The organism is Mesorhizobium sp. ESP6-5, from assembly GCF_020164695.1.
In the GTDB taxonomy this organism is placed as follows: Bacteria; Pseudomonadota; Alphaproteobacteria; order Rhizobiales; family Rhizobiaceae; genus Mesorhizobium; species Mesorhizobium australicum.
The window spans coordinates 1-56,960 of record NZ_JAIUGR010000020.1 but is presented as its reverse complement, the minus strand read 5'-3'; the positions used below and the strand labels follow the sequence as shown (position 1 = coordinate 56,960).

Sequence of the window (56,960 nt, the reverse complement as noted above, 5' to 3'; positions counted from 1 at the left end):
GAAGACCCGTTCGAAAGCACCGGCGAACTGCACGGAATTCAGCACATAGCCATCGAACGGACCGGCTCGTTCGAGGGCGGCCTGAACATCGTGGCTGGACACCGCACGCAACTTGACCGACGCGAAGGTCAGGCCTGAAAACATCGCCTTGCCGACCCAGACAAGCTTTTGCAGCGGCGAAGCACTTTCGGTGCGCACGTCGACCGCCCCCAGCACCACGGTATTTTCGGGATCGGCCGCGGCTTTCCCGGGCCAGGTGAAGCCGATGACCGTGACGCGCGCGCCGGCGCGCCGCAGGGCGGCGATAATCGCGGCGTTGGCTATCTCGTAGCCCGAGGCGAGAGCACCGTCGGGCACGATCGATGTGGCGAACAGCAGATGCATCTTACCTATCCTGTGGTGTAGCCGGTAGCAAAGCGCGGTGAACCCTTGATTAAACGAGCACGCTCAACGCCCCAAAACCCATGTCTGGCGGGCCTCTCCGTGCAAGGTGATTAACGAAACCTTATCATCGTGGTGCTACCAGAACGCGACTCACGACGCGGCTGGACACGGATGATCCCTTTGCCATTGGACGGTTCGGTATCGATCGCGGGACGATCTCGCCTGCTCGACGTGGAGGCCGTCGAAGCGATCGTCACCTTGCCGACGTTCAAGCGGCCGCAGCAGGTGCTGGAGACACTGGCGTCGCTGCGCGCGCAGCAAACCGACAGGCGCTTTGCCGTCATCGTCATCGAGAACGAGGCCGAGGCGCGGGAGGGCGCCAAGGCGGTGCTGCCGCTGTTCGAGCGCGGCGAGATACCTGGCATGGTCATCATCGCGCATGAGCGCGGCAATTGCAGCGCCTACAATGCCGGCTGGCAGACGGCGATCCTGCAGTTCCCGTACTTCAAGCACCTGCTGGTCATCGACGATGACGAGACCGCCGATCCGCAATGGCTGGAGCGGATGTGCCACGCCGCCGAAACGCTCGCCGCCGATATCGTCGGCGGCCCGCAGGTGCCCGTTTTTGCCGATCCTGCCCATGCCAAATGGGCCGAGCATCCCGTCTTCGCACCCCCCTACCGGGAGACGGGACGGGTGCCCGCGCTCTATTCGTCCGGCAATCTTCTGGTCGGGCGCAACGTGCTGACCGCGATGGGGCCGCCCTTCCTCGATCTCAGATTCAATTTCATGGGCGGCGGCGATTCCGACTTTCTCAGCCGGTCGGCGCAACGCGGCTTCGTGCTGGGCTGGTGCGCCGAAGCCAAGGTGCGGGAGACCGTTCCGGCCAGGCGGGTCGAGACCGACTGGATCCGCGCCCGCAGCCTACGCAACGGTGTCATCTCGACACTGGTGGAAAAGAAGAGGCGCGCCGGGATGCCGTTCGCCGGCGCCAAGGTATTCGCCAGGAGCCTGGCGCTGCTTGCCGCCTCGCCGCTTCGCGGCATCATGCGGCTGGCGCGCACGGGATCCCCGGCGGCCGCCATCTACCCCGTCCATGTGGCGCTGGGCCGCGTGCTGGCCGAATTCGGATATGCCAATGAGCAATACCGCCAGCCTGAGAAGAACTGAGCGCGCGCCGCTCAGCGCCGCGTTCACGCGCGGTGGCGTGGCGACCGCGATCGCCGCGCTGCTGTTCACCGTCATCATGGTGTCCTTCCGCCCGTTCCAGCCGGCCGGCGCCGAACTCACCGGCGAAGGGGGCGACATCGTCAATCAACTCGGCTTCGGCTCGCTCGGCGGGATTTCGATCTTCGCGCTGATGGCCTTCGCCGATCCGCGCGTCGTGCGCTCGCTGCTCAGCCCGTCCTGGATACTGATGCTGGGCTTCTTCTTCCTGTCGGTGGTGCTGGCGACCGATCCGCCCTCGGCAATGCGCGCGGCGTCCTTCACCATGATCGGCATCCTGACGATGGCGACGATTCTGGCGCTACCCCGCGACGCGGAGTCCTTCTCCAGGGTCATCATCTTCACCGCGGTCGTGGTCATGGGCCTGTCCTATCTCGGCCTGATCGTCTTTCCGCACGAGGCGATGCACACGGCTGACTCGCAGGAGCCCGAACATGCCGGCTTGTGGCGCGGGGTGTTCACCCACAAGAACATCGCCGGCCCGATCATGGCCTGCTTCAGCTTCGCCGGGCTCTATCTCTACCGGCGCGGCCAGCGCTGGTGGGGCGCGGGTCTCTTCTGCGCGGCGATGATCTTCATGCTGCACACCGGCTCCAAGACCACCGCCGGGCTGGTGCCGTTCTCGATCCTGATCGTGATGTTTCCGAGTCTGATGGGCATGCGGCTCGGTACGCCGATCCTGTTCATGCTGGCGATCATCGCCACGGCGGTCGGCACGCTGGGCATCGTCTTCCTGCCGCCGGTGAAGCATCTGGCGGCCATCTACTTCCCCGACCTCACCTATACCGGCCGGACGACACTGTGGGAGTTCGCCGGCTCGATGCTGGCGAAGAAGCCGTGGACCGGCTACGGTTATGAGAGCTTCTGGGGCACGCCGCTGCTGCTCAACCAGGACCAACCCTTCGATCGCCCGTGGGACATCAGGACCATCGTGCACGGCCATGACGGCTATCTCGACATCGCGGTGCTGATGGGCATCCCTGCCCTTTGCGTGGCGGTCTACACCTTCCTCATCGCACCATTGCGCGACTATATGCGCATTCCGCCGCGCAAGGAGAACATCTATCTCGGCGATTTCTTCATGATGGTGGTGCTGTTCACCGCACTCAACGCCTTTCTCGAGAGCTTCTTCTTCCATCGCGGTGATCCGGTCTGGCTGTTCTTCGTGCTCGGCGTGCTGGGCCTCAGGCAAGTGTCGTTGCGGCCGATCGCGGTGCGCACGCCTGTTCAGCGGTCCTGAGAGGGCTTCCCCACCGACCCGCGAGCGTCTATGTCATGGCCTTTCCTCGGAGGGCTCTCGATGACGATCAGGCTTGTTCTCGCCGGTTGCGGCAATATGGGTTACGCCATGCTCTCGGGCTGGCTGAAGTCCGGCAAGCTTGCACCCTCGGCGGTTTTCGTGGTCGAGCCCAATGCCGAGCTGCGCGATCGCGCAGTGGCGCTTGGCTGCGGCTCGGCAGCGGATGCCGGGGCCATTCCGGCGGATGCCGTGCCCGATCTGGTCGTCATCGCGGTGAAACCTCAGGTGATCCGCGACGTCACCGCCGCGTACAAGCGCTTCGGCGATGGACGCACCACTTTCGTCAGCATTGCCGCCGGCACGCCGTCCGCCACCTTCGAGGGCATCCTCGGCAACCGCGCCCCCGTTGTGCGGTGCATGCCCAACACGCCGGCGGCCATCGGCAAGGGCATGATGGTGGTGTTTTCCAATCCCCTGGTTTCCGCCGACGCCAAGCGCTTCGTCGCCGACCTTCTGTCGGCCAGCGGCGAAGTGGCCACTGTCGACGACGAGGGCCTTATGGATGCGGTGACCGCCGTGTCCGGATCGGGTCCGGCCTATATCTTCCATTTTATCGAAGCGCTGACGGTGGCCGCAGAGAAGGCCGGCCTGCCGGCGGCGACCGCCAGGCTGCTCGCCATGCAGACCGTCTACGGCGCGGCCTCGCTCGCCGCCGAAAGCCGCGAGGACCCGGCCGTGCTGCGCAAGCAGGTGACCAGCCCCAACGGCACGACGGCGGCGGCGCTTGGCGTGCTGATGGGCGATGACCGGTTGACCAATCTCCTTACGCAAGCGGTGGAAGCGGCGCGGCTGCGGTCGATCGAACTAGGGAAATAGAGCAGACTCCCTAGGCCAGATCGGTATGCGAGAAGTCGTTGCCTTTGTAGAGCAGAGCAGAGCCGCGGCCCTTTGCGCAAGCGTAGGACAGGCAATCGGCCAAGTTGAGTTGGGCGGGATGCCCGCGTCCTTTTCCATAGTCTGAAAAAGCTTGGACCGCGAGCTTGGCGTCGCCGGCGTCGATGGGAACGATTTCGATTTCGGCCTCGCGCAGAAAAGCCTCTATCGCCACTTCAGCGACGAGCGGCTCGACGGCCAGCATAGTTGAAAGCCGCATAGCCGCTTCGAGCACCACCAGCGCGGAAGTAATCCTGCGAGGTGCTACCGCGATGCGGTTGCTCCACTCGCCAGCATCTCCTTCTCCCGAAAGAATTGCGACGACCACCGAGGTGTCGACAAACATCAGGAGTGGCCCCACATCTCATCGATCTCATCCTTGTGTACGGGCCGGCCGCCCTGGCCAGCTCTGGCTTTGAGTTCATCGGCGATGGCAGCCAGCCGCTGCGCCAACGGAGCGCGTCCACTTTCCCGTTTCAGTTCGGACTCAAGAGCTTCGATCACCGCCTCGGTCATCGAAATCTTGCGTTTGGCGGCGAGCCGCTGTGCCAGTTCACGTGCACGCGGGTCCCTGATCTGGAGGTTCATTGGTCGATCCTCGGCGTCATCTGCCATTACAATATAGCGCATCTGTCATGACGGCGCCACAACGGGTTTGTTTCCGTACAGCATCTCGTCCTGCAGGCGGCGCAGCGCGAACAGACTGGTCGTCCGGTCTGGCGCTGCATTGTCGGTGGTCAGCAGTGCACCTTTCCTGACCGGCTTCAGCACCTTGCCGCCCTCAAGCAGGCCGACCGGCACGGCGCGCTCGGAATGCGCGTCGCCGACGGTCATGGTCCAGGAGCGATAGCAGGTCTCGCCGATCGCATCGAAGGTCTCGCCGGCGGCGAGATCGCGCTTGGCGACGGCGCAGACCTCGGCAACCGGCCGCGGCAGCGGCACCATGTCGGGCTTGCCGAACAGCACGATGCGAGCGGCCGTCAGCGGCACTTCCAGTGAGGTCAGATGGTAGGGCCGGAACAGGCTGTAATAGGGACCGCGGCCGATATGCAGGTCGTCCATGCGTTCAATGATGCGCGGATGCGTCGCCTCGACGATGACGAAGACACCGGGCGCCACACCCTTGCCGATAGTGTAGTCGACGACGCCTTTTTTCAGCAGGAGGCCACCATCCTCGCGCGGGATCAGCACCTTGACGAGGTCATCGCGGTCGGCCTTGGGACCATGCATGCCGGGCACGTCAGGCACCAGCCCGGTGGCGTTGGCGATGGCGCACATCTCGACCATGGTCTTGGAGCCGTCGACGAACTCGACCAGCATGCGCGGGTTCATGTTGCGGCGGGTCGCTTCCTCGCGATAGTCGTCAGGCACGGCATCGTGGTTGAGCGGGTTGTTCTTGCCCTTGCCAGCCGAGACGATGGTAAGGCCGAGTGCGGACGCGAACTCGATCAGTTCCATGCAGCTCGACGGCTCGTCGCCGGCGCCGACCGAATAAACCACGCCAAGCCGGTCGGCCTGCTGCTTGAGGTAACAGCCGATGGTGACGTCGGCCTCGACATTCATCATCACCAGGTGCTTGCCGTGCTCCATCGCCATCAGGTCGAAATCGGCGGCGACGCCCGGCTTGCCGGTGGCGTCGATGACGACATCGATCAGTGGGTTGGTGACCAGCATCTCGTTCGAGGTGATGGCTATTTTTCCAACCTCGATCGCCGCGGTGACTTTCGACGCGGTGTCGGCTTCGACCGCCATCGCCTCGTCACCGTAGGCGATGCGGATGGCGTCACGCGCGGTGTGCGGGCGCCGGGTCGAGACGGCGCAAACCGCAACGCCGGGCATCAGCATGCCTTGCGTGACGAGGTCAGTGCCCATTTCGCCGGAGCCGATGATGCCGATGCGCACCGGGCGGCCCTCGGCGGCACGTCTGGCGAGATCGCGGGCAAGCCCGGTCAAGGCGACATTGGTCATGCGGGATGTCCACAGCTTCTTGGTCTGGACGCGAATTAGCAGGGACCATTCCCCTGTGCCAACAAAACCGCTCGCGACCGGCGATTTCCAACGAAAATGACCCGTGACAAGCGTCGTCGCCTTGGCCGATTGGCCCAAAGGCTTGCCAATTGACATTGTCGCGAACAGTCTCAATAAAACATTCGTTTGCCAACAAAGGCAAATGTTCATCGAGACAACCGCTCGGAGGGGCACTCGTCTCGCGGCATCTGGGGAGTGCCTTTGCGCTGAGGTGGCGGCAGAGGCTGAGAGAAAGGAGCACCGCGAAGCTTTAGGCTCGGGGCTCCAGGGGAGGAAGAATGGATACTCTACTCGCTGGCCTCAAGGGGGCCATCGACACGCTCGGCGCGACAATCCTGCTGCCGATCGTCATTTTCATCATTGCCGTGGTTTTGGGCGCCAAGGTCAGCAAGGCCTTTCGCGCCGCCGTCACCATCGGGGTCGCCTTCATCGGTATCAACCTTGTGCTTGGCCTGATGTTCACGTCGATCGGCGACGTCGCCAAGGCCATCGTCACCAACACCGGCATTCATCGCGACATCATCGACGTCGGCTGGCCCTCGGCGGCCGCCATCGCCTTTGGCTCCTCGGTCGGGCTTTGGGTCATCCCGGTCGGCATCCTGGTCAACATCGTGCTGTTGCTGACGCGCATGACGCGCACGCTCAATGTCGACGTCTGGAATTTCTGGCATTTCGCCTTCGTCGGCTCGCTCGTCGTCGCCGCCACCGACAATCTGGCCTACGGCATTGCCATCGCGGCCCTGGTTGCGGCGCTGTCGCTGCTGTTCGCCGATTGGTCGGCGCGCGCGGTGCAGCAATTCTACGGCGTTCCCGGCATTTCGGTGCCGCATCTCGCCTCGGCGCAAATCCTGCCGATCGCCATCATCCTGAACTGGATCATGGACCGCATTCCCGGCATCAACCGCATCAACATCAACACCGAAACCATCGAGCGCCGCTTCGGCGTGTTCGGCGAACCGGTCGTGCTCGGCCTGATCATCGGCCTCGTGCTCGGCGCCATCGCCTTCTACAATGCCGGCGATCCCGGCACGGTGCTGGCCAAGGTGCTGGGCACCGGAATGACACTTGCCGCGGTTATGCTGCTGCTGCCGCGCATGGTGAAGATCCTGATGGAGGGCCTGATCCCGGTTTCCGACGCGGCGCAGGAGTTCGTGCGCAAGCGCACCGGCGATCGCGAGCTTCTCGTCGGCCTCGATTCGGCGATCCTGATCGGCCATCCCGCCGCGATCTCGTCGTCGCTGATCCTGGTGCCGATCGCGATCATCCTGTCGGTGATCCTGCCGGGCAACCGCGTCATCCTGTTCGCCGATTTGGCGGTCATCCCGTTCATCGTCGCCATGACCGCGCCGCTGGTCAAAGGCAATGTGTTCCGCATGGTGGTGATCGGCACGGTGACCTTGGCGATCGGCTTCTATGTCGCCAACGCCCTGGCGCCGCTGTTCACCAGTGCGGCCGTCGCGTCGGGCTTCAAACTGCCGGCGGATGCTTTGCAGATCACCTCGGTGGTCGACGGCTTCCTGTGGGTGCCCTATGTGATCATCGAGGCCATCCAGGGACTTGGGCTCATCGGCATCATCGTGATCGCCGTGGTCATCGCGGCGCTGTTCGTGCTCTATCGCCGCAATCCGCTCGGCTGGGAACGGGCGGCGGGCGCCGAGGACGAGCCGGCCGAAGGCACGGCCTGAACGCAAGCGTGCCTTCATCTGAAACGATCGTGCGCCTTCGCCGGGCGCACGATTTATCGACGGAGCAAGACATGTCCGACGCCCTCATGCAGCTTCTGGATCCCGAAGCGATCGTACTCGGGTCGGACGCGTCGACCAATGAGGAGATCATCCGCGTCCTGGCGGGACGGCTCGAGGCCCTTGGCTATGTCAAGAGCTCCTATGCCGACGCGGTCGTGCGCCGCGAAATGACCGTCCCGACAGGATTGCCGCTGGAACGCGCCGACAATGTCGCGGTGCCCCACACCGATCCCGAGCATGTGCTGAAGCCCGGCATCGCAATGGGCACGCTGAGAAAGCCGGTGATCTTCGCCAACATGGAAGACCCCGACGAGAAGCTGCCGGTGGGTTTCGTCTTCCTGCTTGCGATCAATGACAAGGACAAGCAGATTGAAGCGCTGCAGTCCGTCATGGCAACGATCCAGAATCCAGATGCATTGGACGGCTTGAGGTCGGCCAGGACGCTTGACGACGTGCGCACCGTGCTCGGCTGATATCAAGGGAAAGCAAAGATGGCCCGACAGAAGACAATTCTCTTTGCCTGCGGCACCGGCATCGCCACCTCGACTGCGGTCAACGTCGCGGTCACCGAGGCGATGAAGATGCGCGGCCTTACCTTCAACGCGCAGCAAGCCAAGGCAACCGAAGTGCCGGGGCTCGCCGACAGCGTCGACTTCATCGTCGCCACCACGCCGATCTCGGCTTCGGTGACCAAGCCGGTCATCAAGGGCCTCGCCTTCCTCACCGGCATCGGCAAGGACAAGGTGCTCGACGAGATCGAGGCGCAACTGCGCAAGTAGGTCGCGGACAATGCTGCCTTCGGTGGGCCCGGCTCAGACCACCCTGACGTAACTCGTCATGCCCGATTTCTGGTGCTCGATGATGTGGCAATGCAGCAGCCAGTCGCCGGGATTGTCGGCGACGAAGCCAAGGCTCACCTTCTCATTGGGCTGGATGAGATAGGTGTCTGAAATCAACGGCAGCACCGGCCGCGTCGAGGATGACAAAACCTTGAAGCTCATGCCGTGCAAATGCATCGGATGCGATTGCGGCGTCAGGTTCTCCATGTCGATGACATAGCTCCTGCCAAGCTTCAGCTCGGCGAGCGGCGCGGTTGGATCGGGCGTATCGCCCGGCCACGGCACCTTGTTGATCGCCCAGAAACTGTAGCCGAGAGAACCGCAGATGCTGTCGCTCGGGACGTTCTCCGCCGTGGCGCTGAGCGACAGGGAGATATGCTGGGCGGAGCCGAGATCCACTTCCGCCACCGGATTCACTTCCAGCGGCGCAACGTCGCGAACGTCCCGCTTGAGCGAGTTGCCCGTCGCGCGCAGCGTCGCTAGAACCTTGGGCTTGGTGCCCCTGACGTCCCGCAGGCTGACGATCGCGCCCTCATCGTCAGGCATGCGGATGGCGAGTTCCATGCGCTGTCCCGGTCCAAGCAGCAAGGCATCGGGCGCAAAGCGCTCCGGCACCGGATTGCCGTCCAGCGCCATCACCATCGCTTCGGCGCCGTCGACGCGAAAGGCCTGGATGCGGGTGACATCGGTAATGGCGATGCGCAGCCGCACCAGCCCGCCGGCGGGCGCGTCATATTGCGGCTGATCGAGCCAGTTGGCGGTACGCACCGTGCCGTAAGTGCCGGTTCTCGCGGCATCGCGCGGCCGGAACTGGTCGATGAACTGGCCGTCGTCGCCAAGGCGCCAGTCGCGCAGGTTGAGGACAAACTCGGCGTCGAATTTCGGATCGTTCGGGTTTTCAACCACGATCACGCCGGTCAGGCCGTGCCCCATCTGCTCCAGCGTGTTGCAGTGCGGGTGATACCAGAAGGTGCCGGCATCGGGCGGCGTGAAGGCATAGTCGAAATGATCGCCGGTGTAGACGTAAGGCTGCACCAGGAAGGGCACGCCATCCATCTTGTTCGGCAGGCGAATACCGTGCCAGTGGATGGTCGTCGGATCGTCGATGGCATTGTCGAGGCGCGCGGCAAAGGGTTCGCCTTTTTTCATCCTGAGCACCGGCGGCATTCCCGCTTTGCCGTAAGTCAGCACATTGTTGGTCTGGCCGACATCCATCAGCTTCGCCTGGATTTTCGCCGTCCGCAGCACCACTGGCTCAGGCGCGGACGCCGCCCAGCCGCCAATCCTGCCCATGGCGGCAAGCCCGAGCCCGCTCGCACCGGCAACGGCGGCAGTTTTCAGCAGTCCGCGGCGTGTAAATACGGTCATGTCGCACTCCAACGGAAAAGCTGACTGCTCTCCGCAACTTTGCCGTCATAGCCGGACACGCATGCCTTGCCAACGGCCCAGTCGCGGCCGCCCTCCTCCTGTCAGTGCAATGAGGCCAGCAGGGCTGGACACATTCCGGTCGATGGCGGCTGGTCGGTCCTTGCGGCGGGTCTATGCCTGATCCACGCTTTCCAGGAAGCGGGCGAAGATCGGGTTGAAGCGGCCGGGAGAATCCCAGAACGGCGCATGGCCCGATTTGTCGAGCAGATGCGCCTTGCCTTCCCACAGGTTGGAGAACTTGACCGCTGAGACAAAATCGGTGTTCACGAAAGGCTCGTCGATGCCATTGAGAACGGCTATCGGAGGCGTCTTGCCGGCGACGATCTCGCGCTGGTTGCGGCCTGTGCCGGCCGCGAATTTCTCGAACATCAGGCGCCGCGCCCGCCCGTCGGTGCGCGCCACCGTGTCGAGGAGGAACGGTTCGAACGGTTCCCCGCAAGTGCTGCGCGCATAGGCCTCGACATCAGCGGCGGTGAAGGCCTCTTGTCCGGCAAGATGCATATGCGGACTCGACTTGAAGCCGTTGCCGACCTCCTCGGGCGCTACAGGCGGAGTGCCCGATATCATCAGGCCAAGCAGGCCAGGATAACGGTCGATCATCTCCAGCCCGATATGACCGCCGAGCGACCAGCCGAAGACGATGCCCTTGTCGATACCGAGCAGGCCGAGCACTTCGGTCATCGCATCGGCATAGCCTTCCATACTGTAGGAGCGGTCCGGATCGATCGCATTGCCGGAAGCGCCGTGGCCCGGCAGATCGGGGGCGATCATGTGGTAGCGCTCGCCCAGCGGGCTCTCGAGCTGGTTGCGGAAAACGGCACCGGAAGACGAATTGCCGTGGATCAGCAGGACGGCGGTGCCTTTGCCGCCGGTCTCGCGAACGGCGATCCTGCCGTGACTGGTTTCAAGGGTCTTCTGCGCGATCGTCATCTTTGGCTCCGTCTGGAATCGCCCTGTTTCGAAGCAGTTGCACAACAAAGCGCCGCCGCCTCCCCTAGCCCTGCCATAACATTTTCCCGGTCTCGTGCCGTTGAAAAATCCTTTTCAAATAACAACAATTGTGCGTAGATTGTCAATTATCCAACTCCCGATGAACGGGAGGAAAACAGGGAACGGCACGATGAAATCCAAATTCGCAGGCAACAGACTCCGCCATATGCTGATGACCACGGCCCTGATCGCGGCGTTTGCCACGGCAAGCGCCCCCGCTTTCGCCGATGTCGTCAAGATCGGCCTGCTGGCGCCGATCACGGGCCCTGCCGCGGCGGACGGCCAGGAATTCCAGCGCGGCGTGCAGATGGCAATCGATGAGGCGAATGCTGCCGGCGGCGTTGCCGGCAACACATTCGAACTGGTGGTCGGCGACGTCAAGGATCAGTCCGCCGGCAACGTCACCAGCGCGGTCGAGCGCCTGCTTGGCGATCCCGGCGTGCAATTCATGCTCACCGGCTACGCCAGCCTGACGAATTTCGAGATCGACAACATGGCCGAGGCCGAGATGCCCTACATGCTGGCGGCCACCTCGCAGCAGACCAGGGACATCATCGCGCCGAGTCCAGACAAGTACATGTGCTGTTGGTCGCTAACGCCGTCCTTCGACGCCTACAACACCGACGTCACCTTGTTCGTCGAGAAACTCGCGGCCGACGGCAAGATCACATTGCCGACCAAGAAAGTCGCCATCATCTCCTCCGACAACGCCTATTCGAAGACCATCTCGGAGGGCATGAAGAAGACTTTCAAGGAGAAGGGCTGGACTATCAGCGTCGATGAGATCGTGCCCTTCGGCGAAGTCACCGACTGGCGTTCGATCCTGGCCAAGGTGCGCGAGAATGTTCCCGATGTCGTCATCAACACCGATTATCTGCCGGGCAATTCGGCGTCTTTCCTGAACCAGTTCCTCGAACAGCCGACCAAGAGCCTTGTCTTCCTGCAATATGCGCCGAGTGTTCCGGAATTCGTCGAACTCACCGGCAAGAAGTCGAATGGCGTCATCTACAATCTCCTCGGCGGGGCGCTGACGACGCCGAAGAACCCGCGCGCCGACGAGGTGGCGGCCAAGTTCAAGGCCAAATATGGCGTCGAGAGCGGCACCTATGGCGTCGGCCTCTATGAAATGACCAACGTCTATTTCGACGCGGTCAAGAAAGTCGGCGGCGCATCCGACCACGCCGCGATCATGAAGGCGCTGTCGGAGACCGACAAGCAGGTCGCCGAAGGCCGGCTGAAATTCGATCCCGCCACGCATCTCGCCACGCAGGGCGACGACTATATCCCGATCACCTTCTTTCAGATCTGGGACGCCCAGCGCACGCTGATCTCGCCGGAAAAATACGCCACCGGTGCCTTCAAGCCGCAGCCCTGGATGCAGTGAGGGCATGGCCCTGCTTGAACTGGATGACGTATCGAAGGCCTTCGGTTCGCTGAAGGCCGTCGATGGCGTGTCGTTCAAGGTCGAGGCCGGCGAGATCTTTGGCATCGCCGGCCCGAACGGCAGCGGCAAGAGCACGCTGTTCAACATCATCACCGGCATCCCGTTCGGGCCGGACAGAGGCCACATCCGCTTTGACGGGACCGCGATCAACGGCAAGTCTGGACATGCCATCGCGCGCCTCGGCCTTGCCCGCACCTTTCAGCGCGAAACCAGCTTCGACGGGCTGACCGTATTCGAGAACGCGCTGATCGGCGCCACCTACGGCAGAAAGGAGAAAGGTGCAGCGGCAGCCGCCCGCGAGGCGGCCGCAGAGGCACTGGAGTTTGTCGGCTTGGGTTCAGTGTCCTTCGGGCGGCTGGCCGGCGAGCTTTCCGTCTTCGAGCGCAAATGCCTGATGCTTGCCACCGCGATCGCCATGCAGCCACGTATGCTGTTGCTCGACGAACCGGCATCGAGCTTGACCAAGCCCGAGATCGAGACGTCGATCGGTTTGATCCGCCGCACCGCCGAACGCGGCATCACCATCCTCCTGATCGAGCATGTGCTGACCTTCCTGATGAGCCTGTCGCAGCATCTGCTGGTGCTTAACAATGGCCGCGTGCTCGCCGCTGGCGAGCCGGCAAGCGTGATCGCCGACCAGCGCGTCATCGAGGCCTATCTCGGAACCCGGAGGGCGGTGGCGTGACTCCCATCCTCACCGTCGAAAGCGTCACCGCCGGCTATGGCCGCGTCACCGTGCTGCACGACATTTCGCTGGAAGCTGGCCGCTTCGGCAATGTCGGCCTGTTCGGACCCAACGGCCATGGCAAGACGACCCTGTTGCGCACCGTCTCCGGCCTGCTGCGGCCGAAGAACGGCCGCATCCAGTTCGACGGGCAAGACATAGCAGGCCTCAGCGCCCGCGCCATCGTCAGCGCCGGCCTGATCCACGTGCCGCAAGGCAACCGGCTGTTTCCCGACCTCTCCATCGCCGACTGCATGGCGCTCGGCGCCTATTCGCCGCGCGCCCGTCCGCATGAGGCGGAGAACCGCGAGAAGGTGATCAAACTGTTCCCGAAACTGGCGGAACGCTGGCGCCAGCGCGTGCGCACGCTGTCGGGCGGCGAGCGCCAGATGGTGTCGATCGGCACGGCGCTAATGAGCCATCCGCGCCTCCTGATCCTCGACGAGCCGACGCTTGGGCTGGCGCCCAAGATCAAGGACGAACTCTGCGCCTCCGTCCTGGACATTTCGCGCGGCGGGGTGCCGCTGATCGTCGTCGAGCAGGATATCGAGTTCCTGCTGGAACTGACGCAGCAACTCTACCTCGTCAACCACGGCGCGGTGGCGACCGAGATCAAGCCGGGCGAGAGCCTCGACCACGGCGAGATCATGTCGATGTATTTTGGCCACTAGGAACTTGGTATGAGCGCATTGGCGGAAATCCTGTTCGGCGGCCTGTTCCAAGGTTCGCTCTACGCCATGATGGCGGTCGGGCTCGCTTTGGTCTGGACGACGATCGGCGTGTTCAACTTCAGCCATGGCGTGTTCATGATGCTGGGCGCCTATGTCGCCTGGCAATTGGTGGAACTCGGCCTGCCGGCGGCGGTAGCTTTTCCCGTCGCCGTGGTCGTCATGGCCGGCGCCGGCTGGATCCTGCAGGCAAGCGTCGTCCGGCCGCTGATCGGCCGGCCCAACATCGTGCTGGTCGTCGTCATCACCACGCTTGCCGCCGGATCGCTGATCGAGAACGGAGCGCTCACCATCTGGGGGCCGCGCTCCAAGCAGATCCCGGCGCTGGTGGACGGCAACGCCACCATCGGCGGCGTCGGCGTTTCGCTGCACCAGATCGCCATCATCGTCATCACGCCGCTGATCCTGGCGGCGTTGTGGATGTTCCTCAACCGTTCGCGCCTCGGGCTGGCATTGCGTGCGGTCGCGCAGAACGAGGACGCCAGCCATCTGGTCGGCCTGAATGTCACCGCGCTCTACGGGCTGGCCTTCGCCATCGCCGCTTCGCTGGCGGGGCTCGCCGGCATCTTCATGGGCGGCTATCGCTTCATGTCGCCCGTGATGGGCTCAGACCCGCTGCTCAAGGCGCTGATCGTCGTCGTATTCGGCGGCATATCGAGCATATCGGGGCCGATCTTCGCCGCCTATCTGATCGGCTTTTTCGAGGCCGCCTGCAGCTATTATTTCGGCCTCTACTGGACGCCGGCATTGCTGTTCGGCGTGCTGATCCTGACCCTGATGGTACGTCCCGAGGGCATTTTCGCCAGCCGCTCGCGAGGCCTCGCATGACCGACACGACCTCGCCGATCACCCAGATCCGCACAGCGGCGGCAACCCCGATCGCACCTGGCCGCACGCCGTGGAAGCACGAAGCCATCGGATTCGTGCTCGGCTTGGCCGTGCTGGCGCTGCTGCCGCTCGTCTTCGGCGACACCTATGCCCGCCACATCCTGATCATGGCCTTTATCTACGCCATCGTGGCGTCGAATTGGGACCTCAGCCTCGGCTATGGCGGCGTCTTCAATTTCGGTCATCTGGCGCTCTTCGGCATCGGCGTCTACGCCTACAGCCTGCTGACCAAGCTGGCCGGGCTCGATCCGTGGATCGCGCTGTTTGCCAGCGGCATCATCGCCACGCTTGCCGCGATCGTGGTGACCATCCCGATCCTGCGCCTGAAGGGCATCTATATCATCCTGGTCACCTTCGGCTTCGCGCAATTGGTCATGCAAGTGATCCTCAGCCAGTCCGACATCACCGGCGGCACGCAAGGGATCGTGCGCATCCCCGGCCTCTACTGGTTCGACCACAATATGGTCCGCGACGCCAAATTCGCCTATTTCTATATCGCGCTGGCGCTGCTGGTGGCGAGCACGCTGTTCCTGCGTGTGTTCGTGCGCTCGCGCGCCGGCGCCAGCATCGTGGCGCTGCGCGACAATGAGGAATACGCCGTCAGCCGCGGTGTCTCGATCGTGCGCCAACGCATGCTGACGCTTGCGGCAAGCGCCTTCTTCACCGGCATTGCCGGGGCCTTCTATGCCGCCTACCAGCGCAACGCCTCGATTGACGTGTTCGGCATGAGCCTGGCGACCATCATCCTGTCGATGGTGCTGCTGGGCGGCACCAGCACCATCTACGGCGCCATCGTCGCCTCTTTCGTGCTGACGGTCTTCGCCGAGTGGATGGCTGATTTCGGCGCATGGCGCCCGATGATCACGGCGGTTCTGATCATCGGCGTGATGCTGGCCTATCCCAGCGGACTGGCCGGCATGATCAAAGCGGCTTGGGGTGCCGTCGCCGGGCGGATCAACCGCCCGGCGTGACCGCCTGAAAAGCAAGCCTCTCAGCGCACGCCGCACCAGTCGATGACGGATGCCGCGATCACCTTGGCGGTCTCGACCACCGATTCCACTTCGACATATTCGTTGGCGCCATGGAAGCCGTCGCCCGACGGACCGAAAATGACACCGTCGACACCGGCGCCGGCATAGTGCGCAGCATCGCACACGGCGACGAAGCCGCTTGTCTGAGGCGCCTTGCCGATCGCCGCCTTGCGTTTCATCAGCGACGTCACCAACGGATGGTCGACCGGCGTGTTCATCGGCGGGAAATGCAGCCCGCCGAGCTCCCACTGGATGGCAGGCGGGTTGTCGCGCAACCAGGCGTCGGTTTGCGCGAAATGATGGACGAAATTCTCGAAATCGCGGCGATAGTCGGCTGAATTCTCATCCGGCAGAAACTTCATGTCGAGATCGAGCACGGCAACATCGGGGATGATGGCCGGGTTGGTCATCACCGTCGGCAGGCCGTGTTCGCCAAGGCCCGTTCCGCCATGCATGACACCGATGTTGATCGTGTTCATGCCGACCGGCAGCAGCGGATGGGACTTTGCCCGTGTCCGGTCGAGCTCGTATTGGCGGACGGCGGCAATGAACCGCGCCGCGATCTCGATGGCGTTGACACCCGGCTTCAGCCGGTCCTTGTCGTGCCGTTGCGGGTAGATTTCGTTGTAACGCAGCGCCGAATGCGCGTTGCGGCCACGGATCGTCACCCGCGCCCATTCGAGCCCGCCCTCGACCGGGAGGACATCGCCCCAGGTCGGCTCGGCGACAAGCACCGCTTTGGCGAGTTTGCCGTTCTTGACCGCGTCCATGGCGCCGAAGCCACCAGCCTCCTCGTCGACGACGGAGTGGACGGCCAACCGGCCTTGCAGTGTGATGCCCGCCTTGCGGATCGCGTGCGCGGCGGCGACGCAAGCCGCGACGCCGCCCTTCATGTCGACCGCGCCCCGGCCATAGAGCCGGCCATTCGTGATCTCACCGCCGAACGGATCGACCGACCAGTCCTTCATCTCGCCGACCGGCACGACATCGATATGCCCACACAGGATCAGGCTGCGCTCCTCGTTTCCAGCCCATTCGCCGACCAGATTGGGCCGGCCGGGCAAGGCGTCCCACTGTTCGGTCTTGAAGCCATCGTGCTTGAGGATCGGCTCCAGCAGAGCCTGGACATCCGCCTCGCGGTTGATCGCCGGATTGGCCTCGAATTTGGGATTGACCGAAGGGATGCGGACCATGTCGCGGACAAGCCCGATCAGCCAGTCGCGGTCTCTCTCGATTTCAGCCTGCACGGCATCGATGATCGTCTGGGCGTCAGCCATGATTATTCCTTCCTCGCACCGCCGCGCCGGGCGCATCGGTGCTATTTCCTGGTGGTTCTTGGTTTGGCGGTTTCGTTGTCGGACGGCGACAAGGCGGCATCGAGGGTGACGGCATTGGCGCTGCGGATCTTCTCGATGTCCTCGATGCGCTTGCGCACCCCGGCGCCATGGCCTTCCAGCGCGTGGGCGAAAACGGTCTCCATCTGAGCCACGGCGGTCGCCAGCGTGTCGAAGGGCGAGTTGGCGTCGATCGCCGCGACCATCGTCAGGTCGGCGACGTCAGCGATCGGCGACAGCCACACATCGGTGAACAGCAGGAGGGAGACGCCGCGTTCCTTCGCCTGCCGCGCAAAGCTAACCACGTCCGACTGGTAGCGCCGATAGTCGAACACGACGAGAAGGTCGCGCTTGCCGAGGTCGATCAGCAAGTCGAAATCCGCCGGGCTCAACGAGCCGATGTCGCGCACGCCGGAGCGGAATTGCAGGAGATAGCCGGCGAGCATGGAGGCGATGTGGCGGCTGAAGCGGCCGCCCAGCAGGACGACCTGGCCCTTGGTCTCGAGCAGCAAATTGACAGCGCGTGTATAGGCCTGCAGGGGGACCGCCGTGCGCGTGCGCTCCAGACTGTCGGAAACCGAATGGAAGTAGGCCAGTGCCGTGCCCTCGCTGGAGCCGCCCGGGCGCTTGGCCTCCATCATCAGCAACGGCGAATGCAGTCTGGATTCGACTTCCGTCAGCAGCCGCGCTTGGAAATCGGCAAAGCCGACATATCCGAGCTTGCTCATCAGGCGGGTCACGCTCGGGTCGCTGACGCCGGCGCGTCGCGCCAGCCGGGTCGCCGTTCCCAGCCCCGACATCGGATAATCGGCGAGCAGGACCTGAACGATCTTTTCTTCCGCCGACGTGAAAGCCAAGGTGGTGTTGGCCAACTCTTCGCGGATCGACATGGTCATCGCCTCTCGCCAACGGAAAGACGATTATCTTACAATTTCATACAAGATTGTCAAATTTGGAAAATATCTTACAGACTTGCGCGTCGACCTATCTGAATCTGGCGATGGGCAGGAATTTCACAGCGGAGCCGGTGAAGCGGCGGTGATCGGACGTCTGTCCTCGTGGCTGGAAGCCATCGAGATAGACCTGCTCCGGCGCCGTGCGGATGAAATTGGCGGCAATGACGGTCGCCGCTGTCGAGCCGGTTCCGGTGATGCGGCGCCCGGTCTTAAGCGATTGGGCGGTCGGCGCCGCTGGCAGAACGACGGCGGTGGCTTCGGGATCGAGACGTGGCTGGACACGGTCGGCCTTGGGGCTGGTCCTGACACGGTCTTCAGGTTTCGATGCAGGGACTGCAATCCGCTGTCCAGCCAGCGAATCGAGGCTGTCATCGACGTGATGCGTGGCCAGCAAGGCACCGATTGCATCGGCAGATTTAGCCGCCTCCGGTTGACGCGCGGGGCCCGTCTGGTCTTGCGGTCGCCATGTCGGGACAGGGATGTTGAGCGCCAGCATGTCCGGACCGGCAATCGCGGGGGCGGCATTCATCCTGGCCACGGGATTTTCGGCACCGGTCGCCGCCGGTTCAACCCGCGCGGTGGATGCGCTGCTGGCTACGCCGAACGGCACGGCTTGCGGGATTGGAATGGTGGCGGCGAACCCGGTGCGCGGTGCGAAAGCGGGTATCGGCACCGTGCCGGGCGGCATCGCCATGACGATCGCTTCAGGCGACTTTGCAGACGTTTCTTCGGCCGGATCGGCGGAGGGGGTCTGGACGTCCGCCCGCTGGGCTGCCTCCGGGGCCACGATAGCAATGCCCTGGCCAGCCGTCTTGGAGTCGCCAGGCATCTTGGGATCACCGGCCGTTTTAGGTTCAACTGACTTGGTCGGCTTGCGTGGCGCAGGCGCCGCTTCCGCGGCATCGTCCGCTTCATCCGCGCCGCGCCCGCCCAAAAGCGTCGCCAGCAGGCCGCGCGCTGGCCTGCGTTGGCCGCGGTCGGCGCTGGCCAGTTCGATGTTGGGCGTGCCGGCGGCCTTGCGTGACTCGTAGGCGGCAAACGCCTGCTCGTAGCCAGGCAACGGTTTGCCGTCGCTCGGCACATGCAGCGTGTTGCCGTTCGGGAAGACCCTGGCGAGCTCCTGGCGGCTGATGCCAGGCCAATGCCGCACATTGCCGACATCCATATGAATGAACGGCGAACCGGAGGTCGGATAATAGCCGACGCCGCCGCCCTGCATCTTCAGGCCGATGTCGCGCAACTTCTTCAGCGGCACGTCAGGCAGGAAGAAGTCCATGGCGCGGCCAACCATGTGCTGGCTTTCGCGGGCCACGCCCTTCGAACGACCGCGCAGCATGGCGTTGGTGGCCGGCGAGCGATAGGCGCTGACCACATGGATATAGGCCGTCGAGCCGCTGGCGCGGTAAGCCTGCCAGACCAGGTCGAGCAGGCGCGGGTCCATCCTGGTCGGCTCGTTGCGGCGCCAGTCGCGCAGCATGAAGTTGATCTTCTTCAGGCCCGCCTGATCGTAGCGCCCATCGCGCTTGAAGACGATCTCGGCCTTCTCGCCCGTATGAAGATGCTGAATCCGCAGGGCGCGCGTCTCGGCGAACGCATCGGTGACACACATGCAAAGCAACGCCATCGCAATGGCCGGCAACCATGTCCAACGACGGGAAGCGCCGAGCGGGTTTTGTTCGCTTTCAATCCCATTCATGCCTTGCACATCGTTCCTGTTTGAGGCGATTTGGCTTCGCTCAGATGAGGAGCTTTCGTTCAGCACTCTCCCCGGCCATGACTTGACCAGCCGGACAGGCAGCCGTCCGACAACCCGTCATGTCGAAGAACAGCATCTTGGTTAACGAATCGTGTCATGCCGCGCATGCGTTCGACCGATGAGGGCGCGCCACCGGCAAGCACCATAGGCCTGTTCACATTGCCGGCGGCCATCGATTGGTGATGAAATTGTGCTGCCGCGCCTTGTCGATCGGCCTCGCGGGGACGCCGACCGCGGTGCTCCCCGCCGGAATATTCCTAGTGACAACGGCACCCGCGCCGATAAGCGAGCGGCTGCCGATCGTGACCTCCTCTACGATGCACACGTTTGGGCCGATATAGACCTCGTCCCCTATCGACGCGGATTTGCCAAGCGTCGCCCCGATCGTCACATACTGGGATATGTTGCAGTTGTTGCCGATCGTTGCCGTATGATGGACCACGCACGGGCCGCCATGGCCTATGTAGAAGCCATGGCCGATGCTGGTCTCCACGGGGATTTGTATGCCGAATTTCCTCATCTTCAGCGAGAGGAAGAGGCGGGCTATCCGGCACACGACGGAATTGTTCGACTGTGCGATCCGGTGCCAGACCATGTAGTTGAAGCCCCGATTCGTGAGGTATTGCCGGCACAACGTCACGATGTCGCTGCTGCGCGTATAGCGATACAGATCGCTTCTAATGGCCTCGAATATCTGCATTTACGGCCTCGGCACCCATGCCCGGAATGGGAACGGGCACTAGATCATCCCGGTAACGCAAAGGGAACAAACGCCGTGGGCAATCCACGGATTCCAGCGCATGCCGTGACTTCATCGCCTGTCCGTGCCGGAAAGACGGTGTCACAGGCATTGTTTGCAGGGTGTCTGGTGCTGCGAGAGAGGATTGAACTCTCGACCTCTCCCTTACCAAGGGAGTGCTCTACCACTGAGCTACCGCAGCCGCTGATGGCGGGGCTTCTGCCATATCGAACCGGCAAGCGCAAGGCCAAGAACAACGCTTCTGTGAATGGCTTTGCCGGATAGCTTTTATTGACATGGCGGCGCCACAATGTTGGCTATCCCTGAAAGCGGGCTGGCTGGTCGCCAGCCGTGGCGGGACAATGAACGACAAGACAAATCAACCGAAGAACAGCGGAACAATCCGCAAGAACCGGCTCGCCGAGCAGTTGCGGGCCAACCTGCAGAAGCGCAAGGCGCAGTCGCGCTCGCGCCGGACAGGCGAGGCCGACCAGCGGCCCGACGGGCTCGGCGCGGCCAAGGAAATGAAGAAAGATTAACTCAAATCGGCCACTCTCAGGCCGGGGTGGGCGAAATCCTATTTCTTGAACCAAATTGGTCAATGGTCTAGACGGGCCGATACTCAAACGATTGAACCGGCCCTTTTCTGGCCGAGAGGGACAGTCTCCAATGGATCGCATCAGAATTGTCGGCGGCAACAAGCTTGCCGGAAGCATTCCGATCTCGGGCGCGAAAAACGCCGCCCTGCCGCTGATGATCGCCTCGCTTCTGACCGACGACACGCTGACACTGGAAAACGTGCCGCATCTGGCCGATGTCGAGCAGTTGATCCGCATCCTCGGCAATCATGGCGTCGACTATTCGGTCAATGGCCGCCGTGAGAAGCAGAATGAGGGCTATTCGCGCACCATCAACTTCTCCGCCCGCAACATCGTCGATACCACGGCGCCTTACGAACTGGTGTCGAAAATGCGCGCCTCGTTCTGGGTGATCGGCCCGCTGCTGGCCCGCATGGGCGAGGCCAAGGTGTCGCTGCCCGGCGGCTGCGCCATCGGCACGCGCCCGGTTGATCTGTTCCTCGAAGGCCTGCAGGCGCTGGGCGCCGACATTGATGTCGATACCGGCTACGTCATCGCCAAGACCCGGAACGGCCGCCTTGTCGGCAACCGCTATGTCTTCCCGAAAGTCTCGGTCGGCGCCACCCATGTGCTGATGATGGCGGCGTCGCTGGCCAAGGGCGAGACGGTGCTTGAAAACGCCGCCTGCGAGCCGGAGATCGTCAATCTCGCCGAATGCCTGAACGCGATGGGCGCCAGGATTTCCGGCGCCGGCACGCCGACCATCACCATCGACGGCGTCGAAGCCCTGTCGGGCGCGCGCGTGCGTGTCATCCCCGACCGCATCGAGACCGGCACCTATGCCATGGCGGTGGCAATGACCGGCGGCGACGTCGTGCTGGAAGGCGCACGACCGGAGCTGCTGCAGACGGCGCTCGACGTGATTTCCCAGACGGGCGCGGAGATCACCCAGACCAATTCCGGCATCCGCGTGAAGCGCAATGGCGCCGGCATTTCACCCGTCGACGTGACGACGGCCCCCTTCCCGGCCTTCCCGACCGATCTGCAGGCGCAGTTCATGGGCCTGATGACGATGGCCAAGGGCAAATCGCGCATCACCGAGACGATCTTCGAAAACCGCTTCATGCACGTCCAGGAACTGGCTCGGCTCGGCGCCCACATCACGCTCTCGGGGCAGACGGCGATCGTCGACGGCGTGGCGAAGCTGAAGGGCGCGCCAGTCATGGCGACCGATCTTCGCGCTTCCGTCTCGCTGGTCATCGCCGGCCTGGCGGCCGAAGGCGAAACCACGGTCAACCGTGTCTACCATCTCGACCGCGGTTTTGAGCGGCTGGAGGAAAAGCTATCCAATTGCGGCGCGGTGATCGAACGTATTTCCGCCTGACGGTCGGACGGCGGCAGCTTCCAGCAAAGGGCGGCTCATAGCGCCGCCGCCCGTCTGCCCGCAGCGCAAACCCGAGGCAATGCCTCGGGCGGACGTCGTGGGGTGGTTGCACCGGCCGGAAAGACCGCCTAACAGAGGCTGAAACCAACCTGTAGGTCGAAAATCCGGATGACCGCCCTCAAGCTTATCGCGCTCGACGACCAGGATCTGAGCATCGTCTCGGCCCATCTCCAGGACGCCGTGATGAAGGTCTCGGACCTCGAATTCCTGCCCAAAGCCAAACGCTTCGTCCTGACCATGAACCGTTTCGTGTGGGAGGCCAAATCCGGCCTGTTTCGCCAGCACAATGAACGACGGCAGGCCGTGCTGCATTTCGACCGGGTGCTGGGCGCCAAGACCAACGGTATCGCCCGCGACAAGCCCGCCGAAATTCTCTCCTTGCTGGCGATCAGCTTTATCGAGATCAGCAAGCCCGCGGGCATCGTCGAACTGATCTTTTCGGGCGGCGGCACGATCATGCTCGATGTCGAATGCATCGAGGCCCGCCTTGCCGATATTGGCGGCGCGTGGGAAGCCACCTCGCGCCCCATCCACAGGGCTTGAGCATACGATGGCCATCACGCTTGCCCAGTCCGACGCCGATTTCGAGCAGCGTTTCGCCGCGTTTCTCACGACCAAGCGCGAGGTGTCGGCCGACGTCGACGCCGTGGTGCGAGACATCATCGCGCGCGTGCGTGCCGAGGGCGATGCGGCACTGATCGACTACACGCGGAAATTCGGCGGAGGCGACCTCGCCAAGCTCGGCATTGCCGTCTCGGCGGAAGACATCGCCGGCGCCTATGCCGAGGCCGATCCGGCCACGGTCGAGGCGCTGAAATTCGCACGCGACCGCATCCGGTCCCATCACCAGCGGCAAAAGCCTCAGGACGAACGCTACACGGATCCCGCCGGCGTCGAGCTCGGCTCGCGCTGGACGGCGGTCGAGGCGGTCGGGCTCTATGTGCCGGGCGGCACGGCAAGCTATCCGAGCTCGGTGCTGATGAACGCCGTGCCAGCCAAGGTAGCCGGCGTCGAGCGCATCGTCATGGTCGTGCCGGCACCGCACGGCGTCGTCAACCCGCTGGTGCTGGTGGCGGCGGATATATCGGGCGTCTCCGAAATCTACCGCGTCGGCGGCGCGCAAGCGATCGCGGCACTCGCCTATGGTACGCAGACGATAAAGCCCGTCGCCAAGATCGTCGGTCCAGGCAATGCCTATGTCGCCGCAGCCAAGCGGCAGGTGTTCGGCACGGTCGGCATCGACATGATCGCCGGCCCTTCCGAAGTGCTCGTCGTGGCGGACGGCGACAACGATCCGGACTGGATCGCCGCCGATCTGCTCGCCCAGGCCGAACATGACGTGTCGGCGCAGTCGATCCTGATCACCGACGACCCGGCATTCGGCAAGGCGGTCGAACGGGCGGTCGAACGCCAGCTGCGGAGCCTGCCGCGCGCGGAAACGGCGGCCCAGAGCTGGCGCGATTTCGGCGCCGTCATCGTGGTTCCGACCGTCGAGGCCGCGCTGCCGCTGGTCGACCGCATCGCCGCCGAACATGTCGAGCTGGCCATCGAGGATGCCGAAGGCTTCCTGGCGAAGATGCGCAACGCGGGCGCGGTTTTTCTCGGCCGCCACACGCCCGAGGTCATCGGCGACTATGTCGGCGGCTCCAACCACGTGCTGCCGACGGCGCGCTCGGCACGCTTCTCGTCGGGCCTGTCCGTGCTCGACTTCGTCAAGCGCACCTCGGTCCTCAAACTCGGACCGGAGCAGTTGCGCGTGCTGGCACCGGCGGCGATCGCACTCGCGCAGGCGGAAGGGCTTGACGCGCATGGCCGCTCTGTCGCCATACGGCTGAACATGTAGGCCAGTATGACGGGCTCCGGTCAAACCCGCGCAAAACTGATCGATGTCGAACTCGATGAGTCGATCGGCCGTTCGACGCCCGATGTCGAGCATGAGCGGGCGGTGGCGATCTTCGACCTGATCGAGGAGAATAGTTTTCAGCCTGTCAACGACAGCGGTGCGGGTCCCTACCGGCTGAAGCTGTCGCTGGCCGAGTCCCGCCTGGTCTTTGCCGTGGCACGCGAGGACGGCACCGCCGTCGTCACCCACATCCTGTCGCTGACGCCGCTCAGGCGCATCGTCAAGGACTACTACATGATCTGCGAGAGCTATTACGACGCCATCCGCTCCTCGACGCCAAGCCATATCGAGGCGATCGACATGGGCCGCCGTGGCCTGCACAATGAGGGCTCGCAGACGCTGATGGATCGGCTCTCCGGCAAGATCGACATCGACTTCGACACGGCGCGACGGCTGTTCACGCTGGTCTGCGTGCTGCACTGGCGGGGCTGATCCTGGCCCCCGGCGCCCTGCCCCGCTCGGTTCTGTTCCTGTGCGGCATGAATGCCGTGCGCTCGCCGATGGCCGAGCAGCTGGCGCGCCGGATGCTGCCCGCCACCGTCTTCGTCGCCTCGGCCGGCGTGCGCGCCGGCGAGCGCGACCCGTTCGTCGATGCCGTGCTTGCCGAGGACGGGCTGTCGCTGGGTGAGCGTCATCCAAGGACGCTGAACGATCTCGAGGACGACTATTTCGACCTGATCGTGACACTGGCGCCGGAGGCCCACCATGCCGCGCTCGAACTCACGCGCTCGCTTGCCGTCGAGGTGGAATACTGGCCGACGCCGGATCCGACCGATGCCGGCGGCACGCGCGAACACATCATGGCCAGCTATCGCGACGTGCGCGAGCGGCTGAAAGCCCGGATCTACAGCCGGTTCACCGTTCCGAGGCCTGGCGATTAAGCGTGTTCACAAGCGACAGATTATCATATAGGTTCCGCCGAAATTCCAGCCGGGGCGCTGGAACTGCCATCCAAGCAAAGGTATCGAATGCCGAAGGAAGAAGTCCTCGAGTTTCCGGGTATCGTCACGGAATTGTTGCCCAACGCGATGTTCAGGGTGAAGCTCGAAAACGAACACGAGATCATCGCCCATACCGCCGGCCGCATGCGCAAGAACCGCATCCGCGTGCTGACCGGCGACAAGGTTCTGGTCGAGATGACGCCATACGACCTGACCAAGGGCCGCATCACCTACCGCTTCAAGTAAGATCAAGACCCGGCCGGTAAAGCGATGAGCATTTTGCAAAAGCTGGTGCTTGCCTCGGGTTCGCCGCGCCGCATCGAACTCCTGCAGCAGGCCGGCATCGAGCCGGACCGCATCCTGCCAGCCGATATCGACGAAACGCCGCTGCGTGCCGAGCATCCGCGCTCGCTGGCCAAACGGCTGTCGAAGGAAAAGGCCGAGAAGGCGTTCGCGTCGCTGAAGTCCGAGACGGACCATGCGCCGAGCTTCGTGCTGGCGGCCGACACGGTGGTCGCCGTCGGGCGGCGCATCCTGCCCAAGGCCGAGACGCTGGATGACGCCGCCAACTGCCTCGGGCTGTTGTCCGGACGTTCGCACCGGGTCTATTCCGGCATCTGCCTGATCACGCCGGGCGGCAAACTGCGCCAGCGACTGGTCGAGACGCGGGTGCGTTTCAAGCGGCTGCCGCGCGAGGAGATCGACGCCTATGTCGCGTCCGGCGAATGGCGCGGAAAGGCCGGCGGCTATGCCGTGCAAGGATTGGCCGGCGCCTTCGTCGTCAAGCTCGTCGGCTCCTACACCAACATTGTCGGCCTGCCGCTCTACGAGACGGTGGCGCTGCTGTCGGGCGAAGGTTTCAAGACGCATCAAAACTGGTTGTCTGCGCGACCATGAGCCTCGACGACAAGGTCACGCCCCTGCGGCCCAAGCGCCCGTGCCCGGAATGCGGCAAGCCATCGGCGCGCGAGACCTATCCATTCTGCTCGACGCGCTGCAAGGACATCGACCTCAACCGCTGGCTGAAGGGTGCCTATGTCATCTCGGCCCGCGACGACGAGGAAGAACCGGACGCCGACGAGCCGAAGTAGACGAGCGCCGGTCAGGCGGCTTCGTTCTTGCGTTTGACGCGCGCCCAGGCCGGCAGCCAGTCGCCATGTGCGGCCAGGAGATCATCGACCAGTGACCAGATCTGGTCGAGATCGAGTTCGGCCGCGGTGTGCGGATCCATCATCGCCGCGTGATAGATGTGGTCGCGGTTTTCGCTCATCAGCGCCCGCACCGTCAGTTCCTGTACGTTGATGTTGGTGCGGATCAGCGCCGTCAATTGCGGCGGCAGGTCGCCTATATAGGTCGGCTGGATGCCGGACGCATCGACCAGGCACGGCACTTCGGCGGCGCAATCACGCGGCAGCGAGGTGATGCAGCCAGCGTTGCGCACATTGCCGTAGATGACCGACGGTTCGCCGGTCCAGACCGAATTCATGATCGAGGAGGCATATTCCTTCGACTCTTCGACCTCGATGCGCTGGGCCGAGCGGTAGGCCTGCGCCTGGTCCTTCCAACGCTCGATCTGCTCGACGCAGCGCTTGGGGTATTCATCGAGCGGAATGCCGTATTTCTCGATCAAATCGGGACGGCCGTCCTTGATGAAATAGGGCGTGTATTCGGCGAAATGCTCCGAGCTCTCGGTGACGAAATAGCCCAGCCGCGTCAGCATCTCATAGCGCACCTTGTTCGGACAGCGCGGATTCCAGCCGGGTTTGGGCGCGCGGCCTTCGCGATAGGCACGCACGAGATCGGGATAGAGGTCGCGATAGGATCCATCCGGCTGGCGATGCTCGAACTGCAGGTAGAAAGCCATGTGGTTGATGCCGGCCGAGCGGTAGCGGATCTCGTCATAGGGAAGGTCGAGATCGTGTGCCAGTTCCATCGCCGTACCTTGCACCGAGTGGCACAGCCCGACCTGCCTGATCTCGGGATATTTCTCCGAGATCGCCCAGGTGTTGATCGCCATCGGGTTGACATATTGCAACATGATGGCCCGCGGGCAGACGGCAAGCATGTCCTCGCAGATCTTCCACAGATGCGGCACGGTCCTGAGGCCGCGCATGATGCCGCCGACGCCGAGCGTATCGGCGATGGTCTGGCGCAGGCCATATGTCTTCGGCACCTCGAAATCCGTGACGGTGCAGGGCTCATAGCCGCCGATCTGGAAGGCGACGACGACGAAATCGGCGTCCGCCAGCGCCTTGCGCTGGTCCGTGTAGGTCTCGGCCATCGCCTTGACGCCGAGTGTGGCGATCAGTTTGTTGACGACGACGGCGCTTTCTTCCAGCCGCTGCGGATTGATGTCCATCAGCGCGATCGTGGCGCCCGAAAGCGCCGGGCGCTGCAGCACGTCGCCGACGATGTTCTTCATGAACACCGTCGAGCCGGCGCCGATGAAAGTGATCCTGGGATGTCTTGCCACGTTAACCTCCGGCATATGTTCAGGCCACGTCGAAAGCGGCCCTGACGAGCCGTTCGGTGTAGGCGGTCTTGGGATGGGTGAGGACCTGGTCGACAGGTCCCTGCTCGACGATCTTGCCGTGCTGCATGACGATGACGCGGTGGCAGAGCGCCCGCACCACCTTCAGGTCGTGCGAGATGAAGAGATAGCTCAAGCCACGCTCGTCCTGCAGCTTGCGCAGCAGGTCGATGATCTGCGCCTGGACGGAGAGATCCAGCGCCGACGTCGGCTCGTCGAGCAGGATGAATTCGGGTTCGAGCGCGATGGCCCGGGCGATGGCGATGCGCTGCCGCTGGCCGCCGGAAAATTCATGCGGAAACCGCGACAGGATATCGCCCGGCATGCCCGCGCTGACCAACGCCTCGCGCACCCGTTCGACCCGCTCGCGGCGCGTTGCGCCGATGCCGTTGACGACCAGCCCTTCCTCGATGATCTGGCCGATCGTCATGCGTGGGTTAAGCGAGGAGAACGGGTCCTGGAAGACGATCTGCATGCGCGACCGCAGCGGCCGCATCTGCGTTCGCGACAGGCCATGGATCGGCTGGCCATCGAAGCGTATCTCACCGCGTTGCGCTTCGGTCAGCCGGAGCAGCGCCTGGCCGAACGTGGTCTTGCCGGAGCCGGATTCGCCGACCAGCCCAAGCGTCTCATGGCGGCAAAGCTTGAGGTCGAGGTCGTCGACCGCGACCAGTTCACGCCAGTCCGGCTTCAAGAACGTGCCGTGGCGCAGCATGAAGCAGACGCGCACGCCATTCGCTTCGAGGATGGTGCCAGAGCCCGCGGGCAACGGTTGCGGCCGTCCTCTTGGTTCGGAAGCAAGCAATCGCCTGGTGTAGGGATGCCGCGGATCGGCGAACAAGCGTTCAGTGACGTTGTGCTCGCACATTTCGCCATGCTGCATCACATAGACGTAGTCGGAAAACTTGCGCACCACGGTGAGGTCGTGGGTGATCAGGATCACCGCCATCCGCAGCTCTTTCTGCAGATTGCGGATCAGGTTGAGGATCTGCGCCTGGACCGTGACGTCGAGCGCGGTCGTCGGCTCATCGGCGATCAGCACGTCGGGATCGTTGGCGAGCGCCATGGCGATCATCACGCGCTGCCGTTGCCCACCCGAGAGCTGGTGCGGATATTGCTTGAGCCGCGCCTCGGGCTCGGGAATCTGCACATGCCGCAGCAGTTCGAGAGCGCGCGCCCAGGCTTGTTTGCGGCTCACCTTGCGATGCACCCGGATCGCTTCGACGATCTGGCTGCCGACCGTGTAAATCGGGTTGAGCGAGCTCATCGGCTCCTGGAAGATCATCGAGATGCGGTTGCCGCGCAGCTTGCGCCGGGCGCTCTCGGGGAATTTCAGAATGTCCTGTCCGTCATAACAGACGCTCGATTTCGGTGACACCGTTGCGCGGCGCGACAGCAGGCCCATGACGGTGCGCGCCGTCACCGACTTGCCGGAACCGGATTCGCCGACGATCGCGATCGTCTCGCCGCGATAGAGCTGGAACGAGATGTCCTTGACCGCCTCGACGGTACCGTGCTCGACCTTGAAGGCGACCTCGATGTTGCGGGCGTCGATGACGGGCTCTCCCTGGCGCCCATCATGATCGAGGCGGAAGGCTGGTGCGAAGGGCTCGGCGAGTACGACGGTCATTGCTGTCCCCTCAATACGGATCGACGGCATCGCGCAGGCCGTCGCCGAGCGCGTTGAAGGCGAAGACGGTGACCAGCACGAAACCGACCGGCGACAGTATCCAGGGATAGGTACCGATGACGGAATAGGTCGCGGTGTCCTGAAGCATCAGCCCCCAGGAGATCAGGGGCGGCTTGACGGCAAAACCGAGGAAACCGAGGAAGGATTCGAGCAGCACAACCGTCGGGATGGCCAGCGTCACGGCGACGATCACGTGGCTCATCACATTGGGGAAGATGTGCTGCAGGATGATGCGCCGGTCGGTGGAGCCGACCGCCATGGCGGCGCGCACATATTCGATGCGCGCCAGCGCCAGTGTCTTGCCGCGCACCTCGCGCGACATCTGCGCCCAGCCCAACGCCGACATGACGATGATGACAAAGCCGAGGAACACATTGGTCGGCGCGGTGACAGGGATCAGCGTCGTCAGCGCCAGATAGAGCGGCAGTTGTGGGAAGGCGAGCACCAGTTCGACGAAGCGCTGCATCCAGACGTCGAACCGGCCGCCGAAATAGCCCGACACCGTGCCGACAGTGGTACCGATGACCGTGATGATGAAGACCACCGTCAGCGCGATCATCAGCGAGACGCGCGAACCATGAATGGCGCGCGACAGCACGTCCCGGCCGAATTTGTCGGTGCCGAGGAAATGCACCGGCTGGCCGTCCGTCGAGGCGAACAAGTGCCGGTTCGCCGGGATCAGCCCGAAGAGCTTGTAGGGCGCGCCCTCGACGAAGAAGCCAAGCAGCCTCGGGTGGTCGTAGTCGGGGCCGACGATGGGCTGGAAGGTGACCGGATCGAGATCGGCCGAATCGGCCAGCGCGTAGACTCTCGGCCGCGCGACGAAATTGCCGTCCTTGTCGTGGAAGGACGGCAGCTGCGGTGGGGCGAAGCCGACATCGGTCGCCTTCGGATCCATCGGGGCCAGGAATTCGGCGAACACGGCCATCACCAGCAGCAGCACGACCAGCCAAAGCCCAGCCATCCCGGTCCAGGAGCGCTTCAGCCGGCGCCAGACAAGCGCCATGTAGCTCTCATTGCCGCGTGCGGGCGCTACTGTGGCTCGCTCGGCCGGCAGTGGCGGTGGTGAAGGCTCTCGCGCCAGCATCTAGCCCTCCCCGAACTGGCGCACGCGCGGATCAAGCAGGACGAGCAGCATGTCGGCGATGATGTTGCCGACGATCAGCGTCGCCGACAGCACCATCATGAAGGTGGCTGTGACATAGACGTCGCCGACCGCCATCGAACCGACGATCGCCGGACCGACGGTCGGCAGCGCGAAGATGATCGCCGTCTCGATCTCGCCGGTCAGCATGTATGGCAGCACCACGCCCTGGTACATGACGAGCGGATGCAAGGCATTGGGCACGGCGTGGCGCATGACGACGGCACTGCCGGTCAGGCCCTTGGCTCTCGCCGTCTCGACATATTGCGCGTTGAGCGTGTCGAGCAGATTGCCGCGCATGACGCGCATATTGTAGGCGAGGCCGCCGAAGGTGGCGATCGCCACCACCGGCCAGACATGCTTGACCAGGTCGACGAATTTGGCCCACGACCATGGCGCGCCGCCATATTGCGGCGAGAAGAATGAGCCGATCTCCGACACGTTGAACTGGAAGACCAGGAGATAGACGATGATCAGCGCCATCAGGAAGCGCGGCACCGTCATGCCGAGGAAGGCGATGGCCGACAGCGTGGAATCGATCCAGGTGTATTGCCGGGTCGCGGCCCATATGCCGAAAGTGATGCCGAGCACCGAGGCGAGCAGATGGCAGACCAGCGCGAGCAGCAGCGTGCGCGGCAGGCGCTCGCCGACAACCTCGGCCACCGGCTTGTTGTAATAGAGGCTGTAGCCGAAATCGCCGCGGGTGACGATGCCGCCGATCCAGTTGAGATACTGGACGGGCAGCGGCTTATCGAGGCCGTGTTCGACGCGGTAGGCCTGGGCCTGTGCGTCGGCCTCCGCGAAGGAGGCTCCGCCCTGGTTGATCAGCTGCGAGCGGATGTAATCGGCATAATCGCCAGGCGGCGCCTGGATGATGGCAAAGGTGACGAGACTCAAAATAGCGAGAACCGGGATTGCCGACGCTATGCGCATGAGCAGGAATCGCAGCATGGACGGTCCGCTTCCTCATCTCGCCGGACGCTCCCCTGGAGGGGCGTTCGGAGGGTTGGTTTGTCCCGGCCGCGCCCTCGACGCGGCCGGGTGTCTCTCAGTCAGGGGAGGTAAACTTGCATCGGCCCTTAAACTTACATCGGGCCCTTGTCTCCAGGCTTGCCGGGAAGCTCTTCGGGGAACAATTCGTATTTCGCCTGTTTGTCGGCCGCGACGAAGACCCGTTCGCGGATGATCGAATCCTCGGCCCAGTTGAACATGAAGATCGGCGTGCCCTGCGGGATGTTGGAGAAGCGCTTGTTGACGATCAAGGCGCCGGGATATTCCGTCAGGCCGACATTGTAGACGTGCTCGGTCGAGATCTTCTGGAAGTCCCGCATCAGACTGGCGCGCTGGTTGTTATCCGCCGACGAGACGAACTTGTTGACGATGTCGACGAGGTCCTTCTCGAAAGGCATCAGGTCGACCTCGCCGCTTTCCGGCGCGCGGTGATCCCAGCTGGTCTTGGGGCCGACCGGAGCGAGTTGCACGGTGTTCTGCACCACGGAAGTCAGCTCCTGCTCATTGCGCCGGATCAGCCAGTCGAAGCGGCCTGAATATTGCGTTGCATCGCGCTGGGTGCCGTTAAGCCCGTTGAGCACGATCCGGAGGCCAAGCTTCTCCATCTGCGCGACCACGCCTTCGGCGAGGCTCTTGTCGGTCGTGTAGTCGTTGTTGACCAGCATCACGATTTCGACGTTCTTGCCGCCGGCGGTCGCGGCCGGAAAGTTGACGATGCCGTCGCCGTCTGTGTCCTTCAGACCGGCCTTGGCGAGTTCGGCCTTGGCACCCTCGAGGTCGAAAGGATAGTAGACGGTGGACTTGCGGTCATAAAAGCTGGTGCCCGAGGAAAGGCCGCCTGGATAGATGGCGGTGAACGGCCCCTTGACGAGGGAATCGCCCAGCGCCTTGCGATCAAGCGCCATGGTGACGGCCTTGCGGAAATCCTCGTTGCGGTTCAGTTCGCGGATCGCCTGGCCGCGCTCGTCCGGGTTGCCCCAGCCATTGGCGGAAAAATTCAGGCGCAGATTGTAGCCGATCAGCCGCGGGCCGAAGGCAAGGCGCGCCGGCGCGTTCGCCTCCGCCGCGCGCTTGAGCGAGGCGACGAAGTTTTCCGGCTGCTCGAGGTTGGAGAAGTCGCCTGCGCCGGCGACCGCCTGAACGTCGCGGTCGGCCCAGGTCGACAGTTTGTAATGCAGCTCGTTGAGATAGGGCAGCTGGTTGCCCTTCTCGTCCACCTTCCAATAGTAGGGATTGCGGCGCATGACGATGATGTCATCGGCCCGATATTCGACCGGCACCCAGGCGCCCATGACAGGCATGTTCATATATTCGGGCGGGAAAGCGTTCTTGAACTGGTCGTAGGTGTTCTTCGAATATTTCGGGTGCTGCGGCTTCAAAATGTGTGCGGGACCGGGACAGAAGGTGCCATAGGCCATTGCGTAGAGGTGCTGTTTCGGGAAGGCTTCCTTGAAGGTCCATTCGACCGTGTAGTCGTCGATCTTCTTCAGCGTCGTGCCGACGCCGAAGGTTTCCTGGGTGGCGCCATTGAGCGGCGAGACGTTGGGATCCATGACCTCGTCGTCCCAGTAGAACATGACGTCGTCGGCGTTGAATGGCACGCCGTCCGACCATTTGGCACCTTCGACGAGATGCATGGTCAGCTTGTGGCCATCGGCTGACCAATCCCAGCTTTTGGCCAGATTGGGCAGCGGCTCGGTGTCCTTCGCCTCAACCTGGAACAGCGGCGCGGTGCGCGTCAGGCACTCGGAAAGGCCGATGTCGATGCCACCCCACCCTTGGGTCTGGCCGGCGCCGTAGTTCCAGCCTTCGGGCCGGCCGCCGATGACATGGCGCATCGTATCGCCGTAGACGCCGACGCCGTCCGGCATGTTGGCGGTCTTGAAGACAAGCGGCTCTTTCGGCAGCCGATCTTTCACCGGCGGCAGCTTGCCGGCCTTGACGTATTTTTCCGTGACCCAATCGGGCTCGTGATAGTCGGGCAGCGCCTTGAACTCCAGGATGGAGTCGCGCGGCACGTACTTGATCTTGCCCTCGGCCGGAAACGTCGCCGGCACCGGCGGGGCGGTCGGCTCGGAAGCGAAAGCGTTGAGCGCCGGAACGGAGACGCTCAGCGCCAGTCCGGCGGCAATGCCAATGCTGCGTAGGTTCCTCATTGTCTCCTCCCTCGTGTTCAGACGTTTGCTGCTGCTCGTATCTTGCCTGGACGGCAGACTGCGGTGGATCTGCCTCCCGTGGATCCGCCGCCGCGCCCGGTTCTCAGACGGCCTGTTTCAGCGCGGCCTTTTCGGCGCGCAGTTCCTCGATCGAGCGCACGCTTCGCCGCGCGGCACCGGCCCATTCCCGCGTCTTGACCGTGGATTTCGACAGCCTCTCCTTGGCTGCCGGAACCGCATGGGCATATTGCGGCAGCCATTGCGCCTGGGCGACGACCATTTCGTCGACCATCTGCCAGACCTCCTCCGGCGTCGACACCGCGCCGACCAGCGGGTCATGCAGCACGGCAAGCTTCAGAAGATCGATGTCGCCAGATATGGCCGCGTGGACCGACATGCGCTGGACGTTGATCGAAGCCATGCAAGTAGCGGCACAGGCTTCCGGCAACGTGATGCCGGCGGCCATGTTGATGCCGAAACGGTCGACGAAACCGGGGGACTCGATGATGGCGTCGCGTGGCAGATTGGTGATCACGCCGTCATTCCTGACGTTGAAGTGGCCACGATAGACGCGGTTGGTTTCCAGCGCCTCCAATATGTGGCTTGCATGCTCGTTCGAGCGCCTTGACGCGTCGATCGGTTTCGACGCCGCTTCGAGGAATTGCGGATATTCGGTCTCGAACCAGTTGCGGGTTTCCGTGGAATAGCGGAGGTAGCCGCCGGTCTCGCCATGGATCCAGTCGGACATGTCGATCCAGCGCGTGATCTCGTCGGGGCGCTTGCGGTACCAAGGCAGATATTCGGAGAGATGGCCGTTGCTTTCGGTCGAATAGACGCCGAAGCGCTTCAGCACATCGATGCGCAGCTTTTCCTGTTGGGAATAGACCGGATGTGCCTCGAAGGCGGCAATTAGCTCATCCCTATCGATCTTGCGGCCGTTCAGCCGCAAATCGATGAACCAGGTCTGGTGGTTGATGCCGGAACAGACATAGTCGAGTTCCCGCGGCGATTTCGCGCCCAGCACCTCGGCGATCTGCTCGGCGCCGTGCTGGACGCCATGGCAGAGACCGACCGTGTCGACCTTGCCGTATTCGATCGCCGCCCAGGTGTTCATCGCCATCGGGTTGGCATAGTTGAGGAATTTGGCGTTGGTATCGGCGACTTCGCGGATGTCCTTGCAGAAATCCAGGATCACCGGAATGTTGCGCTGACCGTAGAGAATACCGCCGGCGCAGATCGTGTCGCCGACGCATTGGTCGATGCCGTATTTCAAGGGAATGCGGATATCATCGGCATAGGCTTCGAGGCCGCCGACCCGCACGCAGCTGATGATGTAGCGCGCGCCCTCGAGCGCCTTGCGGCGGTCGGTCGTCGCGGTCACCCTCGTTGGCAGATTGTTCGCCTCGACGATCCTGTCGAGGATCGCCTTGATCATCGCGAGATTGTGCTCGCTGACGTCGGTCAGCGCGAATTCGATGTCCTTGAATTCCGGCACGCACAGAATGTCGGTGAACAGCTTCTTCGTGAAACCGACGCTGCCGGCGCCGATAATAGCGATTTTGAAACTCATCACCTTCACCTCGGTCCAATCGAATGCTAGGCAAGGAGCAGCAAGGGAAGAAAGATGGCCACACGCCTCTGGGCGCATGCCATTCAAGCCGGAATCCGGCTTTTCTCTCCTCCCGCCCGCTCCTCGTTCGCGGGCTATTCGCGTTCTTCGAGGCGCGATTATGCGCTTATTCGCGGGCGCGGCCAGAGAAGGATTATGCTTTCAGGGGTAATTTTGTGCTGCGGGATTTAATCGCTAACGGAGAGTCAATGCGGACCGTCTCGCTGCCGCGCGGCCGCCAGCGCCTGCATGCCATGCCGACGAGCACGGGCTATGAGGTGCGCGAGGACGTGACCTATGACTGGGACGGGCGAAAGCGCGGTCAGACACCGTTCACCGTCCTGCAGCATACGATCGGCGGTACCGGCCGGTTGCGCTACGAAAACCGCGATTACCGCCTGCAGACGAACGACACGCTGCTGGTGCTGGTGCCGCACAACCACCGCTACTGGCTGGCCAGGGGCGAGCGCTGGGAATATTTCTGGATCTCGATGAACGGCGAGGAGGCGTTGCGCGTCCACAAGTCGATCCTCGACGTGTCGGGACCGGTCTTTCGGCTGCAGCCGGCGACGATCGATCATCTTGCCGATTGCAGTCTGCGTCTTATCAAAGGGGCCGCTTCTCCAGGCGCTGCTTCGGCGATCGCCTACGAGGCGGCGATGGCGCTCTACGACGATGTGTTCGGCTCGCACGCCTTTGCCGAAAAACAGAGTGCCATGCAGCCGGTCATCGATCATATCAACGCCAATCTCGACAAAGCCCTGCCGGTGGCGGACCTTGTCCAGATCAGCGGACTGAGCCGGGCTCATTTCTCACGCTGCTTCGCCGAGAGCGAAGGCCTGCCGCCCGCCGAGTTCGTGCTGCAGCAGCGGCTGCAGCGGGCGGCGAAATTGCTGACCAAGGCGGATTTCCTGCCGGTGAAGGAAGTGGCCATCCTGTGCGGGTTCGAGGATGCGAATTATTTTTCGAAGGTCTTTCGCCGCCTCTACGGCACGACGCCCAGCCAGTTCCGCACCACCGGCATGTATGCCAGCTTGCGAACGCCGGCCAGGCGCGGCGCCAAGGTGTCGGACGACGAGACCTGACGCCGCTTGAGACCTAATCAGGCCGCGTGCAGGCTGCCGCCGTCCAGCCACTCGAGTTCGGCCGGCGAAAGCGCGATGTCCAGCGCCCGCAGGCTGTCGTCCAGTTCGCCCAGCGTGCGCGGCCCGATCAACGGGACCGATGGGAAAGGCTGGTTGAGGACATAGGCCAGCGCAATATGGATCGGGCTCTTGCGCAGCCTGGCGGCGAGTTCGATCGCCCGGTCGCGGCGGCCGAAATTGCGCTCGGAGTACCAGACCCGCACCAGTTCCTCGCTGTCCAGCCTGTCGCGCCCGGCGCGGTCGGTGAAGAAGCCGCGTCCCTGGCTCGACCAGGCGAAATTCGGCATCTTCCTGGATGTCAGCCAGGCTTTCCAGTCGTCGGTGGAGGAGGTGATGCAGCCGGCCCAGATCGGCTCCAGCATTTCGGCCAGCGAAAAATTGTTGGAGAGCGCGCCGGGCTTCTGCTTGCCAGTGCGCTCGGCATAGGCAATGGCCTCGTCCATGCGCTGCATCGTCCAGTTGGAGCCGCCGAAGGGACCGCGAATACGCCCGGCCTTGACCTCCGCGTCCATGGCGTCGACGAACTCGCCGACCGGCACGTCCGGATTGTCGCGATGCATGAAATAGATGTCGACATGGTCGGTCTGCAGACGGTCGAGCGACTGGGCAAGCTGCTTTGCGATCACGTCGGGATAGCAGAGCGGCGAGTGCGCGCCTTTGGCGATGATCACCGACTGCTCGCGCACGCCACGGTTTCTCAGCCATTGGCCGAGCAGCGTCTCGGTGTAGCCGCCGCCATAGACGTAGCCGGTGTCGAACAGATTGCCGCCAGCCTCGAAAAAGGCATCGAGCAGGATCGACCCGGAGGAGAAGGTGCGGAAATCCTCGAAGCCGAGCGCCACCACGGAGGTCGGTTTCGGCAGGCCCGGAATGGTGCGCTTGCCTATCGCGGTGCCGCCGGGCCGCAGAGGTCGGCCGGAGACGGTGTTGGTGCGCAGCGAGGCCTTCTCGATCTCGTACTCCAGCCCCACCGCCGCGCGCCATCTGTCTAGCACGCGCAAGGTGCCGAGGCTGTCGGCCCAGCCCATCCCCGGCCAGGCGAATTCCTGTCGCCCGGCGCGGATCGCCTCGCCGGCGGCATCGACCTCGAAGGAATAGACATGGCGCTTCTCGTTGACGCTGATGGTCTCTTGCGCGCCGTCGGCGCCGATCACGTCGATCCGGCCGAGGCCGACATCGCGGTCGCCGCCGGCGAACCAGAAGTCCGGCACCTCGATGCGGCCCTTGGTGCCGAAGATGCGCAGGACGTTGTCCTGGTTCAGCGAGATACTGCAGGAAACCTCGGCGACGATGCCACCGGGGAAATGCAGGACAGCGGAGGCCCATTCGTCGACGCCGGACTGGCCAAGATGGGCGGCGCCCACCACCTTGTCGGGTTCGGCGAATGGCTCTCCCGCGGCAGCGCCGGCAATGAGACGCACCATCGACACGGGATAGCCGCCGACGTCGAGGATGCCGCCGCCGGCGAGGTCGTTGGCGTAGAGCCGGTGCTCCGGCATGAAATCAGGCATGGCGAAGCCGAAGCTCGACTTGATCATCCTGATCTCGCCGATGACGCCGGACTTGACCAGGCCTACCAGTTGCAGCGTCTGCGGATGCAGCCGGTACATGAAGGCTTCGCCGAGAAAGGTGCCGGCCTTGCGCGCCGCATGCATCATGGCATCTGCCTCGAAGGCGGTCAGGCCGAGCGGCTTTTCGCAAAGCACATGTTTTCCGGCTTCCGCCGCCCGGATCGCCCATTGCGCGTGGCCGGGATGCGGCACCGCGATATAGATCGCGTCGATCTCCGGATCGGCGAGAAGAGCGTCGTAACCGTCGAGGATGCGGGCGCCTGGAAAGCTCTCGGCCAGACCCGGCTTGCCGGGGTTGCGCGCGCCGATGGCGACCAGTTTCCCGGTGCGCGAACCGGCGACGCCGCCGGCAAAGGCCTTGGCGATGCCGCCCGGCCCAAGAATCCCCCAGCGAATGGGCGTTGATGCAGTCATGTCATTCTCCTTGCGGGCTTGGAAAGGGGCGGCCGGTCAGCGCAGCCGCAGCCCCTTTTCGTCGAACAGGTAGGATTTGCGGATGGAAACGGTGACCTCCGAGGTGTCGGGAACCTTTGCCGCGTCGCGCTGGATCACCACATCCTCGCCATGGGTCGTTCGGGCATAGAGGAAGCTCGTGCCGCCCAAATGCTCGACCACGTCGATGGCGGCGGTGAGGTCGGCGTCGCCTTCACCGGCGCTGCCAAAATGTTCCGGCCGCACGCCGACGATGACTTTGCTACCCAGTTCAGGCCCTGCGCATTTCAACCGTTGCGTGATGCGGGTCTTCTCCTCGCCGGCCAGCTCGACCACGACCCCTTTTTCATCACGCCCGACAATATGGGCTTTGATGAAATTCATCTTCGGCGAACCGACAAAGCCGGCCACGAACATATTGTCGGGATTGTCATAGAGCTCCAGCGGCCTGCCGATCTGCTCGATATGGCCGGCGCGCAGCACGACGATCCGGTCGGCCAGCGTCATCGCCTCGGTCTGGTCGTGGGTGACATAGACCATGGTGGCGCCGAGTTCCTTGTGGAGTCTTGAAATCTCGACCCGCATCTGGACACGCAGTTCGGCATCAAGATTGGAGAGCGGCTCGTCGAACAGGAACACTTGCGGCTCGCGCACGATGGCGCGGCCGATGGCGACACGCTGGCGCTGGCCACCAGAAAGTTTTTTCGGACGACGATCCATCAATTCGCTGATGCGCAGGATCTCGGCCGCGCGCTTCACCCGCCGCTCGGTGTCGGTCTTGGGGTTGCCGGTCATGCGCAGCCCGAAGGAGAGATTCTGCTCGACGCTCATATGCGGATAGAGCGCGTAGGACTGGAACACCATGGCGATGCCGCGGTCGGCGGGCTCGACATCGTTGACCACCTTGCCGCCGATGGCGATCTCGCCGCCGCTGATGTCCTCCAGCCCGGCGATCATCCTGAGCAGCGTGGACTTGCCGCAGCCCGACGGGCCGACGAAGACGACAAACTCGCCATCGGCGATGTCGATGTTGGCACCGTGGACGACTTCGAACGCGCCGAAGCGCTTGGCGACATTGGTGAGCGTGACGGTTGCCATTCTGCCCCTTACTTGACCGCGCCGGCGGCGATGCCGGCGATGAAATGGCGCTGCAGGAGCACGAAGACGATGAGCATCGGCACGGTCAGCATGACCGCGCCCGCCATGATGCCGCCCCACGACACTTTGGTCAGGCCGATCAGCGTGCCAAGCGCCACGGGTGCTGTCATCGAACCCGGCTGGCTGTTGATCAGAAGTGGCCACAGATAATTATTCCAGGAGGCGAGGAACAGGATGATGCAGAGCGCCGCCAGCATCGGCCGCGCCAGCGGCAAGGCGATGAAGACGAAGATCCGCCACTCCTTGACGCCCTCGACGCGGGCCGCATCGAACAGATCGTCCGGCATCATCGAAAAACTCTGGCGCATGAACAGCACGCCCAGCGAATTGAACAGCGGCGGCACGATCAGCGCCACCCAGGTGTTGGCAAGCTTGAAGTCGCGCGCCACCATGATGAATTGCGGGATCAGCACCACCGCATAGGGCAGCGTGATGGTGCCCAGGATGATGGCCACGACCACGCTTTTGCCGAAGAACTGGTAGCGGGCCAGCGCCCAGCCGGCCATCGAGGTCAACAGCACCGACAAGACGGTGTAGGTCACCGCCACGCAAACGGAGATGACGATGGCGCCGACGAAGTCTGTGTCGCGCTGCAAATTGTTGAAATTGTCGATGAAATTGCCGCGCGGCAGCAGTTCGATGCCCGGGCTGAATATGCCATTGTCGGGCATGGTCGAGAACACCACCATCATCCACAGCGGAAACAACCAGATCAGCGCCAGCGGCGTCAGGAACAGGTGCAGTGCGATGCTTCGTTTCAGTCTTGCCGACGAGAGCGAACTCATTTCGGTTCCCTCGTCAGCCATAGCTGCACCAGCGTGATGGCGATCGCCAGCCCGGCCATGGTGTAGGCGACGGCAGAGGCATAGCCGAAATTGAGCGAGCGGAAGCCCTGGCGGTAAAGCAGCAGACCGAGCGTCTCGGTGCCGCCGCCCGGCCCGCCGCGCTCGGTGATCAGGAACGGCTCGGTGAACAATTGCATGGTGCCGATGATCGACAGCACGGCGCAGAAGACGATGACCGGCTTCAACAGCGGCAGGGTGATGTAGAAGAATTGCTTGAGCTTGCTTACCCGGTCGAGCGTCGCTGCCTCGTAGACATCCTCGGGAATGGACTGCATGCCGGCCAGCAGGATGATGGCGTTGTAGCCGGCCCAGCGCCAGGTGACCGCGATCATGATCAGCGCCATGGCCGGCGTGACATTGGAAAACCAGTCGACCTTGGGCAGGCCGATGCTGTTCAGCAGCTTGTTGACGATCCCGAAATCGAGGCTGAACATCAGCCGGAACACCGCCGAATAAGCGACTTCGCCGACCACCACCGGGGCGAAGAAGGCGAAGCGGTAGAGGCCGCGCGCCTTGAGCAGCGGCGAATTCAGAAGCACCGCCATCACCATGGCTAGCGCGATCATCACCGGAACCTGAATGACGAGGATGAGCAGCGTGTTCTTCAGCGCGTTGAAGAAGGCGGGGTCGCCGACCAGCCGGCCCCAGTTGAAACCGGGCGCGAAGCGCCACGGCACGGTGCGCGTCGCCTGGAACGAGATCAGGAACGAGGAGATGATCGGCCACACCCAGAAGATGGCGAAGATCAGGAGATAGGGCGTAAGGAAGCGATAGGCCGTGGCATTGCGGGCGCGCATCTTTTGTCCTCCTTCATCCCTGGTGTTGAAAGCAAGCGTGCAAGCGGCGGGTCCAGGACGGCATAGCTGCCGTCCCGGACCCCGTCCTGGGAGTTCAGGACTTGACAGGCAGCCCAGTCGCCGAGGCGATCTGGCTGGCGGCATCGTCGAGTGCCGCCTTGGCGTCGGGATATCCGCCGGCGAGGTATTTGGTCTGCACGGCGCGCACGATGATCTCGGCATCGCTCTGGAACTGCGTGCCGCGGCTCGGAACGACCTTGGGCAAGGTGCCCAGAATATCCTTCCACACCGCCTGGCCGCCCCAGTAGGGCTGGCCCTGGCTGACGTAAGGGTCGTTCAGGGCCGAGACCAGTGATGGGACGAGGCCGAACTCCTTCAGCATGGTGATCTGGCCTTCATTGGTGCCGAGCGTGTATTTCAAATACTCGTAGGCCGCTTCCTTGTTCTTCGACGCCGAGGTGATGGCGAGCGACGAACCGCCGAGATTGGCGGCGTGCGGCCCGTCCGCGGTCAGGCTCGGCATCAGGTAGACGCCCCACTTGCCGTTTTCGCCGGCCGATTCGGTGCGGATGGTGCCTTCGTACCAGCCGCCATAGACCTGGGTGGCGACGGTTCCGGCGGTGTTGTTGGTGATCTTGGTGCCCCAGTCGGCCGACGAGACGATGCCCGCGTCCTTCATCTCCTTGACCTTGGTCATGGCGTCGACGCATTTGGGCTGGTTGACCGTGATCGACTGGCCGTCCTCGGCGAAATAGGCGCAGCCCTGTTCGTTGGAGATCATGCGGAAGAATTCACTGTCGCCGTTGAAATCGGCATTGGTCATCGAGACCCCTGGATTGGCGGCCTGGATCTTCTTGCCGGCGGCGATGAAATCGTCCCAGGTCTTGATCGATGCCGGATCGACGCCGGCCTTTTCATAGAAGTCGCGGCGATAGAAGGCGGCGACCGGGCCGGAATCCCACGGCATGGCATAGGCCTTGTCGCCGACTTCGAGTTCGGTACGCTTGAAATCGGGGAATTTCTTCTGGTCTTCCGCCGTGTAGCCCAACGTGTGCAGGTCGACGAAACAGTCGGGGAACTGGCTCCAGTAATTCTCGGCCTCGCCGTTCTCGATGGTCACGATATCAGGCAGGCCGACGCCGCCGGCCGCGCACCCGGCGATCGACTTGTCATAGGTCGGCTGGTTGCCGAGATCCTGGACCGTGACCTTGATGTCGGGATGGACCTTGTTGAAACCGGCAACCGTTGCCTTCAGCGACGAGGCGGCGATGTTCCAGCTCCAGATGGTGATTTCGCCGGATTGCGCGAAGGCCGGGGCTGAGCCCAAGGCAAGCGCGAGCGCGGCGCAGGACAGTGTGATGCGCATTGAAATCCTCCCATTTCATTTGCTCTCTCTGCGAGCCTGGCTAGACTAGGCACCGGCAAAGGCCTGTCCCCGACAAAGGGAATACGAAATTGGCGGAAAGTAAGATGCCCGAACGGCCGTTTTACCAGCCTGGTGCCAGCAGTGTGGAAGGCCTGCCGCTGCTGTTGCAGATGTTCCACACCAATCCGCTGGTGATGCTGAAGCCGCATTGGCATGCCCAGGTAGAGGTGAATTTCATCGTCCGCGGCTCCGTCCACTACCGCATGAACGAGCACGAAATCTCGCTCTCGGCCGGCGAGATGTGCCTGTTCTGGGGCGGCCTGCCGCACCAGATGGACGATTTGAGCGACGACGCCGTCTATGCCGGCGCGCACCTGCCGCTGGTGCATTTCTTCCGGCTGCACCTGCCGGCGGATATACGCCACCGGCTGATGACGGGTGCGACGCTGGTGACAAGCGCCACCGATCAATCCGACAATGACAATTTCGCCCGCTGGAACCGCTACGCCCGTTCGGGCGACCCGGCCAAGACCGAGCATGCCGTCAACGAACTCCTGCTGCGGCTGGAGCGGGTGCGGTTCGAGCCCTATCGGCTGGTGCCGGAAAACGCCGCCGGGCAGGAGGCGGGCTGCCCCTTCGACCAGCAGTCCTCACGCAATGTCGGGCGCATGTGCGATTTCATCGCCGAAAATTTCCTCTACGACATCGATTGCATGAACATAGCGGCCGCCGCCGATATCCACCCCAAATACGCCATGGGCCTGTTCAAGAAATCAACCGGCATGACGCTCAACGAATATGTCAACCTGTTGCGGCTGAGCTACGCGCAGGCGCTTCTGATGCATCAGGACGCCAATGTGCTGCGGGTCGCCATGGACTCGGGCTTCGGCTCGCTCAGCGCCTTCAACAAATCCTTCCGCAAGCTGGCCGGCATGACCCCATCCGACTTCCGCAAGGGGCTGCCAAGCGCCAGATAGGCGGGCGCACGACATGGAAACCGACCCATCGGGCGACATTTCTTTTCCTGCGGGAAATCCACATCTGGGCGCTGGACAGGCCGGATTCCCATGCTATAACCCACGCGCTTTCAAGGGGCGCCCACGGTGCCTTCATGAAATCCGGAGCGCGAGTTTTCGTTAGCCGGAACAGGCCCAGATAGCTCAGTTGGTAGAGCAGCGGACTGAAAATCCGCGTGTCGGTGGTTCGAATCCGCCTCTGGGCACCATCATTTTAAAAATCCAAGCGCTTATGGCGTGACCACCTGATCGCTATCAATCGCATGCGCCTGTTGCACGGGCGTTCGCGTGTCGTCGCTTAGGTTTTCTTGTCGCCATCGGGATTTGGTGCAGGTGCCTCTCGCACGTCTCGTGGTGGCGGATCGACATGCTCAGGCTCTGACGGTGCTTCCTTGTCCGGCCGACGGACGGGTGGCTGCGGGCCGGGCTTCGGCCGTGGTTCTTGGATCTTGGCTAGCATATCCAGTTAACCGCAACCACAGGCTCTTGTTCCCTTGTGTCTTAAAGAACCGGGAGGCCGAAGCCTTCTGTCGGCTTGGTGCGGGTGCCCGCCCTGTCACAAAGATCGATGGACGGAACGACTTTGCCTTCGCCGGGCTTGTGAAGGATTCAATTTGCTTGGTGATCCCACAACCCTAGGGCAAACTCCCTGCCGGGGCTGCAGGAGGTGAAATGAGAGCACGCGCAGCAACGCTTGGGGATCTCGAGGATGTCTTCCATGGCCTGTCGAAGCGGATGTCGGACGAGTACGCGGCGGCCGGCAAGGACAGCAAGATCGCCTACGACAATCTGATGATGAATTTGAAGGAAGGCCGCGCGCACGCGCTTGTCGAGGGCGAGAAGGCCGTGGCGATCATTGCCTGGCATGAAAACAGCGACGCCGCCGATACGCTGTTCGCCGCGCGGGAGGATTTCTTCCGCGGCTCGACCGTCCGTTTCTGCAAGCGGCATATCAGGCACATCCAGGCGCTTGCCGGCAACCTTCCAATCCACTCGCGCAGTTGGCTCCAAGGGCCCGACGTCGCCAGGTGGTTCGGCATTATCGGCTATGTCGAGCGCGGCCAGGAAAACGGCGCAAAACTGTTCGAACTGCCGCCTGCGCGCTGAATAGAAATTCTACCGCACCGCGAACGCCGCCTGCACCGCCCGGTTGACCGTCACCGGCAGGATCGACATGTGGTTTTCGCCGGCATGGAGTTCGAAGCTTGCCCGCAGGCCCGGGAGCGCGTCGAGGCGTTCCGCCATCGCCCTGGCGAATTCGTCGGTAAGGATGAGCTTTTTCTGCGCCAGGCGCTTTTCCTCGTCTTCCGCGCCGACCTGGAACGGCGCCAGCTTTTCGGTCTCATACTCTCCGGCCGACAGGATTACGTCGGCTTTCAGGCCGTCGGGAACAGCGGCTTCGAACCTTTCGAGAAAGCGGTCGATAACGCGATCTTCCCAATAGATGGCAGGGCTGGCCGCAATGAAGGTGCTGAATGAGAGCGGGCGGGTAAACAGGGCGTAGAGCGCGAACAGGCCACCGAAAGAGTGGCCGTAAAGTGCCTGGCGGCTCTCGTCGATCCTGGTCCGGCTGGCGACCCACGGCTTCAGCTCGGCTTTGATGAAGGCCAGAAAATCCCCCGCCCCGCCGGTCCTGACTTCCGGCGTGCCCTCGTGGAAGGGCGGATAGGTCCTGCCCGGCGGTGGCCCCAGATCCCATGAGCGGCGCAGCGGGTCATAGGCGCCCTCGACGGGGTAGCCGATGGCGACGATGACGCCCCAGCCGACATTGGTGCCGGCGGGATAGGGGGCCTGCGCGCGCATCGCGTCGACCGCCGTGCCGATAACGGCGTTGCCGTCGGTCATGTAGAGCACCGGCCAGCCGGCCTCGGGCATTGGCCCCGACGGCACATGGATGAAGACCCGCCAGGGATCGCCTCCGCTTTTGCCAACGAAGTCGTGGACGGTGGTGTCGGCAATCAAGGCTGGCGTCGCCATCGGCTTGGATATCTCCACGGGACAAGGCTCAGCGGCGGCGCAAGAGCCACATCAGGACGGGGCCGCCGATCAGCGTCGCGACGAGGCCGGCCGGAATCTGGCGCGGGAAGATGGCGGTGCGGCCGATCCAGTCGGCGCAGACCATGATCAGCGCGCCGGCAAGCATCGCGCCGATCGCTTGCGGCAGCGCACGCGACAGGCCAAGGCGCCACGCCAGGTGCGGCGCCATAAGGCCGATGAAGGTCAGCGGCCCGACGACCAGGGTCGAGGCGGCGGTGAGCGCTGCCACCATCAAAAGCACCAGCAGCCGTGTTGCCTTGAGGTTGACCCCGAGGCTTTGCACCGCGGCGGAGCCGAGCGGCAGCATGTCCAGCCAGCGCAGGAAGAACGGTGCGAGCAGGAACAGGCAAAAGGCAAACGTCGAGGTCAGAAGCGCCGAGCCGGCGTCGACGCCGTAGGTCGAGCCGGTGAGCCAATTGAGCAAAAGCATGGCGCGCGGATCGCCCGTGGCGGTGAGCACCAGGATCAGCGCGTCGAACAGGGCCGTCAAGGCGACACCGGCAAGCAGCAGCCGCTCTGGCGCATAGGCGGTACGGCGACCGATCGCCAGCGTCACCAGAAGGGCGGCGAAGGCGCCGATCGTGGCGGCCAGGGTCTGTACCGGGCGGCTGGCATCGGCGAGCGCGAACAGCGCCACCATCATGCCGAGCGCAGCGCCGGCGCTGATGCCGAGCACCTCGGGGCTGGCCATCGGATTGCCGGTCAGCCGCTGCATCATCAGCCCGGCCAGCGCCAGCATGGCGCCGGCGGCAAGTGCCGCGGACACTCGAGGCAGCCGCCAGGCCAGCAAGGGCCGCAGCTGATCGCCGGACGCGAATGTCCAACCATCGGTGCCCGGCCCGTAGAGCAGCGCCAGCACGAGCAGCAAAAGCAGGAGGCCGCCGATCGCCGCCAGCACAAGGCCGGGCCTTTTCGTTCTGGGCAAGCGCTCGGCGGCGAGTGCCGGTGCTTCCGCGCCAAGCGCGAGGCGCGGCAGAAGCCAAAGAAGCAGAGGCGCGCCGAGAAGCGCCGTCATCGCGCCGGTCGGCAGCAGGTCGCCCTGTGGCCCGGTCGCGACCTGCACTCCCTGGTCCGCGGCCCACAGCAGTGCCGCGCCGATCAGCGGCGCCATCACCAGTTGCTGGCCTAGCCGGCGGGCGCCGCCGATGCGCGCGAGCGTGGCGGCGGCAAGGCCGACGAAGCCGATGACGCCGATGGCGGCAACGACGAAAGCGATCAGGGCGACCGCCGCCGCCAGTCCGGCGAAGCGATAGGCACCGAGCGGGACGCCGAGGCTGCGCGCGCCTTCGTCGTCGAGGCCAAGCAGAGTCAGCGGCCGCACCATGAGGCCGATCGCCAGCGCGGCACCGCCAAGGCGCGGCAAGAGCCACCGCGTCACCGACCAGTCCTGCTGGCCGAGCGAACCGGCGCCCCAGAGGAACAGGCTGGCCAGCCATTCATGCCGAAGCACCACAAACGCAGCACCGATGGCGCCGGCATAAAGGCTGACGACCAGCCCGGCCAACACGACCGAAAGCGGCGACAGGCCCTTGTGCCAGGAGAGCGCCAGGACCGCCGCAAGGGCAGTGAAGGCGCCGGCAAGCGCCACCCATTCGCGGCCGAAGGCAAGCAGCGACGGCGCCAGAAGCGTCGCCAGCGCCAGCGCCAGATAGGCGCCGGCCGAGACGCCGACGGTTTCGGGCGAGGCGAGCGGATTGCGCAAAACCTGCTGCAGCACCGTCCCGGCCAGTCCGAGGGCCGCACCGCAGAGAAGGCTGACGGCGAGCCGGGGCAGGAAAGCGTAGTGGACGAGCACCTGCCTGATATCCTCGACATCGGGGCTTGCGAGCGCCCCCAGCCAGAGTGCCGGCGGCAATTGCACGCTCGTGTTGGAGAGGGTCGCGGCGCCGGCCGCGCAGAGAAGCACGACGCAAAGCAGGATCGCGCCCAGGGGATATCCGCCTGGTATGCGAGGCGACGGGGTGCGACCGCGGACGAGGACGGCATTGTCGGGCAAGATCGCTTCCTGCTCAACCACGGGCGGTCTCCGCCGTCAGCGCCGCGGCCAGCAGGCGGGCAAAACGGCTCGCCGAGGGCAGCGTGCCGAACATCAGCACCGCAGGCAGGCGCATGATCGAGCGCTTGCGCACGAACGGCATGGCATTCCAGACCGGGCTCTCGGTCAGCGTTCCGCCCGCCCCTTCGGGCAAGGGTTCGAGATAGGCAAGGCGCGCATCATCAGACGTTGCCAGCCCGTCGATACCGACGGTTGCAAATCCCCAGTAATTAGTCTCTCCGGCCCAGGCGTTGCGGATGCCGATGCGGTCGAACACCGCCTGAAACAGGCTTTTTTCGCCATAGACGCGCACATTGCGCGGATCGAGGAAGCTGACGACATAGATCGGCCGCGCCGAAAGCGGTTCCAGCTGCTGCTTGATGGTCGAAAAATGCGCCTCCGTCGCCGCTATCAGCGCCTCGCCCTCCCTTTCCTTGCCGACAAGCCTGGCCAATTGCCGGGTCGCCTCGATGGCGCGCTGATAGGGCTGACCGCCCGGCGTATAGATGCCGATCGTCGTCACCGGTGCCACGCGCTCGAGCAGCGGCTTGATGCCGTCGAGATAAGGGATGGAGAGGATGATGTCGGGACGAAGCTGTTGCAGGAATTCGAGATTGGGCTCCAGGATCGTGCCGATGTCGGCGACTTGGGGCGGCAGCGGCGGCTCGACCACCCACCTTTCCCAGACCTCACGGTCGGCGATAGCGACCGGCGTGATGCCGAGCATGAGCAAGGTCTCCGCCAAGCCGTCATCGAGGCAGACGATGCGCGGCGGGCTGGCCGCGGCTGGCGTCACGACGCCGGTGAACGGCAGAGTGAACAGCGCGAGCGCGTGGCGACGCGTGATCCGGACGCGCGGACGATTGACCTCTCCTGGCCGGGGTTGATGATCTGTATTCAACTTGGCTTGCCTGTTGCCCGGGGCCCTGGTCTCCGGCGACCAATCCGAGTTGACTATTAAACAGGATATTCTTAGTCAAGTTTTAAGACGAGGCCGGCGGCGACAAACCCCAAGAAGGCAGGTGACGCGATCCGGCAACAGCTCCTAAAATCCGTCAGCAAACTATCCCCGAAAAGGGGCCGGAGGCGGTGCCGGGCGCATCCGCCACAGCGTGATCGGGTTGCGCTCGGCAGGCGTTGATGGTTTGTTGCCGGTCAGCGGAGATCAAGTGATGCGAGAATCCATGGGTCAAGACGAATACGGGTCGGCGAACCCCTTCGATCCGGACGACCTGCCGAATTTGAACGCGATCGGACCAGGGATCGGCAATAACGACTTCGAGAAGTACGCGGTCGCCGTGATCATCGTGTTCGGCGCCCTGATCATCGGCGGCTTGATGGCCGCGTCGATGACTTTCGGCCACCGCAACGGGTTCCTGTTTGCGCTGGGCGGTGCCACGTCGGCCTGGATATCGGGAAACGCGCTGCTGCTCGACCGGCCACGCATCTATGCGCTGTTCGTCGGCATCGCCGCCTTGATGCTGATCGCGTCGACCATCACGCTGGTGACCTGACGGCTCCCGGGCCATGAGGCGGAGGCCGGTCCCGAAAGGCGGAATCCGGCCTCATCCGGAAAGCAACCGTCTTGCGGCCTGTCAATATCCGAGCGCCTCGCCCGATGCCGCGCGGCTGTCGATGGCGCCATTGTAGCGGGCGCCGCCGCCCTTCTCGATTTCCACCAGGCTCTTGCCGCCGACGAGAATGCCCGCCGCCTGGCCCCAGCCCTGGTCACTGAGATCAAGGCGATAGCCCATCCCGGCCAGCAGTCTTTCTGTATCCGGCGAAAGGCCGAACGGCTCGACATAGACGGTATCGGGCAGCCATTGGTGATGAATGCGCGGCGCGTCGATCGCCTCCTGGATGTTCATGCCGTGGTCGATCACGTTGACGATGGCTTCCAGCGTGATGGTGATGATGCGCGAGCCGCCTGGGCTGCCGATGACCATGAACGGCTTGCCATCCTTGGCCACCACGGTCGGGCTCATCGAGGACAGCGGCGTCTTCTTCGGCTGGATGGCATTGGCTTCGCCCTGGACGAGGCCATAGAGGTTGGGCACGCCGGGTTTCTGGGTGAAGTCGTCCATCTCGTTGTTGAGCAGGATGCCGGTGCCGTCGGCGACGACGCCGGCACCGAACGAACCGTTCAGCGTGTAGGTGACCGCGACCGCGTTGCCGTCCTTGTCGATGATCGAATAATGCGTCGTCTCCTTCGACTCGCCGAAGCCCTTCGGCATCAGATCCTGCGACACGCCGGCGCGGAACGGATCGATCTTGTCGCGGATGTCCTTGGCATAGGCTTTGTCCAGCAGCCTGGAGACGGGGTTGTCGACGAAATCGGGATCGCCGAGCGCGGAGTTGCGGTCGACATAGGCGTGGCGCATCGCCTCGACCATGACGTGGACGGTCTCGGCCGAGCCGGCGCCGAGATAGGACAGCGGATAGCCTTCCAGCACGTTGAGGATTTCGCAGATGATGACGCCGCCTGAGCTCGGCGGCGGCGAAGAGATGATCTCGTAGCCGCGATAGGAGCAGGTGACGGGCTTCAACTCGCGCACCGCGTATTGTTCGAAATCACCCTTGGCCAGGATACCGCCCTTGGCGCCGCTCGCCTTGACGATGGCGTCGGCGATGGCGCCCTTGTAAAAGGCATCGGGACCTCTCTCGGAAATGGCCGAGAGCGACGCGGCAAGGTCGGGCTGAACCAGCTTCTCGCCGACGCCATAGGGCTTGCCATCGATTTTGAGGAAGGCCGCCGCCGCCGCTGGGTCCTTCGCCAGCCTTTCGGCGCTGCCGGCGAACGAAGCCGCATCGCCCTGGTTGAGGACGAACCCATCTCTGGCATAGGCGATCGCCGGCGCCATCAGGTCCTGCCTGGACAAGGTGCCATATTTCTGGCGCGCCATCTCGAAACCAGCCACCGAGCCTGGTACGCCGACCGCGAGATAGCCGTCCAGGCTAGCGCCCTTCACCGGGTTGCCGTCCTTGTCGAGATACATGGTCTTGGTCGCGGCAAGCGGCGCCCGCTCGCGGAAATCGAGGAAGGTCGATTTGCCGTCCTTGAAGCGGATGGTCATGAAGCCACCGCCGCCGATATTACCGGCATTGGGATAGACGACGGCCAAGGCATAGCCGACGGCGACCGCCGCATCGACGGCATTGCCGCCCTTTTTCAACACCTCGACGCCGACTTCGGAAGCCAGATGCTGGGCCGTGACGACCATGCCGTTCTCGCCCTTGGCCGGTGCCGGCGACGCGGCGAAAGCCGATGGCGAAAAGGCGAAGGCGATGGAAAGACCGAGGGCGATCAATGTCCTACGGGTGAGATGCATGGCGGGTTCTCCAAGTGGTGCTTGCCTAGAAGAGCTACTTGGAGCGATCGAGTCCATCTTCAATGAAGACATTCACGGGTTGGTGACTGCTCGCTTGTGGTGGAGATGCAGAGCAGAGGAGGCGTGAAGGACCGCCAACTTTCGGACGTCGGCGCGACAGCGTCCCCTCTGTCCTGCCGAACATCTCCCCCGCAAAGGGGAAGATCGGCTCTACCTCAAACGATCCCGCCGGAACCACCTGCGACGGCTGGCCGCTCCGCCGCGACCTTGGCGCGATAGCCCGCCGCCCGGTATGCGGCGACCGGATCTATGGCGCCACCTGTCTTCAGCCGTGCCATGGCAAGGATCGGCTCGACATCGGTTCGGTAGGCCGCCTTCAGCGTCTGCGTCGCCATCAGTGCGTCATTGCCGTCCTGGAACCCCTCAAGCGCCTTTCGGTCGACCAGCAGCGCCTGCGCATAGGCGCGCTGCACCTCGACCGCCGACAACATCAGGCTTTCGATCGGATCGGTGACATTGTGGCTCTGGTCGAGCATATGGGCGGGGTCGAACCCCTCGGCGCCTGACAGCTCGGCATCGACCAATTCGTTGAAAACCAGGAACAGCCGATAGGGGTCGATCGACCCGGCATCGAGGTCGTCGTCGCCATATTTCGAATCGTTGAAATGGAAGCCGCCAAGTTTTTTGAACTGGATCAGCCGCGAGACGATCATCTCGATGTTGACGTTGGGCGCATGATGGCCGAGGTCGACCAGGCAGAAGGCCTTGTCGCCGAGCTCCCTTGAAATGATGTAGTTGGTGCCCCAGTCCTGCACGACGGTGGAGTAAAAGGCAGGTTCATACATCTTATGTTCGGTGAACAGCTTCCAGTCGTCCGGCAGCCCGGCATAGATCTCCTTCATGGCATCGAGATAGCGCTCGAACGCCTTGGCGAAATTGACCTGGCCGGGGAAGTTGGAGCCGTCGCCGATCCACACCGTCAGCGCCTTCGACCCAAGCGTCTTGCCGATCTCGATGCATTCGAGATTGTGCTCGACCGCCTGACGACGCGTGTCGGCGTCGGCATGCGACAGCGAACCGAATTTGTAGGAAAGCGTCTGGTCCTTCGCGTCGGAAAAGGTGTTGGAGTTCATCGCATCGAAGCCAAGCCCGAAGCGGGAGGCCGCCTGCTTCAGCCGGTTCGGATCGGCCTTGTCCCAAGGAATGTGCAGCGACACGGCCGGCGTCGCCTGCGTCAACTGCTGGATGACAGCGCAATCCTCGATCTTGTCGAAGATGTCGCGCGGCTCACCGGCGCCGGGAAAGCGGGCGAAGCGGGTGCCGCCGGTGCAGACGCCCCAGGACGGGATCGCGACCGCGAACTTTTCCACCTTGTCGCGGATAGAGTCGATGGCGATGCCGCGTCGGTCGAGGCGCTCGCCGAGTGAGGCATAGTCACGCTCGAGGTCAATCTTGCGCGCGGCGTTACTGCTGGCGACGATGTCGGCGGAGATGATGGATTCGGACACTGCTGTTCCTCCCAGAATGCATTCGGTCGGCGGCGCCCCTCATCCGCCTGCCGGAAACTTCTCCCCGTATAGCGACGGGAGAGAAGGGGCCAGCGTGAGCGCCGGCGAGCGGCTACCGCGTAAAGCTCTGTGCGTTGCCGGCGTCGACGTTGATGATGTTGCCGGTCGACTTGGCCGACATGTCGGAGGCGAGGAAATAGATCGCCTCCGCGATGTCTTCCGGGAAGACGGAGCGCTTCAGCATCGAACGCGAGCGGTAGTGCTCTTCCAGATCGTCGGTCGACATCTTGTAGGCGGCGGCACGCTGTTCCTTCCACTCGCCGGTCCAGATCTTCGAGCCGCGCAGCACCGCATCCGGGTTGACGACATTGACCCTGATCTGGGCTTCCGCGCCCTCCAGCGCCAGGCAGCGGGCGAGATGAATTTCGGCGGCCTTGGCGGTGCAGTAGGCGGCGGCGTTGGGCGATGCCGCCAGGCCATTCTTGGAGGCGACAAAGACGACGTTGCCGCCGATCTTCTGTACCCGGAACAGCCGGAATGCTTCCCTGGAGACCAGGAAATAGCCTGTGGACAGGATGTCCATGTTCTTGTTCCACAGCGCCAGGGTCGTCTCCTCGATCGGCGCCGACGATGCCAAGCCGGCATTCGAGACCAGAACGTCGATGCCGCCGAACTCGACGGCCGTCTCGGCGAAGCCGGCGACGACCTGGTCCTCCGAGGTGACGTTGATGAGAACTGGGCGGACGAAATCCCTGCCATAGGCTTTTGCCAGTTCCTCGTTGGCGCCGGCGAGTGCCGCCTCGTCGATATCGGCCAGCACGACGCAGGCGCCTTCGCGCAGCAGGCGGTTGGCCGTGGCGCGGCCGATGCCGCCGGCGCCGCCGGTGACCAGCGCGACCTGGCCGGCGAGAGACTTCGGCTTCGGCATGCGCTGCAGCTTCAAATCCTCGAGCAGCCAATACTCGATGTCAAAGGCCTCCTGCGCCGGCAGGCCGACATAGGACGAGACGGTCGACGCACCGCGCATGACGTTGATGGCGTTGACGTAGAATTCGCCCGAGATGCGCGCTGTCGCCTTGTCGCCGGCGAAGGTGAACATGCCGACGCCGGGCATCAGATAGACCACCGCGTTGGGGTCGCGGATAGCAGGCGAGTCCGCATGCTTGCAGCTGTCGTAATAGGCTTGGTAGCCGACACGATATTCGGCAATGTCGTCGGCGAGTCGCGCGATGACGGCATCGACGTCGGGCTTTGCGGGATCGAATTCGATCACCAGCGGGCGGATCTTGGTGCGCAGGAAGTGGTCCGGGCACGAGGTGCCGAGGGCTGCCAGCGGGCGCAAATCCCTGGAGTTCACGAATTCGAGCACGGCGGGCGAGTCATCGAAGTGGCCAAGCTTGTGGCTCTTTTCCGAGACCAGGCCGCGAATCCTGGGCATCAGCTTGGCGGCAATCGCTCGGCGGGCAGCCGCATCGAGCGACTTCACCACCTCCCCACCGAAGATCGCCACGCCTTCGGAGCGGCGCTCGAACCACTCTATCGCTTGGTTGATCACCGAAATCGTCGTTTCGTAGCACTCCTTCGGCGTATCGCCCCAGGTGAACAGGCCGTGGCTTTCGAGGATGACGCCCTTGGCGGTGGGGTGTTCGACGCAGAATTTCTCCAGCCACAGGCCGAGTTCGAAGCCCGGCCGCTTCCACGGCAGCCAGCCAATGGCATCGCCGAATATCTCGTTCGTCAGCACCCTGGAATCCTTGGCGGCGGCGATGGCGATGATGGCATCGGGATGCATGTGGTCGACAAAAGGCTTCGGCACATAGGCGTGCAGCGGCGTGTCGATCGAGGCCGCGCGCGGATTGAGGTTGAAGGTGCAGTGGGGAAGATAGCCCACCATCTCGTCCTCGTGCTCGACGCCGCGATAAAGCCCCTTCAGCGCCCGCAGCTTGTCCATGTAGAGCGTTGCGAAGCCATCAAGCTTGATCGAGGCGCTGTCGCCGCCCGACCCCTTCACCCACAGCACTTCCACATCCTGGCCGGTGAGCGGATCCTTCTGCCATATCTTCGAGGAGGTGTTGCCGCCGCCATAATTGGTGACGCGCTTGTCGGAGCCGAGCGTGTTCGAGCGATAGACCAGCAGCTCGGGCTCGCTCATCCCCTTCGCCTTCGCGTCGTCCCACAGATTGGCGAGGCGCGAGCCGGAGCGCTTGTCGAGCATAGGTAATCCTCCCTTTGGAGCGCGCACCATGCGCTCCTTTTTCGCTCGGGAATGTCTACGCAAGAGACGAGCTTGTCAATCACAAACGATCAATATCAATCATATTGCACTGCACAATGAAATTATATGATCGGAAATGATTGACACTGCTCGGATTGGGTGCCTAGATGCTGAGGCAGGGAGGAACCATGCACGAAAAAGAGCGCCACAGGATCATTCTGTCCGCCGTCCAGGAAAAACCTGTGGTGACGGTGCAGGAAATGGTCGACCTGACGGAATCGTCCGAGGCGACGATCCGGCGCGACATCGCGGCTCTCCATGTCCAGAAGCGCCTGCGCCGTGTGCGCGGCGGTGCTGAAGCAATATCGCCGCCGCAGTTCATCGGGCTGGCCGGCCGGCCCTTCTCCGTCAACGAAACGCTCAACGCGGCGCAGAAGCGGGGGATCGCTCGTGAAGCGGTCGAGTTGTGCAAGGACGGCGAGCCGATCATCATCAATGGCGGTACCACCACCTTCCAGATGGTGCATTTCCTGACCGGCCTCCGCATGCCGATCTTCACCAATTCGTTCCCGATCGCCGAGCACCTGCTCAAGCACTCCAAGAACACGGTCATGCTGTCGGGCGGCACCATCTATCGCGAGCAGAACATCATCCTGTCGCCCTTCGACAATGACGTGACGCGCAATTTCTACGCACGCCGCATGTTCATGGGCGCTCAGGGACTGGGGCCGCTCGGCCTGATGGAAGGCGATCCACTGCTGATCCAGGCGGAGCAGAAGCTGATCGACCAGGCCGACGAGTTGGTGGTGCTGGTCGATTCCTCGAAATTCCGCAAACGCTCCAGCCTGATCCTGTGCGGTCTTTCGCGCATTGCCACCGTCATCACCGACGACGGCATCGAGGACCGCGAGGCAAAGATGCTGGAAGCCGCGGGGGTGACGTTGATCGTCGCCCGCAAGTCGACAAAAGAAGAATCTTCACTGCAGGCCTGAGACACCTCACGCCCGCAGCGGCGATGGAATGCAACGCTCAAGGGAGGAAATTCGATGAGCTTCTTGAAGAAACTGATGGTGACGGCGGCCTTCTCGGCCGCCATGTTCGTGAATGCCGCCTACGCGGAAAACGTCAAGATCGCGCTGGTGGTGAAGTCCCTCGGCAACGGCTTCTTCGATGCCGCCAACAAGGGCGCGCAAGAGGCGGCTAAGGAACTCGGCGACGTCGACATCATCTACACCGGCCCGACCAAGGCGACCGCCGAGGCGCAGATCGAAGTGGTCAATTCGCTGATCGCGCAGAAGGTCAACGCCATCGCGATTTCGGCCAATGACGCCGACGCGCTGGTGCCGGTGCTGAAGAAGGCGATGGAACGCGGCATCACCGTCATCTCCTGGGATTCGGGCGTCGCCAAGGAAGGCCGCCAGCTTCACCTCAACCCGTCCGACACCGGCCTGATCGGCGAGACCATCATCAAGCTTGCCGCCGACTATCTGCCGGAAGGCGGCGATGTCGCCATCCTGTCGGCCTCCTCGACCGCGACCAACCAGAATTCCTGGATCGAAGCGGCCAAGAAGGTGCTGCCGGAGAAGTTCCCCAAGATCAAGCTCGTCGCCACAGTCTATGGCGATGACGATTCGGCCAAGAGCACGGACGAAGCCAAGGGCCTGTTGAAGTCCTATCCGAACCTCAAGGCGATCATCGCGCCGACCACCGTCGGCGTCGTCGCCGCCGCCCAGGTCGTCACCGACGAGAACCTGATCGGCAAGGTCAACGTCACCGGTCTGGCGCTGCCGTCCGAGTTCAAGAAGTTCATCGACAACGGCGCCAGCCAGGCCGTTGCGCTGTGGAACCCGATCGACCTCGGCTACTCCGCCGTCTACCTCGCCCACGACCTGGCGGTGAAGAAGGAAGAGGCCAAGCCGGGTGCGACGCTGTCGATCGGCCGCGTCGGCAAGGTCACGCTCGACGACACCAACTCGGCCGCGATGGCTCCGCCCTTCCAGTTCGACAAGAGCAACATCGAGAAGTTCTCCAAGATCTATTGATCTCGGAGCTTTCAAGTTGCCGCGGGGGGACTCACGTCCCGCCG

General features: G+C 63.5%; 53 protein-coding genes and 2 tRNA genes (1 of these 55 running past the window's edge). 27 read left to right on the top strand and 28 right to left on the bottom strand.

Features of this window, described 5'->3' with window-relative positions; all coding sequences use genetic code 11:
- Positions 1–384, bottom strand: the 5' end (the start) of a protein-coding gene (locus LB524_RS26990; protein ID WP_224531365.1) for a glycosyltransferase family 4 protein. It extends 789 nt beyond the left edge of the window; 384 of the gene's 1,173 nt are visible here — the first part of the coding sequence; it begins with the start codon at positions 382–384; the stop codon falls past the left edge of the window.
- Between the two features lie 171 nt (positions 385–555).
- Between LB524_RS26990 and LB524_RS26985 the strand changes: the two genes are divergently transcribed.
- Genes LB524_RS26985 through proC form a run of 3 tightly spaced genes read left to right on the top strand, consistent with a single transcriptional unit; the run spans position 556 to position 3,727 of the window.
- Positions 556–1,554 carry a glycosyltransferase family 2 protein gene (locus LB524_RS26985; RefSeq protein WP_224531362.1) on the top strand — a complete coding sequence of 333 codons (999 nt, stop codon included), beginning with the start codon at positions 556–558 and terminating at the stop codon, positions 1,552–1,554.
- A complete protein-coding gene (locus LB524_RS26980; protein WP_224531359.1) occupies positions 1,523–2,851 on the top strand; it encodes an O-antigen ligase family protein in 1,329 nt (442 codons plus the stop codon). Before LB524_RS26985 ends, LB524_RS26980 begins: the two co-directional genes overlap by 32 nt.
- Before the next feature lie 60 nt (positions 2,852–2,911).
- Complete coding sequence (gene proC, locus LB524_RS26975; RefSeq protein WP_140876774.1) at positions 2,912–3,727, top strand: pyrroline-5-carboxylate reductase; 816 nt, start codon at positions 2,912–2,914, stop codon at positions 3,725–3,727.
- 10 nt (positions 3,728–3,737) lie between these two features.
- Here the strand turns inward: proC and LB524_RS26970 are convergent, their stop codons facing one another.
- From LB524_RS26970 to LB524_RS26960, 3 genes are read right to left on the bottom strand one after another with little or no spacing between them, the layout of a single operon-like run.
- On the bottom strand, positions 3,738–4,130 hold the full coding sequence (locus LB524_RS26970; protein ID WP_015316286.1) for a type II toxin-antitoxin system VapC family toxin: 393 nt from the start codon (positions 4,128–4,130) through the stop codon (positions 3,738–3,740).
- Positions 4,130–4,372, bottom strand: a complete 243-nt coding sequence (locus LB524_RS26965; protein WP_015316285.1) for a type II toxin-antitoxin system VapB family antitoxin — start codon at positions 4,370–4,372, stop codon at positions 4,130–4,132. The genes LB524_RS26970 and LB524_RS26965 overlap by 1 nt, the downstream gene beginning before the upstream one ends.
- 45 nt (positions 4,373–4,417) lie before the next feature.
- Positions 4,418–5,752 carry an NAD(P)H-dependent oxidoreductase gene (locus LB524_RS26960; protein ID WP_224531356.1) on the bottom strand — a complete coding sequence of 445 codons (1,335 nt, stop codon included), beginning with the start codon at positions 5,750–5,752 and terminating at the stop codon, positions 4,418–4,420.
- Between the two features lie 338 nt (positions 5,753–6,090).
- On the opposite strand from LB524_RS26960, the gene LB524_RS26955 reads away from it, so the two are divergent.
- From LB524_RS26955 to LB524_RS26945, 3 genes are all read left to right on the top strand, one after another.
- A complete protein-coding gene (locus LB524_RS26955) occupies positions 6,091–7,497 on the top strand; it encodes a PTS galactitol transporter subunit IIC (RefSeq protein WP_015316283.1) in 1,407 nt (468 codons plus the stop codon).
- Positions 7,498–7,568: 71 nt separating this feature from the next.
- A complete protein-coding gene (locus LB524_RS26950; RefSeq protein WP_140660777.1) occupies positions 7,569–8,030 on the top strand; it encodes a PTS sugar transporter subunit IIA in 462 nt (153 codons plus the stop codon).
- Positions 8,031–8,048: 18 nt separating this feature from the next.
- Positions 8,049–8,336: a PTS sugar transporter subunit IIB gene (locus LB524_RS26945; RefSeq protein WP_015316281.1), complete on the top strand. Its 288-nt coding sequence runs from the start codon at positions 8,049–8,051 to the stop codon at positions 8,334–8,336.
- Positions 8,337–8,369: 33 nt separating this feature from the next.
- Here the strand turns inward: LB524_RS26945 and LB524_RS26940 are convergent, their stop codons facing one another.
- Together LB524_RS26940 and LB524_RS26935 are read right to left on the bottom strand one after the other, a co-directional pair.
- A complete protein-coding gene (locus LB524_RS26940; protein WP_224531353.1) occupies positions 8,370–9,764 on the bottom strand; it encodes a multicopper oxidase family protein in 1,395 nt (464 codons plus the stop codon).
- A 171-nt stretch (positions 9,765–9,935) separates the two neighbouring features.
- Positions 9,936–10,754 (bottom strand): alpha/beta fold hydrolase, encoded by an 819-nt coding sequence (locus LB524_RS26935; protein WP_041163341.1) that lies wholly within the window; start codon positions 10,752–10,754, stop codon positions 9,936–9,938.
- Positions 10,755–10,944: 190 nt separating this feature from the next.
- Here LB524_RS26935 and LB524_RS26930 point away from each other — a divergent pair, with 190 nt between their 5' ends.
- From LB524_RS26930 to LB524_RS26910, 5 genes are read left to right on the top strand one after another with little or no spacing between them, the layout of a single operon-like run.
- On the top strand, positions 10,945–12,198 hold the full coding sequence (locus LB524_RS26930; RefSeq protein ID WP_224531350.1) for an ABC transporter substrate-binding protein: 1,254 nt from the start codon (positions 10,945–10,947) through the stop codon (positions 12,196–12,198).
- A 4-nt stretch (positions 12,199–12,202) separates the two neighbouring features.
- Positions 12,203–12,943: an ABC transporter ATP-binding protein gene (locus LB524_RS26925; RefSeq protein WP_224531347.1), complete on the top strand. Its 741-nt coding sequence runs from the start codon at positions 12,203–12,205 to the stop codon at positions 12,941–12,943.
- Positions 12,940–13,653, top strand: coding sequence for an ABC transporter ATP-binding protein (locus LB524_RS26920; protein ID WP_140660773.1), 714 nt, complete (start codon positions 12,940–12,942; stop codon positions 13,651–13,653). Before LB524_RS26925 ends, LB524_RS26920 begins: the two co-directional genes overlap by 4 nt.
- A 9-nt stretch (positions 13,654–13,662) precedes the next feature.
- Positions 13,663–14,538, top strand: a complete 876-nt coding sequence (locus LB524_RS26915) for a branched-chain amino acid ABC transporter permease (RefSeq protein WP_140660772.1) — start codon at positions 13,663–13,665, stop codon at positions 14,536–14,538.
- Entirely contained in the window at positions 14,535–15,569 is a 1,035-nt protein-coding gene (locus LB524_RS26910) for a branched-chain amino acid ABC transporter permease (RefSeq protein WP_015316274.1), read from the top strand. Before LB524_RS26915 ends, LB524_RS26910 begins: the two co-directional genes overlap by 4 nt.
- 20 nt (positions 15,570–15,589) lie before the next feature.
- Here LB524_RS26910 and LB524_RS26905 read toward each other — a convergent pair whose 3' ends face one another.
- The 5 genes from LB524_RS26905 to LB524_RS26885 form a co-directional block, all read right to left on the bottom strand.
- The gene (locus LB524_RS26905) at positions 15,590–16,906 is read right to left on the bottom strand and encodes a M20 family metallopeptidase (RefSeq protein ID WP_140614679.1); all 1,317 of its coding nucleotides are present in this window, start codon (positions 16,904–16,906) and stop codon (positions 15,590–15,592) included.
- Positions 16,907–16,947: 41 nt separating this feature from the next.
- On the bottom strand, positions 16,948–17,853 hold the full coding sequence (locus LB524_RS26900; protein ID WP_015316272.1) for a MurR/RpiR family transcriptional regulator: 906 nt from the start codon (positions 17,851–17,853) through the stop codon (positions 16,948–16,950).
- A gap of 94 nt (positions 17,854–17,947) precedes the next feature.
- Entirely contained in the window at positions 17,948–19,615 is a 1,668-nt protein-coding gene (locus tag LB524_RS26895) for a DUF882 domain-containing protein (RefSeq protein WP_140660770.1), read from the bottom strand.
- 214 nt (positions 19,616–19,829) lie between these two features.
- The gene (locus LB524_RS26890; RefSeq protein WP_224531342.1) at positions 19,830–20,375 is read right to left on the bottom strand and encodes a serine O-acetyltransferase; all 546 of its coding nucleotides are present in this window, start codon (positions 20,373–20,375) and stop codon (positions 19,830–19,832) included.
- A gap of 166 nt (positions 20,376–20,541) precedes the next feature.
- Positions 20,542–20,616, bottom strand: a tRNA-Thr gene (locus tag LB524_RS26885).
- Positions 20,617–20,776: 160 nt separating this feature from the next.
- On the opposite strand from LB524_RS26885, the gene LB524_RS26880 reads away from it, so the two are divergent.
- From LB524_RS26880 to yacG, 9 genes are all read left to right on the top strand, one after another.
- Entirely contained in the window at positions 20,777–20,953 is a 177-nt protein-coding gene (locus LB524_RS26880) for a hypothetical protein (protein ID WP_140790442.1), read from the top strand.
- Positions 20,954–21,083: 130 nt separating this feature from the next.
- Complete coding sequence (murA, locus tag LB524_RS26875) at positions 21,084–22,376, top strand: UDP-N-acetylglucosamine 1-carboxyvinyltransferase (protein ID WP_015316269.1); 1,293 nt, start codon at positions 21,084–21,086, stop codon at positions 22,374–22,376.
- A 168-nt stretch (positions 22,377–22,544) separates the two neighbouring features.
- Positions 22,545–22,979: a DUF2948 family protein gene (locus LB524_RS26870; RefSeq protein WP_015316268.1), complete on the top strand. Its 435-nt coding sequence runs from the start codon at positions 22,545–22,547 to the stop codon at positions 22,977–22,979.
- A gap of 7 nt (positions 22,980–22,986) precedes the next feature.
- Positions 22,987–24,279 carry a histidinol dehydrogenase gene (gene hisD, locus LB524_RS26865; protein WP_140790440.1) on the top strand — a complete coding sequence of 431 codons (1,293 nt, stop codon included), beginning with the start codon at positions 22,987–22,989 and terminating at the stop codon, positions 24,277–24,279.
- Between the two features lie 6 nt (positions 24,280–24,285).
- Positions 24,286–24,771, top strand: coding sequence for a UPF0262 family protein (locus tag LB524_RS26860; protein ID WP_015316266.1), 486 nt, complete (start codon positions 24,286–24,288; stop codon positions 24,769–24,771).
- Positions 24,759–25,220, top strand: a complete 462-nt coding sequence (locus LB524_RS26855) for a low molecular weight phosphatase family protein (protein WP_140614683.1) — start codon at positions 24,759–24,761, stop codon at positions 25,218–25,220. Before LB524_RS26860 ends, LB524_RS26855 begins: the two co-directional genes overlap by 13 nt.
- Positions 25,221–25,307: 87 nt before the next feature.
- Positions 25,308–25,526: a translation initiation factor IF-1 gene (gene infA / locus LB524_RS26850; protein WP_006329283.1), complete on the top strand. Its 219-nt coding sequence runs from the start codon at positions 25,308–25,310 to the stop codon at positions 25,524–25,526.
- A gap of 24 nt (positions 25,527–25,550) precedes the next feature.
- Positions 25,551–26,177 (top strand): Maf-like protein, encoded by a 627-nt coding sequence (locus LB524_RS26845; protein WP_015316264.1) that lies wholly within the window; start codon positions 25,551–25,553, stop codon positions 26,175–26,177.
- Entirely contained in the window at positions 26,174–26,371 is a 198-nt protein-coding gene (gene yacG, locus LB524_RS26840; protein ID WP_023772777.1) for a DNA gyrase inhibitor YacG, read from the top strand. Before LB524_RS26845 ends, yacG begins: the two co-directional genes overlap by 4 nt.
- An 11-nt stretch (positions 26,372–26,382) precedes the next feature.
- Here the strand turns inward: yacG and LB524_RS26835 are convergent, their stop codons facing one another.
- The 6 genes from LB524_RS26835 to LB524_RS26810 all read right to left on the bottom strand — a co-directional run bounded on the left by LB524_RS26835 (position 26,383) and on the right by LB524_RS26810 (position 35,381).
- Positions 26,383–27,753 (bottom strand): alpha-glucosidase/alpha-galactosidase, encoded by a 1,371-nt coding sequence (locus LB524_RS26835; RefSeq protein ID WP_224531339.1) that lies wholly within the window; start codon positions 27,751–27,753, stop codon positions 26,383–26,385.
- 19 nt (positions 27,754–27,772) lie between these two features.
- Positions 27,773–29,440 (bottom strand): ABC transporter ATP-binding protein, encoded by a 1,668-nt coding sequence (locus tag LB524_RS26830; protein WP_224531336.1) that lies wholly within the window; start codon positions 29,438–29,440, stop codon positions 27,773–27,775.
- A 10-nt stretch (positions 29,441–29,450) separates the two neighbouring features.
- Positions 29,451–30,587 (bottom strand): ABC transporter permease, encoded by a 1,137-nt coding sequence (locus LB524_RS26825; RefSeq protein ID WP_224531333.1) that lies wholly within the window; start codon positions 30,585–30,587, stop codon positions 29,451–29,453.
- Positions 30,588–31,595: an ABC transporter permease gene (locus LB524_RS26820; RefSeq protein WP_224531330.1), complete on the bottom strand. Its 1,008-nt coding sequence runs from the start codon at positions 31,593–31,595 to the stop codon at positions 30,588–30,590.
- Between the two features lie 134 nt (positions 31,596–31,729).
- Complete coding sequence (locus tag LB524_RS26815) at positions 31,730–33,811, bottom strand: ABC transporter substrate-binding protein (protein ID WP_224531328.1); 2,082 nt, start codon at positions 33,809–33,811, stop codon at positions 31,730–31,732.
- 103 nt (positions 33,812–33,914) lie between these two features.
- Positions 33,915–35,381: an alpha-glucosidase/alpha-galactosidase gene (locus LB524_RS26810; protein WP_224531324.1), complete on the bottom strand. Its 1,467-nt coding sequence runs from the start codon at positions 35,379–35,381 to the stop codon at positions 33,915–33,917.
- Positions 35,382–35,629: 248 nt separating this feature from the next.
- Between LB524_RS26810 and LB524_RS26805 the strand changes: the two genes are divergently transcribed.
- Complete coding sequence (locus LB524_RS26805; protein ID WP_140614689.1) at positions 35,630–36,505, top strand: AraC family transcriptional regulator; 876 nt, start codon at positions 35,630–35,632, stop codon at positions 36,503–36,505.
- 17 nt (positions 36,506–36,522) lie between these two features.
- Here the strand turns inward: LB524_RS26805 and LB524_RS26800 are convergent, their stop codons facing one another.
- The 5 genes from LB524_RS26800 to LB524_RS26780 all read right to left on the bottom strand — a co-directional run bounded on the left by LB524_RS26800 (position 36,523) and on the right by LB524_RS26780 (position 42,734).
- A complete protein-coding gene (locus LB524_RS26800; protein ID WP_224531321.1) occupies positions 36,523–38,550 on the bottom strand; it encodes an aldo/keto reductase in 2,028 nt (675 codons plus the stop codon).
- A gap of 36 nt (positions 38,551–38,586) precedes the next feature.
- Positions 38,587–39,666 (bottom strand): ABC transporter ATP-binding protein, encoded by a 1,080-nt coding sequence (locus tag LB524_RS26795; RefSeq protein ID WP_224531319.1) that lies wholly within the window; start codon positions 39,664–39,666, stop codon positions 38,587–38,589.
- An 8-nt stretch (positions 39,667–39,674) separates the two neighbouring features.
- Positions 39,675–40,511, bottom strand: a complete 837-nt coding sequence (locus LB524_RS26790; protein ID WP_140660715.1) for a carbohydrate ABC transporter permease — start codon at positions 40,509–40,511, stop codon at positions 39,675–39,677.
- Positions 40,508–41,368, bottom strand: coding sequence for a carbohydrate ABC transporter permease (locus LB524_RS26785; RefSeq protein ID WP_015316252.1), 861 nt, complete (start codon positions 41,366–41,368; stop codon positions 40,508–40,510). The genes LB524_RS26790 and LB524_RS26785 overlap by 4 nt, the downstream gene beginning before the upstream one ends.
- Before the next feature lie 94 nt (positions 41,369–41,462).
- Complete coding sequence (locus tag LB524_RS26780) at positions 41,463–42,734, bottom strand: ABC transporter substrate-binding protein (protein WP_140660714.1); 1,272 nt, start codon at positions 42,732–42,734, stop codon at positions 41,463–41,465.
- 104 nt (positions 42,735–42,838) lie between these two features.
- Between LB524_RS26780 and LB524_RS26775 the strand changes: the two genes are divergently transcribed.
- The 3 genes from LB524_RS26775 to LB524_RS26765 all read left to right on the top strand — a co-directional run bounded on the left by LB524_RS26775 (position 42,839) and on the right by LB524_RS26765 (position 44,857).
- The gene (locus LB524_RS26775; RefSeq protein ID WP_224531316.1) at positions 42,839–43,711 is read left to right on the top strand and encodes a helix-turn-helix domain-containing protein; all 873 of its coding nucleotides are present in this window, start codon (positions 42,839–42,841) and stop codon (positions 43,709–43,711) included.
- Between the two features lie 172 nt (positions 43,712–43,883).
- Positions 43,884–43,959: transfer RNA gene (locus LB524_RS26770), tRNA-Phe, on the top strand.
- 463 nt (positions 43,960–44,422) lie between these two features.
- Positions 44,423–44,857, top strand: coding sequence for a hypothetical protein (locus tag LB524_RS26765; protein WP_015319225.1), 435 nt, complete (start codon positions 44,423–44,425; stop codon positions 44,855–44,857).
- A gap of 9 nt (positions 44,858–44,866) precedes the next feature.
- Here the strand turns inward: LB524_RS26765 and LB524_RS26760 are convergent, their stop codons facing one another.
- Genes LB524_RS26760 through LB524_RS26750 form a run of 3 tightly spaced genes read right to left on the bottom strand, consistent with a single transcriptional unit; the run spans position 44,867 to position 48,723 of the window.
- Positions 44,867–45,727 (bottom strand): alpha/beta hydrolase, encoded by an 861-nt coding sequence (locus tag LB524_RS26760; RefSeq protein WP_224531314.1) that lies wholly within the window; start codon positions 45,725–45,727, stop codon positions 44,867–44,869.
- 28 nt (positions 45,728–45,755) lie between these two features.
- Entirely contained in the window at positions 45,756–47,804 is a 2,049-nt protein-coding gene (fhuB, locus tag LB524_RS26755) for a Fe(3+)-hydroxamate ABC transporter permease FhuB (RefSeq protein WP_224531312.1), read from the bottom strand.
- On the bottom strand, positions 47,797–48,723 hold the full coding sequence (locus LB524_RS26750; RefSeq protein ID WP_015319228.1) for an ABC transporter substrate-binding protein: 927 nt from the start codon (positions 48,721–48,723) through the stop codon (positions 47,797–47,799). The genes fhuB and LB524_RS26750 overlap by 8 nt, the downstream gene beginning before the upstream one ends.
- Before the next feature lie 271 nt (positions 48,724–48,994).
- Here LB524_RS26750 and LB524_RS26745 point away from each other — a divergent pair, with 271 nt between their 5' ends.
- Positions 48,995–49,336 (top strand): hypothetical protein, encoded by a 342-nt coding sequence (locus LB524_RS26745; RefSeq protein WP_015319229.1) that lies wholly within the window; start codon positions 48,995–48,997, stop codon positions 49,334–49,336.
- An 81-nt stretch (positions 49,337–49,417) separates the two neighbouring features.
- On the opposite strand, the gene ggt is transcribed toward LB524_RS26745, so the two are convergent.
- The 3 genes from ggt to LB524_RS26730 form a co-directional block, all read right to left on the bottom strand.
- Positions 49,418–51,151, bottom strand: coding sequence for a gamma-glutamyltransferase (gene ggt, locus LB524_RS26740; RefSeq protein ID WP_015319230.1), 1,734 nt, complete (start codon positions 51,149–51,151; stop codon positions 49,418–49,420).
- Between the two features lie 215 nt (positions 51,152–51,366).
- Positions 51,367–52,659, bottom strand: coding sequence for an L-rhamnose catabolism isomerase (gene rhaI, locus LB524_RS26735; RefSeq protein ID WP_224531309.1), 1,293 nt, complete (start codon positions 52,657–52,659; stop codon positions 51,367–51,369).
- Between the two features lie 112 nt (positions 52,660–52,771).
- Complete coding sequence (locus tag LB524_RS26730; protein ID WP_224531306.1) at positions 52,772–54,874, bottom strand: bifunctional rhamnulose-1-phosphate aldolase/short-chain dehydrogenase; 2,103 nt, start codon at positions 54,872–54,874, stop codon at positions 52,772–52,774.
- A 188-nt stretch (positions 54,875–55,062) separates the two neighbouring features.
- Between LB524_RS26730 and LB524_RS26725 the strand changes: the two genes are divergently transcribed.
- Positions 55,063–55,866, top strand: coding sequence for a DeoR/GlpR family DNA-binding transcription regulator (locus tag LB524_RS26725; protein WP_224531304.1), 804 nt, complete (start codon positions 55,063–55,065; stop codon positions 55,864–55,866).
- Between the two features lie 54 nt (positions 55,867–55,920).
- Positions 55,921–56,916 (top strand): rhamnose ABC transporter substrate-binding protein, encoded by a 996-nt coding sequence (gene rhaS / locus LB524_RS26720; RefSeq protein WP_015319234.1) that lies wholly within the window; start codon positions 55,921–55,923, stop codon positions 56,914–56,916.
- The last annotated feature ends 44 nt before the right edge of the window (positions 56,917–56,960 follow it).

Coding starts and splice junctions, on each gene's coding strand:
- LB524_RS26985 (WP_224531362.1), top strand. CDS start 556: ATGATCCCTTTGCCATTGGACGGTTCGGTATCGATCGCGGGACGATCT.
- LB524_RS26980 (WP_224531359.1), top strand. CDS start 1,523: ATGAGCAATACCGCCAGCCTGAGAAGAACTGAGCGCGCGCCGCTCAGC.
- proC (WP_140876774.1), top strand. CDS start 2,912: ATGACGATCAGGCTTGTTCTCGCCGGTTGCGGCAATATGGGTTACGCC.
- LB524_RS26970 (WP_015316286.1), bottom strand. CDS start 4,130: ATGTTTGTCGACACCTCGGTGGTCGTCGCAATTCTTTCGGGAGAAGGA.
- LB524_RS26965 (WP_015316285.1), bottom strand. CDS start 4,372: ATGAACCTCCAGATCAGGGACCCGCGTGCACGTGAACTGGCACAGCGG.
- LB524_RS26960 (WP_224531356.1), bottom strand. CDS start 5,752: ATGACCAATGTCGCCTTGACCGGGCTTGCCCGCGATCTCGCCAGACGT.
- LB524_RS26955 (WP_015316283.1), top strand. CDS start 6,091: ATGGATACTCTACTCGCTGGCCTCAAGGGGGCCATCGACACGCTCGGC.
- LB524_RS26950 (WP_140660777.1), top strand. CDS start 7,569: ATGTCCGACGCCCTCATGCAGCTTCTGGATCCCGAAGCGATCGTACTC.
- LB524_RS26945 (WP_015316281.1), top strand. CDS start 8,049: ATGGCCCGACAGAAGACAATTCTCTTTGCCTGCGGCACCGGCATCGCC.
- LB524_RS26940 (WP_224531353.1), bottom strand. CDS start 9,764: ATGACCGTATTTACACGCCGCGGACTGCTGAAAACTGCCGCCGTTGCC.
- LB524_RS26935 (WP_041163341.1), bottom strand. CDS start 10,754: ATGACGATCGCGCAGAAGACCCTTGAAACCAGTCACGGCAGGATCGCC.
- LB524_RS26930 (WP_224531350.1), top strand. CDS start 10,945: ATGAAATCCAAATTCGCAGGCAACAGACTCCGCCATATGCTGATGACC.
- LB524_RS26925 (WP_224531347.1), top strand. CDS start 12,203: ATGGCCCTGCTTGAACTGGATGACGTATCGAAGGCCTTCGGTTCGCTG.
- LB524_RS26915 (WP_140660772.1), top strand. CDS start 13,663: ATGAGCGCATTGGCGGAAATCCTGTTCGGCGGCCTGTTCCAAGGTTCG.
- LB524_RS26910 (WP_015316274.1), top strand. CDS start 14,535: ATGACCGACACGACCTCGCCGATCACCCAGATCCGCACAGCGGCGGCA.
- LB524_RS26905 (WP_140614679.1), bottom strand. CDS start 16,906: ATGGCTGACGCCCAGACGATCATCGATGCCGTGCAGGCTGAAATCGAG.
- LB524_RS26900 (WP_015316272.1), bottom strand. CDS start 17,853: ATGTCGATCCGCGAAGAGTTGGCCAACACCACCTTGGCTTTCACGTCG.
- LB524_RS26895 (WP_140660770.1), bottom strand. CDS start 19,615: ATGAATGGGATTGAAAGCGAACAAAACCCGCTCGGCGCTTCCCGTCGT.
- LB524_RS26890 (WP_224531342.1), bottom strand. CDS start 20,375: ATGCAGATATTCGAGGCCATTAGAAGCGATCTGTATCGCTATACGCGC.
- LB524_RS26880 (WP_140790442.1), top strand. CDS start 20,777: ATGAACGACAAGACAAATCAACCGAAGAACAGCGGAACAATCCGCAAG.
- murA (WP_015316269.1), top strand. CDS start 21,084: ATGGATCGCATCAGAATTGTCGGCGGCAACAAGCTTGCCGGAAGCATT.
- LB524_RS26870 (WP_015316268.1), top strand. CDS start 22,545: ATGACCGCCCTCAAGCTTATCGCGCTCGACGACCAGGATCTGAGCATC.
- hisD (WP_140790440.1), top strand. CDS start 22,987: ATGGCCATCACGCTTGCCCAGTCCGACGCCGATTTCGAGCAGCGTTTC.
- LB524_RS26860 (WP_015316266.1), top strand. CDS start 24,286: ATGACGGGCTCCGGTCAAACCCGCGCAAAACTGATCGATGTCGAACTC.
- infA (WP_006329283.1), top strand. CDS start 25,308: ATGCCGAAGGAAGAAGTCCTCGAGTTTCCGGGTATCGTCACGGAATTG.
- LB524_RS26845 (WP_015316264.1), top strand. CDS start 25,551: ATGAGCATTTTGCAAAAGCTGGTGCTTGCCTCGGGTTCGCCGCGCCGC.
- yacG (WP_023772777.1), top strand. CDS start 26,174: ATGAGCCTCGACGACAAGGTCACGCCCCTGCGGCCCAAGCGCCCGTGC.
- LB524_RS26830 (WP_224531336.1), bottom strand. CDS start 29,440: ATGACCGTCGTACTCGCCGAGCCCTTCGCACCAGCCTTCCGCCTCGAT.
- LB524_RS26825 (WP_224531333.1), bottom strand. CDS start 30,587: ATGCTGGCGCGAGAGCCTTCACCACCGCCACTGCCGGCCGAGCGAGCC.
- LB524_RS26820 (WP_224531330.1), bottom strand. CDS start 31,595: ATGCTGCGATTCCTGCTCATGCGCATAGCGTCGGCAATCCCGGTTCTC.
- LB524_RS26815 (WP_224531328.1), bottom strand. CDS start 33,811: ATGAGGAACCTACGCAGCATTGGCATTGCCGCCGGACTGGCGCTGAGC.
- LB524_RS26810 (WP_224531324.1), bottom strand. CDS start 35,381: ATGAGTTTCAAAATCGCTATTATCGGCGCCGGCAGCGTCGGTTTCACG.
- LB524_RS26805 (WP_140614689.1), top strand. CDS start 35,630: ATGCGGACCGTCTCGCTGCCGCGCGGCCGCCAGCGCCTGCATGCCATG.
- LB524_RS26800 (WP_224531321.1), bottom strand. CDS start 38,550: ATGACTGCATCAACGCCCATTCGCTGGGGGATTCTTGGGCCGGGCGGC.
- LB524_RS26795 (WP_224531319.1), bottom strand. CDS start 39,666: ATGGCAACCGTCACGCTCACCAATGTCGCCAAGCGCTTCGGCGCGTTC.
- LB524_RS26790 (WP_140660715.1), bottom strand. CDS start 40,511: ATGAGTTCGCTCTCGTCGGCAAGACTGAAACGAAGCATCGCACTGCAC.
- LB524_RS26785 (WP_015316252.1), bottom strand. CDS start 41,368: ATGCGCGCCCGCAATGCCACGGCCTATCGCTTCCTTACGCCCTATCTC.
- LB524_RS26780 (WP_140660714.1), bottom strand. CDS start 42,734: ATGCGCATCACACTGTCCTGCGCCGCGCTCGCGCTTGCCTTGGGCTCA.
- LB524_RS26775 (WP_224531316.1), top strand. CDS start 42,839: ATGCCCGAACGGCCGTTTTACCAGCCTGGTGCCAGCAGTGTGGAAGGC.
- LB524_RS26765 (WP_015319225.1), top strand. CDS start 44,423: ATGAGAGCACGCGCAGCAACGCTTGGGGATCTCGAGGATGTCTTCCAT.
- LB524_RS26760 (WP_224531314.1), bottom strand. CDS start 45,727: ATGGCGACGCCAGCCTTGATTGCCGACACCACCGTCCACGACTTCGTT.
- LB524_RS26745 (WP_015319229.1), top strand. CDS start 48,995: ATGCGAGAATCCATGGGTCAAGACGAATACGGGTCGGCGAACCCCTTC.
- ggt (WP_015319230.1), bottom strand. CDS start 51,151: ATGCATCTCACCCGTAGGACATTGATCGCCCTCGGTCTTTCCATCGCC.
- LB524_RS26730 (WP_224531306.1), bottom strand. CDS start 54,874: ATGCTCGACAAGCGCTCCGGCTCGCGCCTCGCCAATCTGTGGGACGAC.
- LB524_RS26725 (WP_224531304.1), top strand. CDS start 55,063: ATGCACGAAAAAGAGCGCCACAGGATCATTCTGTCCGCCGTCCAGGAA.
- rhaS (WP_015319234.1), top strand. CDS start 55,921: ATGAGCTTCTTGAAGAAACTGATGGTGACGGCGGCCTTCTCGGCCGCC.